Below are 57,671 nucleotides of genomic sequence, written 5' to 3' on the forward strand. Positions count from 1 at the left end.
GTTCCCTGGGCCACGCCGGCGCGGGCCACGATCTCGGAGATGGTCGTTGCTTCGAATCCTTTCTCGGCGAAGACCTCGCGCGAGATCCTGAGCAATTCGGCCTTGCGTGCTTCGCGATTGCCTCGATTTGCTGCCATTCCCTTCACCTTTGTGATCTCAATAAAGCAGATCCCTTGCTGGAGGTAGTAACGGTTGACGGAATATCCGATCACAGCCATCCAGCGAACCGCTGTTGTCCTGGCCCTGGTCTCCTTTCTTCCCGAAGGGAGCTTCCCCGGGGTGGGCGTGCTGGTCGGTATCTGTTCCCTCCCTGTCCGAGGCAGGTTCATCATCCACACCAACCGTAGCCGGCGTCGGAGGTCCCCGGTATGAATCGTAGAGTAGTTGACACCTTGCCGATTGCCTGCCTGATCGCCGTCCGGCCCGGCTCCGTCAGTGTCCTCTTGCCGCCGGAGCCTGTTCGCCGAGCGATCGGCCTGGGTGCAGGTGGGCTTTGGTCGCCAAGGCTGGCAACTTCCCTTCCGCGAACGTCAGCGGTTCTTGACTGGTGATCGTTCCTTCTTTCTGTGATAGACCCGTCCTTCTGTCGAAGATGAACTGGGCCGGCTGGTCCACCACGTTCAGATGGGCAGCAGAAAAGTCCATGTCAAAGGCGATCACCTGGTTAGAGACGTTTCTGGTCCTCTCCTGTGCCTCTCTCTGGCACCGATGGACCTCCCGGGGCATGCCGATCCGGATCGCCCTGATTGATGGCAGCCGCCTGCATCCTCACCTTCTTGCTAATAGCATAGCATACAAACACGGCCATACGCCAGGCCGGGCCGGGTCCGGCGCTCTCGCGAGGCCAGGCGACGAGCGCTGTGGACCCGGCAACGAGCGCGGGAAGAAAAAACCGGTCCACCGCTCGCTCTGCGGGTCTCGGGCCTCGCCGCTTGTCAGCGAGCGAGCGGTGGACCGCAAAGGCGGACTGAGGGTGGCCGGCTCATGCTCCCTCCCCTCTCGACCTGGCCTATCCCGGTGCTCTGCAGGGGGGAGCGGCGATCGTTCTCGGTCGTGCGGCGGACAAGGCGGCCTGCCCGCAGAGTACCGAGGGAGAAGGTCAGCCTCTTGCCCAGCCTGAAGCGCTTTCAACAACGGGACGAGCGGCCCTCATTGTCCTGCGGCTCCACTGTCCTGCATGCCCTGGCCGGGCAAGGCCTGGATCCTCCTCTCCAGGGTCAGGTGTTCCATCTAGCTAGACACTGACCGCCGTCGTGCCGTGGATCAGAGCATCGAGGGTGCTCTTCTTGACGCGATAGCCTTGACGTTTCCCCCGGTGGGGAAGTAGGATAGCCTCGAGGGCGCCCGACTTGATCCAGCGCCGCACGGTGGTGTCGTCGACGCGCAGCCGCTGGGCCACCTCGCTGACGGTGAGCAGCTCGGTAGGAGGCTCCAGCTCGCGGCCTGTCATCTCCTCATGATGGGTACGGGTTCTTGCCATATGTCTCTCCTTCCTCCTGAATTCCCAAAAAGCACCTGCGGTATTCCCTGAACGGAGCAGCCTCCGTCTTACAACTAGCATACTGTAGTACGCAAAGAGGGTGTCTACCAACTGACGCCGCTCCGCGCGGCGGACTGCCGGAGGAGCGCTTCGGGAGGTCCCTGCCTGGCTGTGCGCGGCCCTGTCTGGCCTTGCCTGCCTGGCGAAACAGGGTCATGCAGGTCGGTGCCGGGCCTGCTGTGGTCAGCTTCCCTATGCTCCTCCCTTATATAATGATGATGCTCGCTTGAGATAATGCGGGTAATATGGTCTGGCAGAAAGCCAGAATTAGGCCATAGAGGCTCGTCGACGAGACCGGGAGGTGAGTAAGAAAAAGATGTCTGGCCAGTGTGCTGGCGGGACCAACTCGAACCTCGATGGAGAAAGAGGAGAGGGGCAGATGCCAGCTGAGGAGCAGGAGCAACTGAGGATTCCTTGCCGTCGGCAGGAAATACCGGCCTTCGAGGAGGAGGATGCGCGGACCTATCTCGGTGAGCATCCTCCTCTGTACACCCTCTTCGGGACCAGGCCCAAGGTGGGCAGCGTGAGCTTTCTCTCCGTCTCAGAGGTCGCGGCACGCCTGGCCCGATGGCGGCCCCGGCAGAGCCTGGTTTCCTTGCTTGGGGAGCGAGCGCTGGTCTGTCTTGTCGAGCTGAGAGGACCGTTTCAGATCCACGACCCGCTGCGGCCGCTGGGGCGCGTGGTGCCCATCTTCTCGCGCCTCTACTTGCTCTTCGATGCCAGCGATGGAAGGCTGCTTACCTGGGTGCCCGCTGATCAATAGCCCCAGGCTGGCGACTGCCCAGGGCATCGCGCTCGCGGAAGCGGGCCAGGCGAAAAGGCTGCAGCGAGACCAGCGGCTCCTCGCTGCAGATCAGGCTGCTGAGCAGCTCACCAAGCAAGGGACCGAATTTAAAGCCGTGGCCCGAGAGGCCCGTTGCAAAGACCACGCGCGGCTCATCGGGCAGGGAGTCGATAATGAAGTCGCCATCGGGACTCATGTCGTAGATGCATTTGCCAACATGGGCCAGATAGGCCCGCCGCAGGGCCGGGATCAACTCCTCCAGGTCGTGAATGGCCTGGCGAACAAGCTGCTGGCTGCGCGTGGGAGGCTCGCTTTCGTCGGGATCGATGGCCGGCCCGGTGGCATGAGAGGCCACTTTGAGCCAGGGTAGCCCCTCGCCGTTGGCGCTGTAGGTGCTGTGAATGGGCAGCCCATAGAGGTCGTTCGCCATAAAGGCGGGAAAACTATGGACGCCGAAGCTGGAGAGCGGCAACCCCCCAAAGTAGAGCAGGTATTGGCGGGTTGTCTGGACGGGCAGATGCAGCTCGCCAAGCAGCCGATGAACCCAAGGCCCGGTGGCCAGGACGATTCGGTCGGCACAGATGCTGCTTCCATCGGCCAGGCGCAGGCGCAGAGGCCGCTGTCGACCGCTGACATCGAGGGCACAGACGCGCGTTCTTTCGCAGATTTTGCCCCCCAGCTCGCTCACCAGTGCTTTGAGAGCGCGCAGGGCAGTCGAGGCATGGAGAATCCCCGCTTCCAGGTTATAGGTCAGAAGATCAAAGGCATGGGTCTCAAACTGCGGAAAGCGTCGGCGGCATTGTTGCTCGGGGAGTCGCTCTGTCGGCAGGCCCAAGGCCCGAAGGGTGCGATAGCTTTCCAGGGTAAAGCCATCGTCCTCATGGCCGAGCAGGAGTAGGCCCGTGCGCAGATAGAGTGTTCGCTTTGTGAGCTGTTCCAGTGCCATCCAGCGACTTAAACTGAGTATAACCATTTGAGAATAGAGGGAGTTAGCTCCGTATTCAAAGCGCAATAGACGCGAGGCTCCGTGAGAGGTAGAGCGCGGATGATCGACAACTTCCTGCTCCAACACGGTGACGTGCTCTATGCCTCGGGCCAGCAGCGCATAGGCCGTCGCCAGTCCCACGATCCCCGCTCCCACGATGACAAAATGGTCTTGTTTCACGATCGTCTGGCGCCTCCTAGAAATTCTGCTATATGGAATCCTAGTATAGCAGAATATACATTTTTAGTCAATTGATAGCTATGACCTTCTCCTTGTTGAAAAGATAAAATGATGCACTATAAAGTGTAGCACTGCTTGTATGTACAGTGTAATCCTTTTGTAAGGCCGGCGGAGGACATATGTCGTGCTGGCTGCCGATTACAAAGTTGCGTCGGCTGGCCTGCATGTCATCTCGCTTTGGCGCGCCTCTTGAGAAAAAGAGCGCCGACGTGATACTATCTTGCCTGAAGACAGGCTCCGACCCGCGGTCGATGCGTGGGTGTGTGGGTGGAGCTGTTGACCAAGAGAAAGACGGCTCTGCTGCGCGGCGCATGGCCAGGCTGTGCTTCCTGGTGGTGCGCATGATAAGCAAGGCAGGCAAGATGCGCGCGTGAGCCAGGCAAGAGAGATGGAACAACGAGACGCAAGAAGCACAGCGGCGGGCAAGCCGGGGCGCAGTCTCTCGATTGCGCCGACAACGTTGCTGCGGGGGGAACCGTCGTTTCCCTCTTCCAAGTACTATACCTTGCGTTACCTGTTGGCGGCAAGTCTGGCGGAGGGAGAGAGCCAGGTGCTCTTTCCTGCTCTCAGCGAAGACAGTGAGGCGCTCTTCCGTGGCTGTCGGGCCTTGGGGGCAGAGCTTACCTGGTTAGGAGCATCGGGTGAGCGCCTGCTGGTGAGGGGGGTAGGTCGGCCTCGGGCGGAGGGAGCGGTGACGATCAACGTCGGCAATGCGGGGGCGGTCCTGCGCCTCTTGCTCGGGGTGAGTGCCTGGCTGCCTCAGGTGACCTTTGTGACCGATCAGCCGCAGTCGCTGGGGCGCAGACCCAATCGCGAGCTGCTGCAGGCTCTGGAGTCGCTGGGGGTACGGGTTGAGGCTCAGGGGCCGGAGGGCTATCTGCCGATCACCCTCTATGGAGGCCAGCTACGCGGCGGGCATGTGGTGGTCTCGGGGGCGCGTAGCTCGCAGTATCTTAGCGCCTTGCTCTTTCTTGCTCCTCTGCTGACCGAACCCTTGACGATCGAGGTTGTTGACGGCTTGACCTCTCAGGTGATGGTGCTGCTGACGCTCAAGGTGCTGCGTCAGGCAGGTATCGCCATCGAGCACGATCCGGCTCTGAGGCGCTTTCGGGTGCCGGCTCCTCAGCTCTACCGCGCTGGTACCTATGTAGTGCCTGGCGATTATCCTTCGGCGGCGGCGCTGCTGGCGGCCTGTGCGGCTATGCCCGATCCCGCCAGCGAGCTCCGGCTTGGGCGCTTGCCGGCTGGCGAGGAGGACGGGGAGGCGCTGGTAGCCGCTCTGCAGTCTATGGGCTGCGACCTTCAGCGTGAAGGGGAGATGTTGCGCGTGCGCGGTGGGCGGCCCCTGCGTGGGCTGGAGATGGATGGCAGCCGGGCGATCGACTGTATTCCTGTCCTGGTGGCCCTGGCCTGCTTTGCTGAGGGGCGCAGCGTCTTCTACAATGTGGAGAATCTCCACTACAAGGAGTCAGATCGCATTAACGATCTCTGTGCCGAGTTGCTGCGTGCTGGCTGCCGGGTGACTCCCTTGCCGGACGCTATCGTGGTCGATGGCCAGCCGGAGGGCGTCGAGGGAGGGGTCTGGGTCGATGGCCATAGCGACCATCGTCTGCTGCAGGCCCTGACGATCGTGGGAATGCGCAGCCGGCGCGGGCTGAGGTTGGGCGGCGTGGAGCATATTGCCAAAAGTTTCCCTCACTTCTTCTACGAGCTGCAGCGTCTGGGGGCAGTGGTCAGTCCTGCGCTTTCGTGGTAAACTCTTGTCCAGATGGATGATAGAAAGCGTTATGTAGCTGAGTCTGCCTGAGTGTTCTAGCAGGGAAAGGACAGAGGGGTGTATCGATACAAAGGCTTTGATAGTGCCCAGTGCGGCGATAGTATCTCCGCCCTTGAGGCGGCCATCAATGCCTGGATGGAGGCCGAGCGCCCCCGCATCCGTCATGTCTGCCAGAGCGTGCTGAACAACCATATCCTGCTAAGCTTTGTCTATGAGGAGATGTCGGAGCTGGAGCAGCGCTTGCCGGCCCAGGCTCAGACCCAGGCCGGGAGCACTCACTCGCGGCTGCTGGAGCTGGATGATGAGTGCTCCGAAGGTCCTCCGACCAATCCACAGCTACCGGTGATCCCGCCGGTCGTCCACTGACCAACTCAGCTCCCCGTGCAGGGGGCTTCGCTTCGCCTCTGATACAGGGTACGCTCTCGCTCTCCGCTGCCGTCCCGCTGGACCAGGAGCGCCGTGCCGGCGCAACAACATGCGGCCTCCGGGTGGGGTGTCTCTGTCTCTGTCAGGATTGTTCTCCGCTTCCTTCTTTGCTCGCCCGCTGGCCGGGGGTGAGCGCTCCGCTCTCTGTCGCCTGCGGTGCCGGCTGGTCGGCTGGCTGTTGGCTAAGGTGGACCGTCATGATCAGCCAGATCCGGTGCTCCTGTTGGCCTGACTCATTGAAGTGACTAGCTAGTAGCAGTATATGGCTCGGCTCTTGCCCAAGTTCCGCTGAGCAGAGTCCAAGAGGTGCGATGAAGGAACCTTATCTTGTCTATACAACGGCGCGTGGGGAGGTCCTTGAAGAGCGAGGCTTGCGCGCGCTAGCTTTCGATGGGAGCCTTCTGCGGGCTGAGGAGCTGATCCCTCTTCCCGATGGGGCTACGCTTTCGATGCTTCCTGGTCGCTGGCCTGTGGGGTTGGACGCCAGCGGTCGGCCTCGCACGCTGCGGCGGCGGGGAGTCTGGGCCCTGGCGGCGCTGCTGCCGATTGGCTATACGCGCACCCATCTGCCGGCCTATAGCAAGGACCCTGATGGTGGACCCCTGCCCTTCTTTGGCTACTGTGCTGTGGCTGGCCTGAAAGGGCAGCTCTTTGTGGCGGCTCTGCGTACCGATGAGCCGCGCAAGTGGCATCCGCGGGCCTTCCCGCGCCGTACCCTGGAGCATCTTGTCCGAGAAAAGCTGGCGGCCTATCCCGATAATCGCATTGTAAAGCAGCACGCTCACTGTGCGCTGGACTACTATTGCCCTACGGCCAGCAATCTGTTTTTTGGTCGCTGGGAGATGGCTATCGCGGTTTCTCCCGGCTGCAATGCCCGCTGTGTCGGTTGCATCTCGAAGCAGGAGGAGGAGCAGCTGATTTCACCCCAGGACCGCCTGACCTTTGTGCCGACGGTCGAGGAGATTGTGGAGGTGGCGGTTCCCCATCTGGAACAGGCCGAAGAGGCCATCGTGAGCTTTGGCCAGGGATGCGAGGGCGAGCCTTTGCTGCAGTGGCGACGCATCGAGCAGGCTATCCGCGAGATCCGCCGGCGCACAGATCGCGGGGTGATCAATATCAATACCAACGCCAGCAATCCGCGCTGGTTGCAGCGTCTCTATGATGCCGGCCTTGATATGCTGCGCGCCAGCACCATCTCTGGTCGAGAGGAGACCTATATGGCCTACTATCGACCGATCGGATATACGCTCGCCGACGTCAAAGAGTCGCTCAAGCGCGCGCGTGATGCCGGCGTCTATGCCTCAATCAACCTGCTTTGCTTCCCTGGGCTGATTGACCGTGAGCGCGAGGTGGAGGCTCTGCTAGCCTTTGTACGCGAGACGGGTCTGCGTCTGATCCAACTGCGCAATCTCAATATCGATCCAGAGCTGCTTTTGCCGCGCCTGCCCGCGCTGGATTCCCTGGGCAAGGCCCTGGGCATGCGTACCCTGATCGAGATCCTGCGTCGGGAGCTGCCCGAGGTTGAGATCGGCAACTTCTCGCGCCCGGTGAGGCGTTGTAGCGGTCAGCCGGCCAGGGCGGAGAAGACGGAAGCTGGGATCTGAGCGGGGGCAGGGGCCAGCCCGTCTGTCTGGCTCGCTCTGTTCACTGCCAGCGCGAGGCTCGCGCGGCTCGGCTTCAGTGGTTCTCGCTGGAGGTGGACGGGCTGGCCTGGGAGGTGGGCTGGGGAGAGGTTGGCCGGTAGCCGGCCTGGAGCAGGAGGCTGCGCGCCGCGGCGGCCACCGGATCGACGCCGAGCTTCGCCAGGCAGTCGCGGGTGGCACAGCCCTCGGGCCTACCTAGCTCGTGGCCGCGGTAGAAGCAGGGCATGCAGGGCAGGTCGAGGCGCACGACAATGGCCTGTCGTCCCGGCACGTCGCCTGTATAGGGACCCCAGGCCCGATGATTCGAGAGGCCGAAGATGGCGACGGTAGGCGTCCCCGCCGCTGCCGCCAGGTGCATGACGCCCGCATCGTTCCCGATAAAGAGATCGACCTGCTCCAGCACCGCGGCAGTCACCTTGACATTGCCTTTGCCGGCAAAGCTGCGCGCTGGCAGGCCAGAGCGCAGCAGGCTCAGGATATGCTGATGTAGCTCGCGTTCCTCCGGTCCCCCAAGGAGAACAAGCTGCCCTCCGACCTCACGGTAGAGGGTGTCCGCCAGGTCAGCGAAGCGCTCAGGGGCCCAGCGACGGGCGGTGCTGTAGCTGCCGCTACCTGGATGCATGGCGATGATTGGGCGCGTAAAAGGGTCTGGGGCCTCATCCATGTAGAGCAGGAGGCGGGCCGCTTCCCGTTCGGCCTCACCCAGAGGGACCGTCAGGCGCCGGTCGCTGGTGTAAGCCCCAACGGCGGCGGCGACGGCCAGGTTGTAGTCGGCTTCGTGCATGGCCCCGAAGCCCTCGTCTTTGACGCGCACGTTGAGAAACCAGCCGTGGCCGTTATCTAAGCCGACGCGCCAGCGCGCTCCCGTGGCGCGTACCAGGAGCTGATGTTTCAGGCGCCCGAAGGGTAGAGTCAGGTGGTGCAGGAGAAGCACGGCGTCATAGTGGGCGTTCCGCAGGCGCTGCCAGAGTGGCCAGAGGCGCCTGAGCCGCAATGGATTGCTCAGAACCTGTCTGGGCGAATCGAAAAGGTACTTGTCAAGAACGATGATCTCATCGATGACCTCCCAGCCGGCCAGGAGATCGGCGGAGGCTGGCGTCACGAGCAAGTCGATGCGGGCCTGGGGGTAGGTCTCCCGCAAGGCCCGCAGGGCTGGTGTGGCCAGAAGCAGATCGCCAAGCGAGGCCAGCTTGATCACCAGGATCCGCGCCTTCTCCGGCAAGCGCAGCGCCGGCTCTTGCTGGCCTTGTGCCTGCGGATCGTGTTCTGTTGATGGCTCTCTCAAGGAGAGATATTGTTGCTGCTGCACTATGCTTGCTGCCCTCCTCTGGACAGGTCGTTGGGCTGGTCTTCCTTGTGGTCTGGCTGCTCTGGGCTGGCCGACGTTGATGGACGAACCAAAACGGGGGAGGCCGAGGGCGGCGCTGGCTGGCGCTCGCGAAGGCGACGCAGGGCCAGCCTGAGCACCTGCTCCACCGTGACCTCCTTCATGCACTGCACTGTATGGAAACGGCAATCGGCTGGGCTGCGGGCGTCATAGCAAGGACTGCACCAGAGGCCGCTGCGCACGATTGTCGCTTGTGGGCTGACCGGTCCGCTGAGGGCGGGATCGGTCGGGCCGTGGATCGCAATCAGGGGGACGCCGGTAGCCGCCGCGATATGCATCGGGCCGCTGTCGCCGCTGATGACCAGGTCGGCCATCTGCATCAGGGCCGCCAGTTGGGGCAGGGTAGTTTGCCCGGCCAGGTTGAGCACCGCTGTCGATCTCTCCTCCTCCAGGCGCTGCAGGATAGCCTGAATGATGGGCAGGTCGCCGCTGGCCCCCGTGAGAACCAGATGGGCCTGGGCTTCCTGAGCCAGTCCCGCCAGCAGGCGTGCCCAGTAGGGGATCGGCCAGCGTTTGGCATAGCCGTTATGTGAGGCCACGTGACAGACCACAAGTGGCCGCGAGGGCAAGCCTGTTGCTTCTGCCTGCTCGTCAGTGGCGAGAGCGGGATCGAGGCGCTTGAGCAGCATCTTGACCTCGCGCCGGGCCTCGGGATCGATGGAGAGACGCGGAAAGCGATCGTCTGCGCGCACGTTGACGCCCGCGGCGCGCGCCAGCTCCAGACAATAATCGACCTCGTGGCGACGGTCGCCAGGCTGCCAATGCCGGCCCGGAACCGGGTCGGTCATAAAACCAGGATAACCCTCGCCTGCAAAACCTACCCGGCGTCGGGCGCCGCTCAGGAGAGCCAGAAGCGCGGCCCAGGGACCGAAGACGCTCACAGCCAGGTCGTAGTGCCGGGCTCGCAGGCGGCGGAGCAGAGCGGCGGCCTCTCGCCAATTGGACCCTCGAACAAGGGCCTTAGGGCGACGCCAGATATTCGGATCATAAGTAAGAAGCTGGGCCAGAGCAGGATCGGCTCCGGCGATCGGCGCTGTCGAGGGCATGGCCAGCAGATCGATTTCCGCTTCTGGGTAGGTCCGCTTGAGTGCGTGCACCAGCGTGAGCGAGAGGACCAGATCCCCGATCAGGTCCAAACGGATAATCAGAATGCGCCGCGGCTTAAAGTGCTGCGGGTCAAGTGGCTGATAGTGCCGCACCAGGCGAGCACAGCGCAGCAGCAGGCCGTAGCTGCCCAGAACCAGGTAGATGGCTGTGAGCAGCGTGCGCTTGCTGAGCTGAATGAGTAGTTTGCGCAGACGGCGCCGGGTCGGCGGGCGCAGCGGATAGCCGTAGTCGTCGAGTTCTTCTCTTGCGGTCATAGTTCTTGCATGCCATCCCTATTCTACAACATGCGTGCTGGCAGGAGTTCTTCCACTGCCGCGAGGACGCGCTCCTCTGGAATCAGACGTACACAGGGATGCGATGGCAGGTCCTGCGGAGCGATATCGAGGCGCCCACAGGGCAGTTGCGGGCAAGAAGGACAGCGCTGGCTGGCCAGAATGACCACGTGGCGTCTGGAGTCGCCCCATGGGCCGAAGATGCGCGGGTCGGCAGGCCCATAGAGCGCCACGGTCGGCGTCCCCTGGGAGACGGCCAGGTGCAGAGGGCCGCTATCGACCCCGAGCACGAGTCGGGCGCGGCGCAGGACAGCGGCCAGCTCACCGACGCTCAGAGAGGAGAGTAAGAGAGGAGGTGGCTCATCAGCCCTGAGCTGTTGGCCGACCAGTGTGGCAATCTCCTCAAGCAGGGCCTGCTCCTGAACGGCGCCCGTTAAGACGAGGCGCAGGCCGTAGCGGCGCAGCAAGGTTAGAGCGCAGGTGGCCCAACCTGCTGGACGCCAGAGCTTCACGGCGGCACCGCTGCCGGGATGGATGACCGCAAAAGGCACCTCATCGCTCAGCCCGGCCCTGGCCAGCCGGGCCTGTGCCTGCTCTCTCTCCTGGGCTGCAGGTTCAAAGAGCAAGGGGTAGTCTGCGGGAGTGAATGGTTCCTGCAGCGGTGCCTGGCCCAGCAGCTCGAGGGCGGCGCTGGCTAAACGCAGGCTGGAGCGAGTGCTGTGCTCCCCTGCCACGAAAGGCAGGGCATGAGTCAGGAAGCGCCTGCCTGGGGACAGGTCGTAGCCCAGACGGTACGGGATGCCGGCCAGGTAGAGCAAGGCTGCCCCCCACCAGAAATCGGGACGGAAATTAATGGCCAGGTCGTAGCCTTCGCGCCGCAGCCGCCAGGCCAGGCGGAGCAGCAGCCAGTAGGGACCCAGGGCCCCCTGGGGCGCACGCCGGAAGCCAGGAAAAGCACAGGTCACAACCCGCTTCGCCGCCGGATGGCCTGCCACCACCGCCTCTGACCACGGTCCGACCAGAAACGTCATCTGGGCCGTCGGACAGCGCTCCTTGAGGGCTGTCAGAGCCGGAGTTGTCAGGATCAGATCCCCCAGATGGTCCGGCCGCATGAGCAGCAGCCGAGGAACGGCAGCCGAAGAGAGGAAGCGCCGGGCCCGTCGCCGCGCCAGCCAGGTCCCGGGCAAGCCCAAGACGTAGATCAGCAGCAGAATCGCCGCGCGCAGCAGTCCCCGCATCAGCGAATCCCTCCCCGCTCAGGACTGGGCAGTAGCTGGCGCACGGCCCGCCAGACCGTCTCTACGCTGAGGGCTTGCATACAGGTGCACTCAGGACAGGCCCGCATGCGGCCCAAGAAAAAGCACGGCTCCCCGCGCGGATGCTGCCATAGGGCTACATGGTGCGGCTCATCCAGAGGATAGGGACCATACTCCTGGGGACTGGTGGGGCCAAAGAGGGCGATGACAGGGATCCCCACAGCCGTCGCCAGGTGCATGGGGCTACTGTCGTTGCCAATGAAGAGCGCACATCGCTCGAAGATTGCCGCCAGCTCGCCAAAGCTGGTCTTGCCAGCCAGGTTGAGCACCCGACCTGCGGGGGAGCTTAGACCGGCCATCACCTCGTCGTTAAGCGCGCGATCCTCTGGCCCCCCAACCAACAAGACGCGAGCCTCCAGCTCGGCCAGCAAACGGCGAATCAGTTCGCGATAGCCCTCGACTGGCCAGCGCTTGGCAGTCAAGGTCATGCCCGGATTAGAGCCGCCGCCAGGCAAGAGCGCAACCAGCAGACCTGGCTCAGCCTCTTGTCCGTCAGCGCTCGCAAGCAAGGTCTGAGCTTTGTGTCGCTCCTCGTTCGTAGGCACAAAGCGCATATGGGGGCGCCCGAGTGGCAGGCCCAGCGCGCGCGCCAGATCTAGATACAGCTCGGCCTGATGGCGCAGCGCCGCTGGAGAGACGGGGGCGGGGACGCGGTCGGTCAGCGAGAAGCCCCGTCCCAGGCTATCCGGTCCCACGCGGCGGGGAATGCCCGCCAGCCAGGGGAGCAAAGTCAGCATGGGCGAGCGATCAAGAACCAGAGCCAGATCGAAGCGCTGTTGGCGCAGAAGGCGAGCAAAGCGCAGATAGTCCGCGAGGCGATAGCGCCCGGGAATGCCAACCGTGCCACAATCCAGGACCACATCCACGGCGGGGTGATGCTCTGGGACCACTTTCGACCAGCTACCGGCCACATAGGTAATCTGGGCCTGGGGATAGGCCGCCCGTAACACTTCCAGCAGCGGCGTCGTCATCAGCAGGTCCCCCAGGCAGCAGGGCTTAATCAAGACAATCCGGCGCGGCTCTCGCCAGGCGCTGCCCCGTAACCAGCGCTCGACGAGATTGAAACAGGCGAAAGGAAAGCGCAGCATATAGCAGAGCAGGCTCACTACATGCTGGCGCAGAGCAGCTCCATGCATAGTATTTTGGCTCGTCCTCACTTCCCATCTATGCTCATAGATGAAGCATAAGAGATATGTGGTTGGAGAGATCCGGTCATCATGCTTTTGTGCTATACTTGCATCTCTGGCGCTTCCCAAAAAAGCAGCCATCTTGTTCCCACGCGCCCGAGCGGAGCCAGCTCTGCTACTGCCTGCCTCTCCTGTGCCTGAGCTGTCAGGAGCCTCCTGGCTCCTCGTGGGGATTGTCTTCCCTGGCAGCCGGCTTCTCAGAAGGGCCTTCCGGCCCCGGCCCTTGTGGCCCTGGAAGCGGCTGTAAAATTGTTTCCTGATCGCTCAGGTGAGGCAGGTCCACCGAGGGGGAGCTGGCGCGCGTTGGCTCCTGAGCCAGGTCGGCAACCTTCTCGTCCTCGGAAGAACCTGTGTCCCTGACCACATTGAGGGCCTGGCCACATCGTGGGCAATAGCGCAGGCCGGGAGGCAGCGCTACCTGGCAGGAAGGGCAGAGATTGCCGCCGCTACCGCTCAAGAGCGTGGCCGACGACCCTGCCGTCCCGCTGGGGCCGGTACTCATTCCCTCGTGCTGATAGGCCGGCGTCGATGGAAAGGCTGGAAGCGTAGGCGGGTAGGGGAGGCTGGTCGCCGGTGGCGGTGGGGGAACAGGGGCTGCAGGGTAGGACAGACTATGGCCGGAAGAGGCGAAAGGACTACTGTCGCCAGTAGAAGGCGGAGGAGGGGGAGGCGCGATCTGAGTAGCCTGCTCCCCTCCGGTCACAGGACCATAAGGGGATTGACTGGCCAGGGTCGATTCCCCCTGCCCACCGCTGCCTGGAGGGGCCCAGGCTGGAAGCGTTCCCGGCTCCGGTACAGGATAGCTGGTAATAATCTCGGTCTGGCCCTGAGCAGGGGCATCAGGCCCGCTCTGCAGGCTCTGCAGCTCTCTCTGGGCCTCGCTGAGCTGGAGCTGGAGGCTGGCCAGCGCCTGGCAAAACGGCACCAGCTCACTCTGGTGTAGCTGCCCCATCTCATAAAGCTCGCGTGCCCTACTCACCAGGCCGCTTTCCTGCTGATTACATTCGCGCTTGAGTCGCTCGATCGTGCTGCGCAGGGAGCGGATGCGCCCTATGCGAGCCGCTTCTTTAGAAGCCTTCTCCAGGCCGCGATGCAGAGAGTCCCAAATATTCATGCTGGCCTCCTCTGGCGCTTGACAACGTTTGCAAGCCGACGGTCGATAGAGGCATTATAGCAAAGGGCGCTCGAACCAGTCGAGTGCTCTGGCCAACCCGCTGCAGCGCCAGGCCGCTCAACGAGCGGGGAGTGGTGCTAGCGTCAGCGATTCTGCTGAGCACGAGACCGGCTGTGTCAAATAGACCTCGTAGCCCTGTTCCTGAAGGCGCAGCCAGAGGCGGTGAGCCTGCTCCAGGTCGGCCAGTCCCGTAAAGAGCGTCGGTCCGCTTCCTGAGAGGCGCACAAAAGGCGCACCTGCCTCCAGCAAGGCTTCTCGCCCGGCGGCTACCTCCGGATAGCGTTCCACGACCCCGCGTTCAAGTCCGTTATGGAGGTGAGCCAGGGAGGGCATGCGCTGTTCCTGCAAAGCCGCGCAGACCGCCCGCGTATGTGAGCCATCGCTATAGTCGCGGGCCGTCAGGGCAGAGAAGACCTCGGCGGTTGCGACGCTGATGGCCGGCTTTAGCAGGACCAGCCAGCGCAGCTCGGTGGGCCAGTAGGGAGGCAGAGGTCTCACCAGCTCGCCCCGGCCCTCGCAGAGGGCCAGTCCTCCGTAGAGAAAAAAAGGCACATCCGAGCCCAGCGAGGCCGCCAGCTTCACCAGCTCCGCTGCCGTCAGTTGCAGTTGCCACAGGCGTGCCAGGGCCAGCAGAACAGCGGCGGCGTCGCTGCTCCCCCCGCCCAGGCCGGCGGCGCAGGGGATACGCTTCTGCAGCTCAATCTGCAGGCCGCGCCGCTCTCCTGTGTATTCCCTGAGCACCAGAGCCGCACGCAGCGCCAGATTCGCCTCTGTGCTCAGCTCGGGCCGCGTGCAGACTAGTCGCACCTCCTCGTCGTCGCGCAGCGTCAGGCAGAGCGTATCGTAGAGATCGACCGTCTGCATGACCGTGGCCAGGGCATGGTAGCCGTCCCCTCGGCGACCGAGGATATCGAGCGTGAGATTGATCTTGGCGTAGGCGCGAAGAGCGCAACTAACATCCGGTTGTAGCCATTGCCATTGCATCGTCATAGTCATTCGCCTGGATTGTGCCGCTCCCTGAGCAGCCTGTCAAGAGGGCAGTCTCTGAGCAGGAAGTTAGTCCTTTTTCGCTCGCGGGAGAACTATTCTGCCCCACCTGTGGTATACTACCAGCGAGCTATTTCCCAACATAGCCAAGCTGCTTGCTCAGCAAGAGCAGAAATCGGTCTCCGCACCACCTATCCTGGACCGCTTGCCTGGTGAGCGTCATGGACATTACTGTTGCCTATTTCCACTCACTTTTTCATCCCGACCTCGTCAGACGGGACTTTGAGCAGATTCGCGCCGCGGGCGCCAGCAGCATCGTCTACAGCATTCAGGATGAGGAGCGTCGCTACTGGCCGCGCGACCTCGAGCGTGGCCTGCTCCTTGCGCAGGACGTTGGCCTCAAAGTCTATCTGAGTCCGGGCCAGCATGGCAACCTCTTCGCCACGCCCTCGCCAGCGCCGAGCTGGTACACCTTCCATCATCCCGAGTCGCGCGTTCTGGACCACCACGGTCGCTATCACGATCTCACCTGCTTCAACCACGAGCCGTTTCGCCGCTGGTTCTTTCAAGAGATCGCTTTTTATTTGAACGCCTATCCCATCAACGGCATTCTTCTCGACGAGCCGCATTATGGAGAAATCACCTGCTTCTGCTCGGTTTGCCGGGCGCTCTGCCCGGATGTGACCGACCTGGCGGGCTTCCGGCGTCGCTCCTGGGTGACCTTCCTGGGAGATCTCTGCGCCCATGTGAAAGGCATAGACAAGCATGTCAGGACCGCCATTGTGCTCCCGTCCTACGACGCCAGTCTGGTCGAGGACCTGGTACTCTTACCGGACCTGGACATGCTGGGCCTGCACCTGCGGCGGCCTTCCCGGCCTTCGCCATCTGAGACCGCAACAGCAGGAAGCGTCGAGCCTGATCGCTGCGAGCGAGAGATTGTCGATCTGGCCCGCCAGCATCAGAAGCGTAGCCTGCTCTGGCTGCAGAACTTTGACCTGGACGAAGAGGGCCAGCAGGAACTGCCCCGATTCTTCCAGCTTGCGCAGCAAGCCGAGCCTGACGAAGTCGCCTGCTACTACTACTGGCGCAACAATAGTGATCCCGAGGGAGTCTGGCAGCTCACCAGGCAACTGTTGCGGAGTATCCCCCGGCGCCAGTTGCACTGGCAGACCGGCAAGCACTTTGCCGTTCCGCGCCTGGGGGAAGAGTGAAGAGAACGGCGTCAGACAAACAGCGGGCAGAAGAACGGCCTGTAGCCTCTGCCGCCTCGCCAGACGGCCCGCCGTCCGCCGTCCGAACTGCCAGCCGCAGGGCCGGACGGCGCTACAGAAGAGGGGGCCATCTGGCGTGCGCCGAAAGCGGCTCCGGCCCCTTGTCCTTACGAGGTGGTGGATGCGGTTACCCTGGCCTGCCGACAGGGCGGCGAAGCTCTCGTGCCCCGGGTGGGAGAGCGGACCACCTGGCCATCAACTGAGCCGGTAGGGGGCGAGCCAAATGGCCCAAGCGCCCGCCTGGGTTGGGCCTGGGCTGCCCTCTCTCTCTCCTGACTGACCCGCGCCTGGCCAGGCCAGGCAGAGGAGGCTGGCAGTCTCTAGGGTTCCTCTTCCTCCTCGAAAGAGGGCGCAATCTGCGGCTGAGGCAGGGTCGGTGGAGGTAGCTCCTTCTCTTCCTGCTGATGGACCTTCTCCAACCACTGGCGCAGCTCCTGGATGCGTTGCGCTGTGGCGGCGGCGTTCTCGGCGGCTGGCACAATCACGGCCTGCACCCCCAGGGCCAGCAGACCATAGGCCGCCGCCTCGCTCCTGAGCGACGGCAGGCTCAGCAGAGCCGGAAGGCGCAACGCCTCACGCAGCGCGCGGTAGCCAAGGGCCTCCTCGATGCTCAGCTGCTCCAGCCCAAGCTCGCTCCCATCCAGGTGCAGGGCCGAGACGGCCTCGAACGCGCCCAGGTTCCGTATCACCAGAGGATAGAGGGGGTCAGTGTTGCGCCAGGGGAGCGTCACCACCAGGTCGAAATCCTTCACGTGGAAGGTCAGGAGACGAGCCGGCGCCTGTGGAGGCACGATCAAGAAATGTACCCCATGCTCTTTGAGGTCCTCAAGGGTCTTACGCTCAAGGTTGTTGCTGCTGGCACGAAGGTGCAGACCAAGAGCGGCGTTCTCGTCCTGGCTCTGGATAGTCTCGCTGAGTTGTTTCAAAGTAGCCAGGCTGGCACTGTCCAGGGCGGAGCCAGACCAGTGGAAGAGCAGACCGTTCGCTCCGGCTTTGATGGCGGCCTCCGCCTGGCCCGCGTCCACGGCGGGAAACTCAATCAGGAGCGCGGCGGCACGTGGCTTGATCGCCGGTCGGCTCTTGCCGCCGAAAAAGCCGATGGCGCCACCGCTCTGGCCACGCCGTGCCTGGCTCAGCATATCAGAAAACTTGCTCATCTCTCTCTCCAGCTAGCTAGGTATAATGGATAGGACTCCAGGGTAGCGGCAATAACGGCGTAGGCGCCGGACCGTTGCCACTCGCGGGGAGCGCGGGAGCTGGCGCGACGGCCTGCCGCGTCTCATTCAAGCTCATCGCTGGGTTGTCCCTGTGCATCCCGGGCGGATAGTCCTATTATAGCACCCGCTGCTGTCTCGGCGCAGTGGTACTCTTCTGTAGCTCCTCTTGCCTCTCCCCAACCTCTGGCATATAATGCCAGCACCAGGGCAAGCCACCCACTCCTCCCTCATACACGCACGAGACGAGAAGATGGTGGTAGATGTACTTCTTTCTCATTTCTGGGCAGGGGATATGTCGCGATGTTGCAAGAAGCTGTGGAGGCTTATCTCGCTACGCTGGCTGAGCGGGGCGCCGGAGTCAACTGCTGCACGGTGGCGGCCTATCGCAACGATCTCTCTCAGTTCTCGGCTTTTCTGGCCGAAAGGCGCCAGCGTCTGCGCTGGTCGGAGGTAGAGAGCGAGGACGTGCGAGCCTATCTCGAGGAGATGCGCCAGGTGCGCGCCTACCAGCCAACGACCATCATCCGCAAGCTGGCCGTGCTCAAGACCTTTTTGCGCTATCTTAAGCGCCTGGGACTGCTGGAAAGCGATCCCCTGGAGCTGCTGCAGCTTCCCCGTACTCTTGGCTCCTCCTTTCCTGTGCTCTCCGCCGAGCAGCTTGCTCACCTGCTGGAGCAGATTCCTCCCGTCACGCCGACTGGCATGCGCGACTTGGCGATGATGCACGTCCTTTATGCCACTGGCATGCACCTCACCGAGCTGGTGGCCCTCGATACGGACTGTTTCGATCGCCTTCGCGGTCTGCTGATCTATCCGAGCGGCGATGGCCGCTATCGAGAGTGCCCATTGACGGCGCAGGCTATTATGGCTCTGGAACAGTATCTGTTGCGCTCTCGCCCTCACCTGGTCCGTCATCATCCCGAGGAGGCTGGGCTGTTCGTGAACCATCATGGCCGACGGCTTACCCGCCAGGGTTTCTGGCTGGTGGTCAGAAACTACGCCCAGCGCGCCGGCATTGCGGAGCTGACCCCCCATCAGCTGCGCCGGTCCCTGATGCTGCTGGCCATTAAGCGTAGCAGCGAGGCCCAAGGCATCCAGGCATTATTAGAACATGTTCATGTATCGAAAGGGGCGGGAGAGCCACAAGGCTGGCAGACGCCGGCCGGCTGTCATTCTCTGTTGAAGCGAGGATAGTCCTATGTTGTATGACCAGGTTGAAGAGGCCGTAACAGCGATCCGGCAACTTTCTCCTTTGGTACCCCAGGTTGGGCTGATTCTTGGGTCGGGCCTGGGTGAGCTGGCCGAGACGGTGGAGGCCGTGGCGACCATCCCCTACGCTCAACTGCCGCACTGGCCCCCCTCTACGGTGGCGGGCCATGCCGGTCGCCTGATAGTGGGACAGCTTGAGGGAGTGGCGCTGGTAGCCATGCAGGGACGGCTGCATTTCTACGAGGGCTATACGCCGCAGGAGGTGACGCTGCCTGTGCGCGTGATGGCGCGCCTGGGGGCCCAGGTACTCCTGGTCACCAATGCGGCGGGAGCCTTGAATCCGGCCTATCAGCCAGGCGATTTCATGCTGATCCGTGACCACATCAACCTGCCCGGGCTGGCGGGCTGGCATCCCTTGCGCGGTCCTAACGATGAGCGCTTTGGGGTGCGCTTCCCAGCGCTGACTGCGGCCTACGATGAAGAGCTACGGGCCCTGACCCGGAAGGTGGCGGGCGACATCCCTACCTTGCGTCTGCATGAGGGGGTCTACGTGATGGTCAGTGGGCCATCCTACGAAACGCCTGCCGAGCTGCGCTTTCTGCGCCAGATCGGGGGTGATGCCGTGGGGATGTCAACGGTGTCCGAGGTGATCGTGGCCCGCCATATGGGACTGCGTGTCCTTGGCCTAAGCCTGATTACCAATAGCGCCACGGGGGCTGAAGGCCAGCCGGTCGCTCATGATGAGGTACTGGCTGCGGCGGCAGCGGCTAGCTCGCGCCTGGTGCTGCTGGTCCGCGGAGTGCTGCGGGAGCTAGCCCAGATCCTGGACGGACGAGCGGAGTACGAAGAGCATAAGTGAGCGGCTGGCTGGGAGACGCCCGGAAAGCAGACAAGGTCTGATCCATCGTCGGAAGCCATCAGGCCCGGTGGCAGCTGAGATCACGACCGGCTAAGGGAGAGAGAACCTGAGAGCCAGCGGCAGCTCTCGTGGACTGCAGACTGCTCCCCGTGAGGCTCCCATGCCTGGCCGCTGGCGGCTTGCGACTGGCTGGGCACTCTCGTCTCGCCCTCCCTTAGTCGTTGCCTGGCCCCTGTCCTGGGGCTTTGGTAACGACGATGTGGGCCCAGCTCCAGTTGTAGTGGATCCCCTGCCAGTCGGTGAGCAAGACGAGGTCGTATTTACCAGGCTCCAGGCTCGGGGAGATAGTGTAGTTCCAGGTGGCTCGCCCCTGGGAGTCGCAGGACTGGGTTTGTGGTGTACCGGCGGAGAACTGCAGGCCCGCTACCTCATTGTAGGGCTTGTCTTTGACTTGTCCAGGAATGGGCTGCTGGATGCTGGCCAGATCCATGCGCTTGCCAATGTCGGGGAGCTGCAGAAGGGCCCCGTCGGGGACACGGTGCACCAGCCAGAGCTTGCAGGTCACGCCGCTGCGGTCGATGGCCCGCCCTTGTTTATCGATGGCCTGCACGGTCACGGTGTAGCTGGTCTGGCCATCGGCAACCTCGCTAAAGGTGGGTCCGGCGGCAAAGCGGGGAATGCCGAGCAGGATGGGCACCGGCGAAGGCGTGGGCGTCGGCGTAATGGTGTGCTGGGCGATGGTCGGTACGGTCGGCGAGGGCGTCGGCTGGCTCGCGCCGGATCGGTGATGAACAGCCGCCCCAAAGGCAAAGCCGCTCATCATGCCTGCCACAGCAAAAAGGACCAGGGCACTGATGACGATCGTACGTAGGTGGGTTCCACTCTGCGGAAAACTCTCTCTCGGTTGCATCGTTTCCTCGCTCACTTACTGGCTTGCTGGCTGGCGCACGCGGCGCCGATCGCTGCTCTCCTTGTATTTCCGCATTTCTATATTCGGCTTAGATGATAGCACAGCCCAGAGGCGAGGCAGTAGTCTCGGCCCCCTTTCTCACCCGATCTGGCCATAAGGCAGCGTGGAGGTACGACGAGCAGGCGGACTGTAGCAGGGTGGAGAGAAGCAGCGCGAGCAAGAGGGCGGGCGCTGCTGGCCGGGACCCAAAAAGAAGGAGACCGATTGCTGTAGCAGGAACCGAAAAACAGCAATCGGCAGGCTCGGAGTGGGGGTGTGTGGGGGAAAACCCCGGGCCTGGATCTCCTGCGTTGACCGGGCCGGACTCTCCCTACAGCCATAGCCCTTCTTCTTCAGCCTCCTCGCTTTCCCCTGGCCGTCCGTTATCCTCGTTGTGGGTTGCCCCCTCTTACGAGGCGTGGTCTGAGAGACACGAAGAGATACCGAGAGATAAGATGAACCACTCTGTAGGAGAGAGCCAGGATGGTCAACCTCGGCACTCTCTCCAATATAATAAACTCCCAACGATCACTTTTTTATTCATGAATTTTTTCGCTGTCTTGTCCCGGCCAATTCAAAGAATCCCCGTGAGCCGATTACTGCGGCCAGAGGAGGCGGCCTGAGAGGGCAATCACGGTTTAGGGGATATAGCCGGCGCATGCAGCCTGGCGGCGAAAGGTCCACCACTGGGCCGGGGTTCCGAACAGGTGGAGGCGGATAGCGGCCCATTCCCAGCGCAGAGCCTCGTAGGCCTCGCAGCTGGGAGAGTTGCTCTGTGAGAAGAGGAAAGCCGGGTCAGGGGCCTTACTCAGGTAGCCATGTGGGATCAGGGCCTCCAGGCTTTTGACGACAAAGCTGGCGCGCCCAGTGCCAGCTACCGTCTGAGCACATTTCCTTCTGGCTGGTACAGACAGCCAAGGTCAGGCGCCGCAGATCGGTCGCAGCTCTTGGGCTGCTCTGGAGAGCAAGCTGGAGCTGCAATTGCTTGATATCACTAGCGTGAAGCCAGATCCCGTGCAGCGCGCGTCGCCTCGTAAGCCGCATCCAGGGCCGTGGCGTCACGCCGCGAGCCGGCGTATTCGCTCCAGAGGATGGCGAGATAGGCGTCGGTTACCCCCGATAGCGCAGGCCGTGGGCCAGCTCACACGCGGTGTGGGCCAGTCGCAGGACCTCGTAGAGGCGTCCCGCCCCCTCGGCCAGGGTGGCCGCCCGGATGAGCGGACGGGCCTGCGATTCCGGCTAGATGGCCGCCAGGACAAAGGTGGGGTCCTGACAGGCCGTGGGAGACAGAACGGCGTCACCCGTCAAGATCGAGGTGCTGGCTAAAAAGGCTCTACGTTGCATCCCTTTGCTTCTTCGAAATCTCGCGAGAGGTGGATGGCTAGCCCGTCAGGGACAGGCGCAGACTGCCAGGCGCTGGTGCTGGCTGACTCCCGCCCGACTGGGACGCGCGGGGCCTCCACCGTGGGCTCGGCCTGCGTGAAGGGGTTCCCTTGCTGCCCCAGAGCCTCCGCTTCTACCACACCTCGTGGCTGCGCACCACCAATGGTAGCCCGCTGGCATAGGTGCAGAGCACATAGTAGCTGCCAGGCGCCCAGCTTTCTTCTTCATTCAATGCCTGGATAGCAGACTCCAGGGCCGCTCTCTTGGCGAATGGTCTCTGCAAGAGCCTCTGCCTCTGAGCGAGCCACTCTATCGCTCACATCCAAAGAAATGACTTTTAGAAACATTACTATAATATTGTTACAATAATTATTACTTTCAAAACCACCTTAATAAGGTGAGCATTAGTATATAATCGATACAAAGCTGACGGTGATGATATAGTCTGCAATATGCCGTGCCCTGAAGAGTGGGCGAAGAAAAGCTGGCCTTTCTTTAAGGATCAGAAATCCCTATGACTGTGATGTTAGTATGATCAGGTTCAGGGTCAAAGAAGTTGCCCGTGAAAAAGGGATCAGCCGGGCCGGGCTTTGGTGTCTGGCTGACGTGGACGTGCGTGTTGTCCAAAAGATCTTTCGTGGTCCTCATTGCCACATCACGATAGGCACTCTGGAGAAGATTGCGCGAGCGCTCGAGAGAGATCGGCGTGACCTTATCGAGTGAGTGCCTGACGAGGAAGGAAGCCAATGAGCTGTGGGAGAGCTTGTCAGCGAGCGAGGGAAACTTGCTGACGGCGCCTCTGAGCAGAGGCGGCTTCTGCGGGCGGACCTCTCCAAGGCTGGTGGTGCCGCTCTCGTCAGAGCCAAAGTCATGTGGTATCATACTACATGTAGTGACTACTCCCCATGCCTGAAGGCAGGGGCCTTCTGGCCGCCTATGGTAAGGAGTCGGGAGAGGACTCGTCGTCACCAAAAAATTGGAGAGCAAAGACGAAAGGCGGCACCTATGGGTTTTCATCCAATTGATCTGCTGATCATTATTCTGTTCGGGCTAGCGCTCTTTGGGCCACGGGCGCTCCAATCGGTTGCCCGCAACCTGGGCAGAGGAGTGGGCCAGGCCCGTGTCGTGAAAGACAAGATCAAAGAAGAACTGCAGGTTGAAGAGCTAACGCAGCTCTCCGAGGATATTCCGCGTCTGCCCCTCAACACACGCGAGGCGGCCCGCCTTTTGCTGACAGAGCAGCAGGAAAAGCGCGCCGCTGAGGGGGCCGCAGCCGACCGTTCCGGCGAGAAGAAGAGCGAACAGGCGTTGCGTGATAGCCCGGCCACCAGTGCCTGAGCAGCTCGGGAGACACCAGAAGGCCCGAAGATTCGCTTTATCTCCGCTCTGGCTCTTCACATTCCGTTTCGTCCTGTTCTGCCCTCTCCTGGCCTCGTGGAGTGAGCTGGCCCACCTTCTTCCTTGCTTTAACCGAGCGCATTGGCCTGCGATTCCCGCGACGGCCAGGCTGTCGCTAGCCATCGCGGCCCGCGTCTGCTCTCCTTCCTCTCCGGCCGCTGCGACGCCTGGTGGACCTGACTCAAACGCTTCGAATCCGAGACAATGAGCCGAGGTCGCTCTCCCCTGGCCACTTTCCTTCGCCCTTACCAGAGAGACGAGCTGGCGCATGCCCATAGCTAGCTCTGTTTGGTCTTGACACGGAACCGATATATCGTTATACTCTCTTCGAGAAAGCGATATATCGATTTGGTAACCTTGACAGCGGTTGGGGTGGCGTGCTATTCTTTGACTACGTCAATGATTGTTGTTACCAGTAATTGGTAGCTGCAATCAAATGGAAGACAGCGGCGGATCGGCGACGCAGCTAGGAAGGAAGGAAGGAAGCAGGCAGGGATCATGGAAAGAGAGACCGATGGTGAAAGGGAACTGGGGAGGGACCTGGAGGAGCAGGCGGAGCGCTTTGCCTCCCTTTTCAGTCGGATTCAGCGGGTGATGGGAGCCAGTTTCAAGCGGGCCCATCAGCAAGGGACAGTGGTAGGCACGACCCAATTCATGGTTTTGGGCTTATTGCAGCGAGCGCTGCAAGAAGGGGGGGAGCCGTACACCATTGGTCTCCTGGCCAGCCGTCTTGACCTTGATCCCGCGACGGTGGTGCGTGCCGTTGACAGTTTGGAGCGGCGAGGGCTTGTCATCAGGCGGCGTGATCGGCAGGACCGTCGCCAGGTCTTCGTTGAATTTACCGACTCTGGGCGCGAATTGCGCCAGCAAATGGCGCAGCAGATGAAAGAGCAGCTCAAGTCGGTCTTCAGTCTCATGAGCGAGGAAGGGCGTTTTGCCCTGCTGCGTGGGCTAGAAGAACTCGCAGGAGTCATAGCTGAGAGAGCTGAGAGAGAAGGAGAGACACATGGCAGACATGGCTGCTGAAGAGCAGAGGCTGCAGGAAGAGCAGCTCAACGGGCGGATCCAGTCGCCGGCGGATCTACGTCTGGCGGTGGCGAGCGAGGGAGTGCGTCCGGTGGGTACGCCCATTATCGAGGTAGAGGGGTTGACCCGTCACTACGGCAAGCTGGAAGCGGTCAAGGGCATCTCCTTTGAAGTCTACCCGGGAGAAATCTTTGGTTTCCTTGGGCCCAACGGGGCCGGTAAATCGACAACCATTAACATGCTCTGTACGCTGCTGCATCCGACTGCCGGGCGGGCGCGCATCGCTGGCTACGACATTGTTGCCCAGCGCAACAAGGTGCGTGAGTCCATCGGCCTCATTTTCCAGGACCCCAGCCTGGACGATCGGCTGACCGCCGATGAGAATCTGCGTTTTCACGCCACGGTCTATGGTCTACCGGCGGCGGTCAGCAAGCAGAGACGAGAGGAGCTGCTCAAGATGGTCGATCTCTACGATCGGCGTGACCAGCTTGTGCGCACCTTCTCGGGCGGCATGAAGCGCCGGCTGGAGATTGCCCGTGGTCTCTTGCACTACCCGCGCGTGCTCTTCCTCGATGAGCCGACCATTGGCCTCGATCCTCAGACGCGCATGCATCTCTGGTCATATATCCTCAATCTGCGCCAACAGAAGCAGATTACCATGTTCTTGACTACCCACTATATGGATGAAGCCGAATATTGCGATCGCATAGCCATCATGGATCATGGCAAGATTGTGGCCCTGGACACGCCAGGCCGGCTCAAAGACATGGTGGGAGGGGATGTCATCCGTCTGAAGACGAGCGATAATGCCCTGGCGGCTCAGCAGATCAAGGAGCACTTCGGCGTCGAGCCGCGCGAGAGCAAGGGAGAGTTGGTCTTCGAGATCGCGGGCGGCGAGGAGCTGGTGCCGCGCATTGTTGAAAAGGTGTCGGCGCGCATCGCCTCGATCAGCGTGCGCCGTCCGACGCTGGACGATGTTTTTATCAAGCTGACCGGGCGCGAGATCCGCGAAGAGGAGGCCGATGTGAAAGAGCAGATGCGCGGCTTCATGCGCTCGCGTAGTTGGGCAAGGAGGTAAGGAGGAAGAGTCATGGCGACCGTTGTCACATCGCAGCCAGTGCAGCTTCAAGAGGAGCTGACGCCTACCAATGGGCCATTCCGGCGCAACCTGAATACCATCGTGATCATCTGGTATCGCGAGGTGTTGCGCTTTGTGCGCGATTGGATACGCATCATTACCTCCCTGGCACAGCCTTTGATGTTTCTCTTCATCTTCGGCTCTGGCCTCTCCAGCAGCCTGAACGTGGTAGGGAGTCAGGCCAATCTCCCGCCGGGGACGCCCTCGCTCGACTTCCGCACCTTCCTTTTCCCGGGAGTGCTGAGCATGACGGTGCTCTTCACCTCGATCTTCTCGGCGATCTCCATCGTCTGGGACCGCGAGTTTGGTTTTCTGCGTGAGATGCTGGTGGCGCCGATCTCGCGCACCTCGCTGGTCCTGGGGAAGGCCCTGGGCGGCAGCACGATTGCTATGCTGCAGGGGACGATCATGTTGATCTTTGCGCCGCTGGTGGGGGTCAATCTCAGCGTCGGCCTGGTAGTCAAGCTGATGCTGGAGATGTTGCTGCTAGCCTTCTCGCTGACATCGCTGGGCATTGTCATCGCCTCGCGCATGAAGTCGATGGAAGGCTTCCAGATGATCATGCAGTTCTTCCTGATGCCGATGTTCTTCCTGAGCGGAGCGCTCTTCCCGCTGCGCAACCTGCCCGACTGGCTGGCCTTCCTGACGAAGATCAATCCGGTGACCTATGGAGTGGACCCCTTGCGACAGGCGGTCTTGCGCACGCTCAATCTGCCCCAGTTTGTGCTGGATGCCCTGGGTCTGGGGGTGAAGATCTTCGATACGACGCTCTCGACTCCGGTGGAACTGGGCATTGTCGCTGCCCTGGGTCTGATCTTCATTGTCTGGGCCGCCCTGGCCTTCAATAAGCAGGACTAAGGCCAGGAGTTGCCTGAGCGGGTCGGGCAACCGCAGCCTGCCCGCAGGCGCAATGTCTCAGGCCGGTATCTCTGCCCCAAGGGCAGGCAAGGGATGCCGGCCTTCCCTCTCTGATGGTCGCCTCGGTCGGCTCAGCCTCCCTCTTCCTCGCTGACCTCATTGCCGCTTACGGCTGCCAGGCGCAGAGCTTTGCAGGGGCCTCAGTACGACGCCAATCGTGGTCAAGTCATCGTGCAGCCTGCAAGCGGGGAATGCCGGAGGAGCTGGCCGTCGCTGAGGCGCACGGGGGAGATCAAGCGGGTTGGGTTGAATTCGCCACTCAAGAGAAAAAAGCACTTTGCCGCTGTCGCCGCCAGAGTCATTCCTCAAGAGCGCAAAGGGCGCATAAGGAGATAGCGGTGTTCGGACCCCGACGGGTAGACGTGCTGCCTGGGCCTGGGTGGGAGTCGGTGAGGCGAGTCTGGCAAGCACTCGCGGATAACCTTTGCGCAGGCGTGTGAGGGAGGGCAAGGATCAGAAAGCCAAAAGAAGCAGGACAGATTCAGTGATTGCCGAACCTGTCCTGCCCTTGACGAAAGTGGTCCGCCCCTAGGACGGGGGCACCAGCCGCAAATGGCCCTCAGCGTTAGCCTCGATTGTCTGGCGCTCAAAGAGCATGGGATGATGCTCCGTACGCAGCCAGGGGCGCACAAAGTCGCCGTAGTGGCGGCTTCCGGGATGGCCCGACTGGCCCGGCGCGTGGCCTGAGAGCGAGGCGTTCGGATCGGCCAGATTCACAATCTGGCGATATGAAGGCACGATGGCCACCTGCTCCGGCTGATTGGGCACGACCGCGCCCATAAAGACCGTATCGATATCGCCGCCTGCCGGATAGGGGCCGCGGTTAAACAACTTGTCGAGCGGCTTCACGCTTCCCAGGGGATGCTGGAAGGTCAAGCGATGGATCGCCCCATACTGCCAGCGAGAGACATCTGGACCCAGCCTCTCCAGCAGCTCGGCGATGGCCGCCGACCAGGCCGCTGAAATAGCCGAATGCCATGAGCGCGGTCCATTAGGGATAGCCGACTCTGTGAACCAGCGATCGTCACGCTCCCTCAGCAAGCGAATCAGGAGCGGCTTGCTGCGGCTTGCATAGCCGTTAAGAATGGCCAGCAAAGTCGAGCCGACGCCCAGATATTGGTAGAGCAACTGCTCATCCTCGCCAATGACCGCCGCAAAGACAATGCGCTCCAACTTCTGCAGGAAGGTCTCATAGATCGCCGCTCCCGCGCTCTCGGGCGAGAGCACATGGTCCCAGGCGCGCAGCGTTTGCAGCGCCGTCTCCTCCAGCGCGTTCGCTGGACTCACCGTCTCCAGCACATGAGGAACAATCTCACGTGCCGGCAACGCATACTGATCCGCCTGAATGCGCGCCATATCTGCCAGCGACAGGCGCTCCTTACTGAGCAGCAGATCGCGGATACGCTGCGCCCGGTAGCCATTGAGCCACTCATGCGTAATGTAGTAAGGATAATCGTCCTTCACCACTCGATTATTGGCCGTCACAATAAAGTGCTCAGGCGGATTGAAGAGGCGCGGCAGCTCCTCGAAAGGAATGAAGCCTGTCCACTCGTATTCACCGGTCCAGCCTGGCGAAGGCAGCAGCGTCTGACGATGATTGCGCATCGGAATCAGGCCCGCCATGATGTAGCCGATATTGCCATCGCGGTCGGCGTAGACCACATTCTGTGGCGGGACATCCCAGTCGCGCATGGCCTCCAGGAACTCCTCCCAACACGTCGCGCGGTTCAGCTTCTCTACCGCCGCAATGATACGGCAGGACTCGAAGCCGGTCCAGCGCAGAGCCAGCGGCAGCTCCTGGGGTCTGGCGCCATCGCCCCCGCTCGCCTGAGCCTTGTCCGCAGGCAGGTTAGCCAGAACGGGGCCATGCCGGGTCACCACCACCTCCTCAACAACCGGCTCCTTGCGCCCCTTCACACGGATCTCCTCGCGAATTACCTCGGCCTCCTCCCACTGGCCTTGGAACTCATAGCGATGTGGATGCTGCGGATCAAACTTCTCGATGTAGAGATCCTGAACATCGGAGATGGCGTTCGTCAGGCCCCAGGCAATATAGCGATTGTGGCCGATGACGATCCCCGGAGTGCCAGGGAACGAGGCCCCAATCACATCAATATCGCCGGCTACCAAATGGCACTCGAACCAGATCGAAGGAGCGCCCTGGGCTAGGTGCGGATCATTGCAGAGGATAGGTGCCCCGGTCACCGTCTTGCTGCCGTCTACCACCCAGTTATTGCTGGCTCCCAGCGGACCGAAGCCGCTCAGCAGCTTCACCTGCTCGTAGGGTTCCAGCAACCCCGGATTGATTCCCCCATACTCGACACCAGGGGGAATAATCAGCGGATGCGAAGGGTCATAGCCTGCCTCCAGCCTGGCCGCCCGCTCGGCCCCGGCGCGAGCCACGATGCGGGCGCGAATCAGCTCGCTCTCCCAGTTCCCGCTCAGATTCCAGCCCATCATCTTCGCCCAAAGCAAGCTATCAGCAGGCTGCCACGGTTCGGGCCGGTAGCGCAGGAGCGTGAACTCAACGGGCAGGGTGTGTTTCTCGATAAAGGCATTGACGCCGGCTGCGTAGGCTTCCAGGATCCGGCGATGGTGGGCCGAAAGATGAGCCAGGCCCTTAGCGGCGGCTCGGTGCAGGCCCAAACGCCGACAGAAGCGGTCAAGCTCCAGCGTCACCTCGCCCACAATCTCCGAGAGCCGGCCAGCGCCTAAGCGGCGGTTAAAATCCATCTGCCAGAGGCGCTGCTGGGCATGGACATAGCCCTGAGCGAAGAAGAGATCGTCCTCATTGTGAGCATAGATATGGGGCACGCCATAGCGGTCGGTGATGACCTCGACTTCCTCATGCAAACCAGGCAGGCGCCGGACACCCTTGGGCGAGGGAACGGGACGACGCAGCAAGAAATAATACGCGCCGCCAACTGCGCCCGCCAGACCGGCGGCAGCCATCAGCGTCTTTTGCCACCAGGATGCCATGATTCTCGCCTCCTTTGCGTGGGTATGCTACGACTCGCAGAGCCAGCCATGACGATCCCCGCGTGCTCGCTCCTGGCTCGCGCCAGTCGCCGCTTGCTTGTTCCTCACACCACGCGCAAGTTCCGCCATGTGCCCGAGCAACTGGGATAGGTCAGGAGATCGGCGAGTCGCTCTCTCTGATCGAAGTGAGCCTTCTGCCATCGGCCCTTGCCCAGCTCCTCAGCAGAAGCAGGCGAGCAAGGAAAAGCAGAAGAACAGCGGGAAGAACGCCAGGCGAGTCCTGGCTCCCTCCCGCTCTTACTAGCTAAGACAACCTCTATCATCCAGCCAATATTATACGTTGTGATCGGAGCAGGTAGCAGGCTTGCAGCGTAGGCCCGCGTTAGCGAGGGCGGTGTCCGTTCGGTGCCCACTCATATCCCAGGTGCAGCCTGCTTCTTCTTGGGTGAGTAACAGGAAGCTCATCAGAGCGAGCGAGGAGCGGGCGCGAGCTGACTGCTGGCCGCAGCAGCCAGGCCAGTCCCTCGAATTGAGCGCGAGGGACTGGCTCATCCTCATCCTATCCCGCTGGTGGCCAGCGGCAGTCGACGGTCTAGCCAGCAGCGGGATGAGCAGGGCGCCGATCCGGCGGACCCCAGACGGCTAGACCAACTCTGTGCCGTGAGGCGTATCGCGCACCTCAAAGCCAAGCGCCTTGATCTGCTCGCGCAGAGCATCCGAGCGTTGCCAGTCGCGGGCGGCGCGAGCCGCCTCACGCTCACGCACCAGGGCCAGCACCTCCTCGGGAATGGGACGCGGCTGGCGAGGCGCCACCGTCTCCAGGCGCAGGCCGAGGACGCGATCGAAGTCCAACACCAGGCGGCGCCGTTCCGCTGGCGGAATGCGCTGATTGTGGAGCGCGCGGTGGGCCAGACTGAGAGCCGTAGGCAACTCCAGGTTATCGTTGATGGCCTCGTGGAAGGCATCTCGCAGGCGCTGAGCCTCCTCGGACCACGGGCCTGTCGCCCCCACACCATCGGCAGGCAGAGCCGCCAGCGCCTCACGCAGATTATTCAAGCCGTTCTGGGCAGCAGCAATCGACTCATCGGTAAAATTGATCTTCGAGCGATAGTGGGCGGTCAGCAGCAAGTAGCGTAGAGCCAGTGGCTCAATGCCGCGCTCCTTCAGCGTCGAGAGCAGAACCACATTCCCCTTTGAGCGAGCCATCTTGGCGTTGCCAAAGTCCAAAAACTCGCCGTGCACCCAGTAGCGCACCGGGGGCTTACCGCTGACGCCCTGGCTCTGAGCGATCTCGTCCTCGTGGTGAGGGAAAATCAGATCGACCGCGCCCGTGTGAATATCGAACTGCTCGCCCAGGTACTTAACGGACATCGCCGAGCATTCGATATGCCAGCCGGGGAAGCCCAGTCCCCAAGGGCTATCCCAGTTCATCTGGCGCCTGGGGCTACCGCGCTTCCAGAGAGCAAAATCCTCGGGCGATTCCTTATCATCAGCCACTTCCATCTGTTCGCGTCCATGTCCACCGACCCGCAGCTGCTCCAGGGTATTGCCGGAGAGCAGGCCGTACTCTGGAAAGCGACTCACATCGTAGTAGACGTTGCCCTCACTGGTGACGTAGGCCAGCCCCTTTTCGATGAGCTTGGCGATCATCTCCTGCATCTCAGGAATATGCTCGGTTGCCCTGGGCACAATATGGGGCGGCAGAATATTCAGCTCGGCAGCATCTTCCTCGTAGCGGCGCGTATAGTAAGCGGCAATCTCGTAGGCCGAGCGACCGGTTCTGCGGGCCTCATGCTCGATCTTGTCCTCACCGCTCTCCTCAACATCGTTCTGCAGGTGGCCGACATCCGTGATGTTGCGCACCAGCAGCACCTCGTAACCGTTGTATTCGAGCATGCGGCGCAGCCAGTCGGTCATCAGGAACGTGCGGAAGTTGCCGATATGGATATCGCGATAGACGGTGGGTCCGCAGCTATAAATGCCCACCCTTGGTGGATGAAGCGGCTCAAAACGCTGTTTCTCTCGACCGAGTGTATTAAAAAGCACAATCGGCCTGGCCGATATGCTGCTCATTGTGCTCTTCTCTCCTAATGTGCAAAAATGCTCACAGAACTGTACCCAGAATAGAGCCGGGGGGGTGAAGCAAGCAAGCAAGCAAACGATGCGCTAGTCGCGTGTGTTGCGGCCAGAAACAGCGTGGGTACAGAAGTGTGTTGCAGCTCGTGGTATAGCCGCCATCATGCCCATAGCACCTTCAGTCTCTGATTTCTCTGCCCTAGACTCTCGTCTCGTCACGCCTCATCTCATCTGCGCTCGGTGCCGACGGCCAGGTCACGCCAGCGAGCGCCTGCCCGGAGGCCAGTCTATGCTTCAGCCGGGAGGGAGCCACCGCGCTGTAACGGTTGAGGTGGGTCCGTCCTCGCTAGTATAGCATACTCTCGGGCGCTGGTATAGCCCTGCACAGAAAATGCGGGCTTTTTTCTGGTCGGCGACCATTGCCCGCCATTTTTTCGGTTTGCGCCCCCTATTGCGTCTACAGGGTAGAAGGTCGAGACGCAGAGACACGGCTGCCTGGCAGCGCTGGACCAGCGACCGGCTCCCCGGCCCTCTGACGTTAAAGCCCTGTTCGTCTGCGCTCTGCCTTCTACAAGCAGCGTCCTCCTGCCGTCCTTGCCTTCGTTTGGCCCCTGGCTTCCCACACCAGGCCAGCTCGGCAGGAAGGATTGACTTATAGTCTCTCTTCTCATAGTTGCTGGTCATATTTATGATTTCGAGACTATGAGAGAAGGATCGAAATCAGTGATGGGCCAGCATCGATTCCAAACGAATGATAGGAGGAGGAGAAAAGCGATGTCCACTCGTCAGGCCCAGTCTGAGCAGCGTATCTGGTCTACTTTCCCCTATGATGGCCCGGGTCCTTACGACGACGACAACGGGGGAGAGAGCCGCTGGAAGCCAGGCACCTCGCCCGAGGACACCGATCCCGACGAAGAGGAGGGGGAGGAATCGCAAGTCGAAGGCCAGGGAACAGGGCAGTAGCTCAGCTCTCGCTCTCCGTCGCTGCTGGTGAGCAGGCGCTGCAACCGACTTGTTCCTCTCAGCATCTGAGAGTGCAGCTTCTGCTCCCAGGCGCGGATCAACAGAGAAGAACGCACCAACGTCCTGCGAGCTCTGCCCCTCACATCCTACCATAGCTGGGCGCCAGAGAGCAACCGCCGCGGCAAGATCCTTGTCGAAGCGAGCCGACCGGGGAGCCGCGCCGCTCCGCCGGGGTCCGAGCCGCGGCGGTGGGCTGGCCATTGCCTCTGCTGGTGCTGCCGCCTCTCTCAGCGCTCGCTCATAGGCTGCCCGAGCCTGGAACTGGCTCCCGTACCGAGAAATAGACGGCCTGGGGATGATGGACCACGATGGCGGCAGTCGACTGCTCTGGTACCAGCTGATAGCCGGCGGTCAGCTCGACACCAATGCTGCTCTGGACCGGCAGCAGCTCGAACAGCACGCGATGATCCTCCAGATCGGGGATGGCGGGATATCCCCAACTATAGCGTCTGCCTCTCCCTGCCTGCCCTAGCAGGCCCAGCTCGCGGCGAATGTGCTGGTTGGTATACTCTGCCAGCGCTTCTGCTAGCTGTACCGACAGCCCATGTAGAAAGTAGGCTTCTGAATAGCGTCCCTCTTGCTGAAGACGGTGGACCAACTCCGATGGTCCAGGACCCACAGTGACCACCTGCAGGGCCACGACATCGATGAGGCCGCTGGCCGTTGAGGCAAAATAGTCGGCCAGACAGAGCCGCTCGCGCTCGTGCTGGCGCGGAAAGCGGAAGCGAGCCAGCTCGCGCAGGGTCTCCCTGCCCTTCGTCAGCGATTGTGGATCGTAGACAATCAGGCTGTTGCCCTGGGATTGGCAGGGATAGTAGCCATAGATGACGCGCGGCTGCACATAGCGCTGTTGCCTGGCCTCGCGTAGCATTCGCTCCAGGCGTGGGCGAAACTCCTCTGTCACCAGGCGGGCGAAGTCATCGCCATGCGCCTTACCGCCCCAATGCAGGCGGAAGAGCGTATTCTCATCCAGGCAGGCCGCGATATCCTCCAGGCCGATACGCTCCAGGACGCGTGGCCCCCAGAAAGGCGGTTGCGGGAGCGAGGGGGCCGGTTGAATGCTGGCCGAGGGCTGCTCGTCCTGGGTGGCGCCTCTCTCCGTGGAGGTGGCCTGCCGTTGCTGCTGCTTCTGCAGCTCGTGGAGGGCCTCCTGTTTGATGCGTTCCACGAAGGCCGCTCGCTCGCCTGGATCGCCGGTCAGGCGATCCATAATCTCCAGTCCCTCGAAAGCGTCACGCGCATAGAAGACTCCCGGCTCGTAGGGCACCAGGCGTGTCCGATTGCTGGCGGACTCCTCCGACTCTTCTACAAAGAGGATCCGGCGGCCATAGGCGCGATTAATGGCAGCGCCGCCGACGATCACCGGGTAGCGCAGACCACGTCGATGCAGTTCTTGAACGCAGAGCGGCATCTGCTTGGAAGTACTGACCAGGAGAGCGGAGAGGCCGATGGCGTCGGCGTTGACCTCGACGGCCTTATCAAGGATCGTATTCAGTGGGACCTGCTTGCCCAAATCGTAGACTGTATAGCCGTTATTACTCAAGATCGTATTGACCAGGTTTTTCCCGATATCGTGCACATCGCCGAAGACCGTCGCCAGGACGACCCGTCCCTTGGTGTAGCCCTCCTTGCGCTCAAGATAGCCTTCCAGGTGGGCCACTGCGCGCTTCATGACCTCGGCGGACTGCAGCACGAAAGGCAGGATCAGCTCACCGGCCCCGAAGCGATCGCCGACCTCTTTCATAGCCGGCAGAAGCACCTCGTTGAGCACCTGAACGGCGGCCTCGCTCGCCTTCAGGTTCCCAGAGGCGCAGCGCTCCTGGATAGCCGTCGCCACCAGCTCCTCGATGCCCTCCTTGCGCCGATGCAAGATCTGCCAGTGGAGGCGCTCATCGGTACTCAAGCCTTCCGTGGGGTCGCCTCGTGACTGCGTCCCTGTCTCCGGCTGACCGTACTCCTCAAAATAGGCGATATAGCGAGGCAGGGCCTCGGGGCGATTGTAGATCAGATCCTCGGCCAGGCGGCGCTGCTCCTCGGGAATCTCCGCATACGGCTTGATATGCGCGGGATTCACGATCGCGGCATCCAGGCCGGCACGAACCGCGTGGTAGAGAAAGACGCTGTTGAGCACAGCTCGTGCAGAGGGTTTCAGACCAAAGGAAACGTTGCTCACGCCCAAGAGGGTCAGCGCGCCAGGCAGCTCTGCCTTGATGCGGCGTAGTGCCTCCAGGGTCTCGAGAGCCGCCGTACGCAGGTCCTCCTGGCCCGTTGTAATAGGAAAGGTCAGAGGATCGAAGAGCAGGGCCTCGGGCGCCAGACCATACTCATTCACGCAGATCTCATAAATCCGGCGGGCGACGGCCAGCTTGCGCTCGGCGCTTCTGGCCATGCCGGCCTCATCGATCGTCAGAGCCACCACCGCTGCCCCGTGCTCACGGGCCAGGGGCAGTACGCGCTCGATGCGCTCGCGCCCGTTCTCCATATTGATCGAATTGATAACGGCGCGACCCGGATAGGTCTCTAAAGCCGCCTGGATCACGGCCGGCTCCGTCGAATCGATGAAGAGCGGGACCTCAATGCCCTGCGAGAGCTTTTTGACCGTCTGGGCCATTTGCACGGCCTCGTCGCTGCGCTCCGTAAGCGCGACACAGACATCCAGAGCGTGGGCACCGCCCTCCACCTGTTCACGAGCGATGGCCAGCAGGGCATCGTAGTCGTCGCGTAGCAGTGCCTCTTTGGCCTTGCGGCTCCCCTGACTGTTAACGCGCTCACCGATCAGCAGCGGAGGCGGGTCCTGCCGCAGGCTGGTCGCGCGCATGCCGCTTGCGACCAGGGGGAGCGAAACCGCCGAGAAGCTGCGCTGTCTGAGCAGGTCATCGGCTGGCGGACGCGGGCGGCGTGGTGCCGTGCGGCAGGCTTGCACGATTGCCCGCAGGTGAGCGTGAGAGCTACCACAGCAGCCGCCCACGATGTTGACGCCGAAGTCCGTAATGAACTCGCGCAGGGCCGCCGCCATCGCCTCGGGAGCCAGGGGATAGACGGCCTTACCGCCCACGTTCAGGGGAATACCGGCGTTGGGAATCGTCGAAATCGGCAGAGGGCAGTGCTCGGCCAGATAGCGCACCGGCTCGCGCATGTGTTCCGGACCGGTCGAGCAGTTGAGGCCAATGACCTGGACCCGCAGTCCGACCAGGGTTGCCATAACGGCGGCGATGTCGGTCCCGAGTAGCATGCGACCGCTCGTATCGAGCGAGACCTGGGCCTGAATGGGCACCTGGCGCCCAGTTTGCTCCATCGCCCGGCGCAGGCCCGTCACGGCGGCTCGCACCTCCAGGAGATCCTGACTGGTCTCGATCAAGAGCACGTCGACGCCGCCCTCCAACAAAGCGGCAGCCTGCTCCTGGAAAACCTCAACCAGTTGCTGATAGGTGACATTGCTCAACACCGGGTCGTCGGAAGACGGTAGCATGCCGGTCGGACCAATCGAACCCGCCACAAAGCGTGGCCACTCGGGCGTACTATAGCGATCCGCCAGCCGGCGTGCCAGGCGGGCGGCGGCCAGGTTGATCTCGCGTGTGCGTTCCCCGAGACCGTACTCAGCAAGCTTTATGCGGCTGGCCGTAAATGAATTAGTCTCCAAGACATCGCAGCCCGCTTCCAGAAAGCCCACATGGATCTCCTCGATTACCTCCGGTCGCGTCAGCACCAGGTACTCATTGCAGCCCTCGGTGGCAGGGCCCCCATAGTCGGCTGCACTTAGCTGATAGGTCTGAATCGTGCTGCCCATAGCACCATCGAAAATCAGAACGCGCTGTGCCAGGGCCTCCAGAAAGCGGCTCATAAGCAGACCGCTTGCCTCCTCTACACTCTTGCTTGTATTCCTCGCTGCCTCCCGGCTGGTGATGGGCCAATGAGGCGGAACGCCAGCGACTGATCTCCAGCCGGAGCGGAGTCGCTTGTTGGGTTGTCTCTCTCCGATCGGGGCCGGATGATGCATCCGGGGCCGATGGTCTTGGGCGCTCTGCTCTGGTCAGCTAGTTGCAAACAGGCTCTCTGGACTGGAAGGCGAAAAGGGACGGTGGATCGTCGACGCTGACCGGATTGCTCTATTATAGCATGTTTCAATGCCGGCTGAGCTTGCAGGCTTGGGCGAAGCGGAGCATCCGCTATTTGATTCTTTTGAAATATAATAAGCAGATAAAGGAATAAAAGGAGGATAAGTCAAGTGAAGAGGAAGCAGTACGCTTGGGAGGAGAGGAAGGAGGATGGGCAGAGTGAGCCGTCCCCCCTTCGCCGACCTCACTCTTGGGGAGCGGTCTCTGGGCTGAAGGGCTGCCAGATCTGCACCGTGCCATCCCAGGAGCCGGAGGCGATCGCCTCACCTGTCGGCGACCAGGCCAGGGTACTCACCCAATCGCTGTGGCCGCGATAGCTCACGAGCGGCGTTGTGGGAGCCGCGGCCTCGGTAGCCCGCCAGACATGCACCTGCTCATCGACGCTGCCGGAAGCGAGCAGGCGGCCATCGGGCGACCAGGCCAGGCAGGTCACGCCTCCGTCGTGGCCATAGTAACAGAGCGGTTCGCGTCCCCCATTGAGGCCGCGCGGATCGCGGGCCTCCCACACCTGTACCGATTGATCATCGCTGGCTGAGGCCACAAAGCGTCCATCGGGCGACCAGGCCACCGCATTCACCTTGTCATGGTGGCCGTAATAAATGCGGATGTTGCTCCCACTGCTCGTCGTCGGCTCCCAGACATGGACCGTGCGGTCCTCGCCCCCGGAGGCGAGCTGCCGACTATCGGGGGACCAGGCCAGAGCGGCGATGCTGCCGTGGTGGCCGCGGTAGGTGCAGACCAGGCGATGGGTGGCGACCTCCCAGACCAGGACCAGGCGCTCCTCACCGGCGGCGGCCAGATATCTCCCATTGGGCGACCAGGCCAGGGCCAGAATACGCTCACTGAGGCCCTCGTAGCGTCCTCCTGCGGGTGGCTGTAGTCGGGCCGCGCGAGCCTTGTCAGTCAAGACGGCCAGCACCTGGACCACCTCCGACAGCAGGCCATCGGTCATCGCCAGATAGCGCCCATCCGGTGACCAGGCGATGACCGGAGCCTCCAGCGAGAGGCCGCGCTGCACGAGCAGCGTCTCCCCGCTGCGGCTATCCCAGATCTGGACGCTTTCATCCTGGCTGCTGGAGGCAAGATAGCCTCCGTGGCTGGCCCAGGCCAGTGAGGCTATGCGAGCGCTGTGGCCGCGATAAACCAGGCGAGGCTTGCTCAAGACAGACGAAGGTGACCGCTCCTCGGCTGAAGTTAGCGTGGCGCCTGCCTGGGGAGCCGTCGACGCGAAGGGCAGCGGCGATTTAAACTGTGAACGCGGCAGCGGAGAGAGCGGGGGACGCTCCTGGCGACTGGCGCGCTCCAGCTCGCGGGCGAACTCCTCTACCGAGGAGAAGCGCTCATTGGGATCCTTGGCCAGAGCGCGCAGAACCACCTGTTCCACCGCCGGGGGAACGGTTGGAGCGCGCTCGCGCAGCGGTGGCGGAGGCGCGATCTGGTGCTGCAGAGCGATCTCCTGAGTTGTGCCCTGGAAAGGCCAATCGCCCGTCAGCCACTCATAGACCACCACTCCCAGGGAGTACTGATCGCTTGCCAGGCGGGGGCGCCCGCGCAACTGCTCCGGCGCCGCGTAAGGAACCGTTCCCTCAAAACCCTGAAGCTTCTCGCGGCGATAGCCCGCGCTGCGTGCCACCGTGGCAATATCGAAATCGCTCAACCAGACCTGATTGTCTGGTCCCAGCAGCATATTGTGCGGCTTAATATCGCGATGAATGAGCTTATAACCGTGAATATAGTGCAGGGCCGCAGCCACCTGGCGCACGTAGGAAACCACCGTTGGCAGGGGCAGGGGCATTCCGCGCGGGTGCCGTTCGCGCAGTGTCCCGTGGGGAGCATAAGCCATCACGATGAAGGGCAGCCCATCCTCGGTCCCAAAATCGAAGACGCGCACAATGTGTGGATGCTCCAGCCGAGTTAAGATCTGCGCGCGGATCAGCAACTCGGCCAGCTCTTGACTTGAGAGCTGGGCCTCAACCACCTTCAGCGCTGCCTGGGCCCCCGTGCGCAAGTGCTCCCCCAGATAGACGCGCGTCATATGGCCCTGGCCCAGCAGGCGCACCAGCCGATAGCCACCCAGCCGCTGATCGATTCGACTGACCATAGCCCTCTTCTCCCCTCGCAAGGTTCCTGCTCTCTCTGCCCGCCGCCCTCTTCTCCTTCTGCCTCGCGAGTGCTCTTGTTGGAGGATTGTAGAGAATGGGAAAGAACATGTCAAGCGGATAGTCAAGATGGTATATTCTGATGCTTTTTGCGCTCCCTTGTGCAATAGTGGGAGAGGAAGACGGGAAGGCAGCCGAAAAGGAGCCTTGTCGGAGCAAAACAGGGAGGGGCCGGAGCACTCAGCTTAGCGAGCCGTCGGTCAGCAAATGCTCCAGCGTTCGGCTAAAACGCTCGACCTCCTCTTCGGAATTGTAATAATGCACCGAGGCCCGCACCAGGGTCTGAAGGCCGCGGGCCTGCATATCCAGCAGAGCGGCCTCGCGTGGGACCACCGAGACATTGATCCCCTGCTGGCGCAGAGCCTGGCGGATCGTCTCGGCCTCCTGGCCCTCCACCGTAAAGGTCACGATGCCGCCCTGGACTGCGCCCCGATCATGCACGATAACGCCTGGCAGCGGGCTGAGACGAGTTCGCAACAGATAGGCGAGATCGCGGATCCGGCGCCAGAGCTGGCGCTGATCCCACTGCAGCAAATAGTCGATAGCGGCCCCCAGGCCAAGACGATTGGCCATGCTGGCCTCCCAGCACTCAAAGCGGCGTGCGTTCGGACTCAGGCTATACTGGTCTGGGGCTGTCCAACTGGCAGAGTGCAGATCGATCAGGGGCGGTTCCAGCTCTTCCAGCACCTCCTGACGCACATACAAAAAGCCAGTACCACGTGGAGCGCGCAAGTACTTGCGTCCCGTGGCTGCCAGCATATCGCACCCGATAGCGCCCACATCGAGTGGCATCTGACCGACCGACTGTGTTGCATCCAGCAAATAGAGCACCCCCGCCTCACGGGCGAGGCGTCCCACCTCTGCAGCGGGATTAACCAGGCCATTATTGGTCGGCACATGTGTCAAAGCGATCAGACGGACGTGCTCATCGAGGGCATTGCGCAGGGCGCTCAGGGAGATCTGCCCATACTCGTCGTCGGGGATCACCTCGACGCGGACGCCGCGCCGGCGACTCATCTGCAGAAAAGCCAGGTAGTTACTGGCATATTCAGCCATGCCGGTCAAAATGCGATCCCCGGGAGCGAAGGGTATAGCGTAGAAAGCCATGTCCCAGGCGCGGGTCGCATTCTCCAACAGGGCCACCTCGCTCGGCTGACAGCCAAGCAGGGTGGCCACGGCCTCGTAGACGTGGGTGAGGGCCTCACGCATCTCCTCGGCGGCCTCGTAGCCGCCGTGGCGTGCCTCCCGCTGGAGGTGAGCGCTCACCGCCTCCAGCACGGGCTGAGGCATAAGGGCCGCCCCTGCATTGTTGAAATGGAGCACCTCGGCGCAGCCCGGCGTTTCCGCGCGCGCCTGCGCCAGGTCAAAAGCGCGAGTCTGCCGTTCCATGCTTGTCATTCCCTTCCTGTGGCCGACGCGCCTCCTTGAGCGGCGTCCCCTTTGCTCGGTCGCTACTCTGAGCTGACCTGAGCTGATCTGAGTCTCTCCCTGCAGCTCTGAGCGGCCAGGAAGCCCACTGTCACCTCCAGGTGCCTCCCGGCCTGCCTGTATGGGGACTGTTCCCCGGGTCGCAGGCCGGAGGCGGGCGCCGCCCAGCCGGTCGGCGGCGGCGCGGGAGGCCATCGGAGGAACCTGCCTGCCTTCCTGTTGACCTGTCGATATGGATGGGGCTGGCAGCGCCTGTACCTCCGCAGGCAGGGACCTTACTGTCCGACTGGGATGACGACGCGGCCCTGACCGGTGGGCGGCATATTGGGACCACTGCCGACCCAACGCACGGCAGTGCCGATGGCCGTCACCTCCATCCACTCACCATTATGCAGATACTGCACCTGGATGTCGACGCCGATGACGCCATCGGCGCCAAGCTGATCAGCCTCAAACTGCATGCGGCTCAGGGCCAGCTCGCGCGCCTGATACATCAATTGTGAGTATTCTTTCAGCTCGCCCTGAAAATGGGACTTGATCCCCGCCAGCCAGTTGCGAATGGCGCCCATCGAGTAAATGCAGTTGCCCATCACCAACCCCAGAGGCTGAAAGCCCTTATCGACAACCAGCCAGAATTCCTGCCCGGAGAGATCGGAGGTAAAGGCCCGGCCCCGGTAGCCAGGCCGGACATCCATCGCTGTTCGTGGTTCGCTCATGGGACCTCTCTTTCGCTGTGACCTTGTCTGGCCGCTTCTTGTAGCCTTGCTTGCTGCCGCAGCGCGCAACCAGCTTCGCTGCCAGACGGCTTGCCGCCTTCTCAGGATAGGCAATCGTCTCCGGAATGTCAACCATAGGGCGAGTGGAGTGGCTGCTGCCCTCAGCAGACGGCCCTGCGACAGCTCGCTCTGCGGCTCCTATCTGATCTACGTCTGAAGCATCTTGACTCATACGTCTAAAATATGACTGGAAAGTTCAACATGCTGGGAGAGAGCGCGAAGGCGAGGCGCTCTCGGCTCGAGGTGAGGAGGGGCATCACCCAAGAGGAAGGAGGAGCGAGCAAGCCGATGGCGAGCGAGATGGGAAAGCAGCGCCTGAAAGAGCGACTGCGCGAGGTGCGCGCGGAGCTGATTCTCAACGTGGCTGAGGAGGTTTTTGAGGAGCGGGGCTATCACGAAACGACGATGGATGAGATCGCGGCCCGCTGCGGCGTGGCCAAGGGGACCCTCTATCAGCACTTTCCCGGCGGGAAGGATGAGCTGATCAGCGCCCTCTTTGAGCGGCATCTGGAGCAGTTCGCGCGGGCTATCGCCCAGGCCCAAAGCGCCGCCGGCACGGCTCGTGGCAGGCTCAAATATATTCTTGAATATGTCTATCTGGAACGCAGCGGCCTGCATGCTCGTCTCTTGCAACTCCTCACCTACGGAGGAGACCTCCGTCAGGCTCTCAAAGAGCGTCTTGGCCCCCGTCTGGAACAGATTGGGGCTGCTATCCGCGCCCTGCTTGAGCAAGGTCAGCACAGCGGCGAGTTCCGGGCCACGCTCTCGACCGAGCTGCTGCTTCAGACATTTATGCATCTGCTACTCTTCAACAAGTATCAGCCAGTGCTTGAGCGCGAGCAACTCTCTCCCGAGAGCCTCGTGGCGCAGGTTGCGCAGATTTTCTTTGACGGTATTGCTAGCGACACATCTGGAGAGGAAAGGACATAGCAGCAATGCAATCACAACCCGGTTTGCGCGCAACGGCCCCCATGCTCTTCGGACTCCAGCCTCTGGAAGATACCGAGCGTTCCTTCGCCTGGTTTGCTGCCATGCGCGAGGCCCATCCGGTCTTCTTTCACGAGGGGACAGGCATCTGGCAGGTCTTTCGCTACGATGACGTCCTGAACGTGCTCACCGACTATGCGCGCTTCTCATCCAACGCTTTTGAGGACGTTGGAGCCTTTTTTGAAGGGACACTGGTCGCCAAAGACCCACCAGAACACCGTAAGCTGCGCAGCCTTGTCAATCAGGCTTTCACGCCGCGGGCGGTCGCGGGCCTGGCCGATCGCATCAGGCAGATCACGCAGGAGCTGCTTGACGCCGTGCTGGCCAGGGGAGAGCTGGATGTGGTGGCCGACATCGCCTTTCCCTTGCCAGCCAAAGTGATCGCCGAGCTGCTGGGCGTGCCTGATGAGGACTGGGACATCTTTCAGCGCTGGGCGCAAGCTGATCCCTCCTCTCCACTGGCGCGGCGTATGGCGGGACGGACCATGCGCCAGGAGATGGAGGAGTACTTCACGGACCTGATCGCCGAGCGTCGGCGTGCGCCGCGCGAGGACCTGATCAGCGCGCTCTGTCAGGCTGAGATCGACGGACAGCGTCTTAGCCAGTCCGAACTGCTGAGCTTCTGCATCTTACTGCTGGCTGCCGGCCAGGAGACGACCAAGAATCTGATCGCCAATGCCGTTGTCTGCTTCACCGACCATCCCGAAATCATGGAGTGCCTGCGCCGTCAGCCGGACCTGATGCCGGCGGCCATCGAGGAAGTTCTGCGCTTTTTGCCACCCGTCTGGTTTCTGTTGCGACGCACCACGACCGAGGTTGAGCTGGGGGGACAGCGCATTCCTGCTGGCCAGAGCGTCCTTGTCTGGACGGCCTCAGCCAACCGTGACCCGGCCCAGTTTCCGGAGCCGGATCGCTTCCTGATCGATCGCAGTCCCAATCGCCATCTGGCCTTCGGTCATGGCATCCATTACTGTGTTGGGGCGCCGCTGGCGCGCCTGGAGGCCAGGATCGCCCTGCCGTTGATGCTGCAGCGTCTGGGCAGACTGGAGCGTCTGCCGAACGTTCCCATCATGGTCAATCGGGGTCTGGTTTTTGTCATTCGCTCCCTGCCGATTACCTTTGAGGCGGCGGCCACCGGTAGCCAGCGCTAGAGGGTAACTGGCTGTAGTCGACCCGCTGGCGGCTTCCACTTCTGCTCATGCCGGGGTGGAAGCCCCTCAATGCTCCTCATCGGGCACCAGTTCAATCACTTCGCCAAAAGGGAACGCTTCTCGCTCAAGGTGGTAGCCCGTCACAACCCACAGTACGGGTAACTCAGGCGGCTCTTTGGGAAAGGTGCCGAAGCCATCGGTCAAGTAAACGCAGACGGCGTTCTGCCACGGTTCGTACTCGGTCCGAATCCGCTCGAAGAAGGGGGTGAAGTCGGTTCCGCCGCCGCCCTGGGGCGGTGGCATGCTGACGGAGAGGCTGCCCAGCTCGTAGGGGCCGTGGCACTCTCTATCAACGTAGTAGAGCTGGCCAATCACATGCGGGTAAGCGGCCAGAATAGCGCGTAGCTCACCCAGAAAAAGGCCCAGCTCGCTGTCGCTGATCGAGCCACTCGTATCCACAGCGATGTAGGCATGGAGCTGCTCGTTCTCCTGAGCGTCGAGATAGAGGCGCTGGCCGATAAAGCGCCGATCGAAGCCCGCAAAGTCGCTGGGAGTCTGCGTTAGAAAGCGCCACAGATAGCTGCGCCAGTCGAGCCGGCTCGGTTCAATCCGCGCCAGCTCGCGTGTGAGACCAAGGGGGAAAGGCCCAGGCAGCTCGACTGTGCTGCGGGCCTGGCTAATTGCCCGCCACCAGTAGCTTCTGAGCCGTTCCGGCTTCTCGGGCGTTTCTGGCTCCTCGAGCGAGGCCGGCTGCTTAAGGTCGAGGGGAACACGGAGCTGAGCGGCGTGCTTGCGGTCCTGCCGCAGGTGCTGATAGACCTCCTCGACGCTCAGGTTCTCCAGCCCTGGCTCACGGATGTGCCCTTTGGGCAGGTCAAGGTGGGTCAGGTGGGCGATGATACCGTTAACGACGATATCCGCCGCAATGTTCCAGAGCTGCGGGTCGCGCTTGCCGCGTCGTGGTACATGTTGCAGGGCGGCATGAAGCACCTCGTGGGTCAGCACTCCTAGTCGCTCGGCTGGCGTCAGCTTCTGCCAGAAGTCAGGGTTAAAGGTGATAGTCCGCCCATCGGTCATGGCGGTCTCCACCGCCTCACTGATCTTGATCTGGCTAAAAAGGCTGAGGGTAGCGAAGAAAGGTTGCCGCAGGCGTAGTTGAAGAATGGCGGCGCTGATCTGTTTCTGAACGTCCTGGTGCTCCTTCATGGCCTCTCCTCCTCGGAGCGAGCTGTTCGGCGACGGTGAAGTGCTGGCGATCGCAGCCCCTTCTGTCGGTGTCATACCTCTTTCTTCATTCATTACTGTTGGTTGAGCAGTTCCATATACTCGGTGAACAGCTTTTGGAGGTGCTGGTTGCGCTGGATCAGGGCTGCCAGCTTGCCCAGCTCGTTGCGTGCGCGCAGCAGGTGGAAGAGATCAGTGGCGAAGAGCTGGACCCATTCAGGTTGAGCTTTGCGGCTCATCCAGACGAAAGCCTCATAGCACTGCTGCAGGGTAGAGGCGCGCGTTGCCAGGGCGGTCGTGATGGCGTAGCGCAGCGATGGTTCGCCAGGAAAGGCGATGTGCTCGCCCTCTCCCTCCAGAATGGCCTGGATATCGGGGAGGCGTTCGTAGAGGGCCATAAAAGCCTCGAACTCGGCGGCAGCGGCCTGACCGACCGCCGGGGCGATATCCAGTCCGGCCTTGTAGAGGGCGTCGGCCATCATCCAGGTGCGCGGTGAGGGCCAGGCTGGCTGCTGAGGATCGAGCCTATGCAACAGCTCGGGCCGAAAGGCCAGAAAGGCTAACAGGTGCTCGTGCATGCCCTGCTCCAGGGCGTAGGCTTTGAAGCTATCGAAGTTCGGTTCGACAAACAGATGAATAAAGCGATTGCTGAGCGGGGCGGGCATATCAAAGACGGCGGCGCGATCCTCTTTGCGGTTGCCAGCAGCCCAGATAAACCACCCTTCGGGAACGCTGTAGCTGCCGACGCGTCGGTCGAGGATCAGCTGCTGGGCGATGCCCTGGATCGTTGGCGGAGCCAGGTTTAGCTCATCGAGAAAGAGGATGCCCCGACCCGAGCGTGGCAGAAACTCGGGCGGATACCAGCGGGCTGTGCCTTCCTCGGCCACGGGCAGGCCGCGCAGATCGGTTGGAGCGAGCTGGGAGAGACGCAGGTCGATCAGCTCCAGGCCGTGGCTGCGGGCTGTCTGAGCGACAATACTCGATTTGCCGATGCCGGGTGGGCCCCAGATCATCGTGCTCATCATCAGGCGTCGACTTACCAGGCCGGAAAGAAAACGTGCCAGGGCATCTGGTCGCATAGGACTCTTTCACCTTCCTTAATTATCCGCCTCTTAGGCGAGAGACTGTCTTCTCTCCATTTATCTCATAGTCATTCCAGGTGGATGCATGGCATCCCTGTAGTCCCTGCTGGCAATGGGTACTGCTCGCTGGAGCTGCTCCAGGGCGAGCGCCAGGAGAGATGGCACACACCATAGAACGCTGAGCGACCAGCTGTCAAGGTGCCTGCCACCAGACCGGCCTTGCTGACCTCTCCTCGGTGTTGAGCTGGTGAGGATCCAGCCCAGGGTCAGCCTGCCCGGTCGGCCCCACGGCGACGGCCACCAGAGCTGGCGCCCTTTTGAGTGTGGCTCTATCTCCGCGTCGTGATGGCCCTCCTGGTCCCTGTGCGGCTGGCTGGCGGCTCCTCGTACCGCGAGAACGCCAGCTCCAGGCCGCCGGCGGACACCTCCAGTTAGAGAGAGGCTCTGTATTGGTCAGGAACTGAGATGAGAACGTGCCAGGACGAGCTGCGTGGAAACCTCCAGCGGCGTATGGGAGTTCTGGGCGGCTGCACGGCGCACCACCAGCCGCCGATCAAGAGCCAGGCTCTGCGGCCTCTTCAGGGGGGTTGCCAGCCTGGGAGACAATGGCCTTCAGCACGGACAGCCCACTCAGGACCCTCAGAGGTGCTGGAGCCGTCTCCTGGTAGGCAGCCTCCTCTTTGGAGTGCTGAGAGGGGCCTCGGCTTCCGCTAGCGGCTCTCGCAGTCCATGAAATTGCTCTTTCGTCTGGTCTGGCTCGCTGCCTGGATCGCTCTACAGTGGCGGGCGAAAGACTGCCACGGACGGGAGAGCAGCGAACAGACAGGCGAAAACGGCCCGGAAGTCGAAGCCAGGGTCAGCAAGCCAGGGGCCAACGTCCCATCAGTTCAACAGGAGGCAGAGTGAGTTTGACCGATGGAGGATTGCCAGGTTCTCGCCCGAGAGACAAAGGCTTTGCCGATTCAGTATAGTCAAAAGCGCGGCACCGGTCAATCTGCAGGCTGGCCAGCCAGGCGGGCACGGGCAGCAGCGCGCACAAAGCAGGTGCCATCGTGGGCCAGAGTCTCCAGCAAAGGAGGCGGAGCAGCGGCATGCTGAGCCACAAGATAGCGCTCAACCCAGCGGCCCGATTCGGCAAACAGCTCCAGCAAGGCTGGCGGCAGATCGCGACGTTGCAGCAAGAGCGGACGCAGACGCGAGGGCAGGTCAGCTTTGATGATCTCTTCGCGCAAGGTCTCTAACAGGTAGTCGAAGAGCAGGCCCCGTCCTTGGGCAGCAACCCGCGGGTGAGTCGCTACCGCGATTGCCACCTCGCTATCGTTCAGGCGCAGCAACTGTTCTAGCAGCGTCAGCGGTGAGGCGGAATGAGCGGCCAGAGCGCGAAGAATCTCGATGGGCTGAGCGCTCTCCTCTATCGGGAGCGCGGCTCGTTGGCGACGCCACTCGCTCAGATAGCGGGTGGCCAGGCGCTCCAGCAGGGAAGCCGGCAACCGCGGCTGCCGACTCAGGGCCAGGTGGATCTCGCGGTCGTCCATCTCCACCAGCCGTGTCAGCACATCAAGGGGGACATTGGGATTGCAGGCCACCCCAGCGAGCAAGGGACGATCCTCGATTCTGGTAGCTACCAGGCGGTGCAGGGTCTCTGACGACAGCCCTGGGTGAGAAGCGGCCTGCCGACGAATGATGGCCTGAGGGTGGTTGCAGAGCTGTTCAGCAAGGTGAGAGGGCAGGCGGGGATTGCTGGCCAGCGAGAGCACAACCTCCATCTCGGAATCGTGCAGCAGGCGTTCGAGAAGCGCTTCAGGCAGAGCCGGGTGAGCGGCGACAGCGGCTCGCACCAGACCGGCCTCGTCCTCTGCCAGGTGCCAGAGCAGGGGACTCTCCTGCGGCAGGTGTGAGGCGACGGCGGCCCGTACTGCAGGGCTGGCATCGTTGGCGAGCAGCAGGCGCTCAGCAGATCCCAGAGCGGGATGGCAAGCTGCCGCCCGACGCACCTCGGGTTCGGAACTCCTGACCAGAGAGAGCAATCCCTCCGCTGGCAGTTGAGGATGGCTGGCAGCGGCGCTGCGCACCCTGTTGCTGGTATCCTCTGCCAGGGTGAGCAAGAGAGCGGGCGGGGTGGCCGGGTTCGCAGCCACAGCGCTGCGGATCTCAACCTCTGTAGCCTTCGCCAGTTCCTGGAGCAGCTCGAGCGGAAGAGCTGCCAGCCGGATGACCTCGGCGCGGACCTCTAGCGGTCCCTCGCTGACCAGCTTCAGCAGCGTCTCCTGACGCAGGTGGGGGTAGCAGGCCAGCAGGAGCCGGCGCCAACACTCCTCGTCCGGCTGGTAGATTCCCTCGATTACCAGAGGATAGAAATCGGGTATGGCCAGCACGAGGAGCACAAGCGTCGAGCTGAAGGAGCGGGGATAGAGGCCGACCTGGCTATTGCGTCGCTCGTAATCGGCGACCGCCTCACTGGCAATGCGCCGCCACTGCTCGTTAAACTCGGAAATCTCGCCTGCAATGGCCACGTGCCACTGTAAGGCCCACATGGTTTCATCGGAGAACCAGCGGATGCGGCTGAGGTTCACATCTTCGTTGAGCCAGCGTAGCCAGAGCAGAGGCGTCTCCTCGCAGCGGAGGAGCTGAAGCCAGGCCTGGGGCGAGGCCCGTTTGATGAAGTCGGGCTGTGTCAGATTCAAGAGGGGCAAAACAGGATTGGACAGAAATTCGTGAGGGAACTCACGGGCCAGTTCCAACAGCAGGTCAAGCGACGTATTGGGATTGCGCGCCACGGCGCGGCGCACAGACAGATCGCGTTCCCTGCTGAGCTGCTCCAGAACAGCGGGCGGTGTTGCTGGATTGGCGGCCACCAGCGGGCGTAGCGCTGGCATCTGGCTCAGCTCAGCCAGCCGTTCGGGGGCCGTATCAAGGCTTTGGGCCTCAGCGACCAGCTCGGGGGGCATATTTTCAATTGTCATGGGCCACAAGATCCCTCATGATCTGACTCGCGACTTTCAAAGAGCAGCTGCTTCATGTGCCGAAGCAGCATGAAAGGTAGGATGACGTACCAGAAACCTCGCTGGCAGAGAGAGCGCCGGCAACGAAGCCGGGTAAAAGCGGCCCTCCCTCTTCCTGGCGGCCAGCCCATCGACGGATAAGTAAGTAACTGATGAAATACTATAGACGACAGGGCTGGCCTCTGTCAATCAAGGTCTGAGCTGGAGCAACCTCCTCCTTCGATGTAATGCCGGGCGCTTCTCTTCTTCCTCAACCTCCTTTGGCGACCATGAGCGGCGTTTCCTGTTCTGATCTGCCTGATCCAGAGCCGTCTTAGCAGGCCCTTTCTTGTATAACTCCTTTTAAAATGGTTTGCCAATTTTTACAAACTATTAATATCCAGCCAGTTCAGATAGTGCTATACTCCTTAACTGTCTAGAAGGAACTGTTGAAGCGTTGTTCCTATCCTTTGACAGGAGCGCCCAAATGGTAGTACATCGGGGTTTAGAGCGAGACGTGGGGCGCGAGGTGGCCTCTGACCCCTGGCAAGGAGCTTCCCTTGATCTTGGGACCCTCTTGCGGCGCACGGGTTTTGGCATCAAGCTGCGCTTCCTCATCTCAATGCTGGTTGTCTCCTTTATACCTGTCAGTTTATTTGTACTGTTCTTCTACCGATCAGCCTATCGGCTGGAAGGCAGGAGCACCTGGCTGCTGCTCAGCGGCATTCTTCTCCTGACGGTGCTGACAGCGACCTGGGTCTTTCTGCCGATCGTGCGTCCCATCCGTCGGGCGACGCGTCGCATCTGCGCCACCACCGAGGAGGTACGCCGTTTGACCATTGACGCCCAGCGGATTGCCGAAGATCATCATACTGGGACCTCTATTTTAGCGGCGGTCAGCCGGCACCTGGCGGTGCGTCACGCGGCCATTCTGCGCGACATTGCCCTCATTACCCGAACGTGTCAGGTTTTGCAGCCTCGCCTAACCTGGCTTCTCCAGCAAGCCCGTGCCAATCGCGATAGCGAAGCGCGTGAGGCGCTGGCGGCCCTGAGTCATGGCTTGCAGCAAATAGCCTTTCTCTCTTCGAGAATAGCCGATGCCTATGAAAGGGATAGATTGCCCGAGCAGCTAGAAAAGGCCATGAAGAGTGCCCAAGAAATTGCGGCCCAGTTCGATGAGGCCAGCCGGCAACTGGCCAGAGACCTGGAAGAGCTAGAGCTGGCCACGGAGGCGCTCATTTAGATCCGTCAGGTCTGTCGAGATTGAAGAAGATCTCCACCTCTGCAGCGCCTTGGATAGCTGCCTGGTTTTGCCGCAAGACGATGAGGGACGGCGCAGCAATGTACACCAAAGATTTCGCCAGTCTGCTGCAGCTCCTGAGCCTCTCCCAGCAAAGTGGGACACTTATTGTGCTACGTAGGGGGGAACCCTGGCAAGCGAGCCTGCAGCTACAGAGGGGCCGCCCTCTTTCGTGTATCATCATTAGCCTTGCCGATGGGCGGCTACTGATGAGTGGTGCCCAGGCCATCGACTGGCTGGCCAGTCGAGGAGAGCTGCAGTGGCATCTGGCGGAGGAGGAGCAGGGTGGCCCAGTCAGGTCGACTTCGGCCGCCTCTGCGCGCCAGCCTGGTGCTGGTGAGCGCCTGGCGGGGTCCAGCTCCTCCCCAGCGCTGGAGAAGGGCTTTCAGCTAGTGCCTCGTCGCCTACTCCAGACCCCTGCTCTCTCGTCCTGGTCACGCGAGGAACGGCTGATCTTCGCTTTAATCGATGGGAGCCGAACGGTGGCCGAGATCGCCCATTTGCTGCGCCGCTCGCCAGAGCGGATTACCTCCATTCTCCTCTTCATGGTCCAGAGAGGAATCATCGTTCTAGAAGAGCGTTCACCCCGAAACGATAGACCTATGCATCAATAGAGAAGGAGATGCTCATGACGTCTTTGATTTCCACGGTGGAGCCAGAGCCAGGCTCATCAGCGGGCCGCAAGTCTATGCTGGAAGGTCGTCCTGAGCTGCCCAGCGAGCGCTTTCCCCCTGGTCAGTTGCCGCGCGTGCTGCGTCCGCGTGATCTGACGGTTCTCTGCCTGATTGCCGTTCTGCTTATCAACAATGTTCAGACCGTGGGAGTGGCAGGAGGAGCAAGCCTGCTCTACTGGGGTGTGGGATTTCTGGGCTTTCTTGTGCCATCGGCCCTTGTCTGTGGGCAGCTCTATCGCCTCTTTCCCGGGGAAGGGGCAGTCTACCTATGGGCCAATAGAGCCTTTGGCAATTTCTGGGACACTTTTCTCGGCTTTTTCTGCAACTGGTGGCCGGGGGCCATTGGTCTGACTGTGGAGGCCGAGGCCGCCGTTGCCAGCCTGCAGGACCTCAATCCTGGCTGGCTTGCCCTTCCCTGGCAGCAGGGTGTAGCGGCCATCCTCGTGCTGCTGGCGGCACAGTCGCTTTGTGCCCTTGGTCAAAGGCAGCTTCAACGCATTTTGAACGTGGCCATGCTGGCCTATGGCCTGATGTTTGGGCTTGTGGGCCTGGCCGGCCTGTTGTGGCTGCTCGCTGGTCAGCCGCTGCGTGGTGACTTCTCGGCCCAGTCCTGGCAGCTCAATGCCTCTAGCTTGCCCGTACTGGCCATCGTCACAGTGGCCCTGTTGGGCATGGCGGTGCCGCTGAACATGGGTGGCGAGGTTGTGGATCGGCGACGGAGCGAGCGCTACCTCCTCTGGGCTACCCTGATCATTGTCGCCGGCTATCTCCTGGCTACCTTCGGCGTCCTGGCCGCCCTTTCGCCCACCGAACTCAAGGAAGCGACCTTTGTCTCCGCGCTCCTGACCCGCGTTTTCGGGAGCGATATAGGCTATATCCTCTCCAATATTTATTACTCCATAACTTTCATTTACTTTATTTGCGCGACTGCGGCCTACAACGCCATGTTCTCGCGCCTGCTCTTCGTCGCGGGCCTTGATCGCCGGCTGCCTGGTGTGCTGGCGCGTCTCAAGGCCAATGGTGTACCATTCAATGCTATGCTCTTGCAGACAGCCCTTAATGTAGCCTTTATCCTTGTCATATTTTTTGTGGCGCCAGCCGTGCCTTACCAGGAGCTGGCGCTCACCGTCTTTCTAGTCGTCATCAACGGAGCTTCAGTCATCTGGGACATCGCCATGATCAGCCTCTTCTTGTGCGGCATACTGCTCTGTGGCCGCCAGGGTCGGCAGCCGAGCGAGCGCTGGATTGTTCCGCCGCCGCTCTTTTACCTGGCTGCTGGGCTAGGAATCATCCTGACCGGCGTAGCCATTGGCTGTACCTTCTTCGCTGGCTCGCCGGTGCCGGAGGTCCTGAACAACGAAGATTGGGGGTTCTGGGTCTTGCTCTTTGTGCTGGCCAGCCTGACAGTGGGGGCCATCTACAGCTTCCTGGTTCCCGAGGCTGAGGATCTGGCCGCCCTCCTGCCGTCGGTTAGCGAGACCCCCACCCTACCCTTGCCCGCCAGTCGGCCTGCTGGTGGGACGGGACCCATCGCCTCTTCCCAGTCGGGAGGTGGCGGGCTGCGACACCCGCTAAGGGAGTCGTGAGGCCGAAGCCCTCTACTTATCTCTCTGTTTGCCTGGCTGATGAGCGGGGCTGGCGAGCCGGCTATCTCCGGGAGGTGGGCGGCTCAGTGGGTCAGCTCAGCAAAGAGGGCCGGGCCAGTCCCATGACCAATGAGAGAGAAAGGAACGATGCAAAATGAGCGAAAGCCAGATGCAGACGTCGTCGGAGCTATCTCCCCAGAGCGAGGCGCAGGTCTACACCTTACGCAAAGATAGCCTGGGTCTCTTTGACGCTATTGCCCAGTCGGTGGCCCTGCTCTCGCTGGAGATGGGTATCGCGCTCTCCAGTTCCTTTGCGGCTGCTTCTGCTGGGGCTGCTGTGCCGCTGGCCTACGTGGTTGCCGGCCTGGCGAGCCTCTGTCTGGCCTACGTGATCATTCGCTTTACCAGGCGCATTGCCAGTGCCGGCGGCCTCTATACCTATATTGCTCAGGGGCTGGGGCCACAGGCAGGCTTTATTGGGGGCTGGATGTATGGCGGCGCCTTCGCGGCAGGAGCCTCCTTTACGCTGGCGATCTCTAGCATCTTTCTTGGTCAACTGCTCGAGCACCTGGGGCTGAGTCTTCACTGGTTCATCATTTTCTGCGGACTACTGGTTCTGCTCTTTGTACTGGCCTTCTTCGATGTGCGGCTCTCGACGCGCACGCAGCTCTTACTCTCTTTTGTCGGGCTGCTCGCGGTGTTGGCTCTGGCCGTGATCATCCTGGCCCGCGGCGGAGCCAATGGCATCAGTCTCACCCCGCTCTCGCCGGCAGGACTGGCGGGCGGCTGGTCCTCGCTCTTCTTCGCTGCCATCTTCAGCTTCACCTCATTTATCGGCTTTGAAGCGGCGGCGGTCCTTGGGGAGGAGACCCAGCGTCCGCGGCAGGCCATTCCCTGGGCCATTCTGACAGCGGTGCTGGTGGCCATCGTCTACTACGTACTGGTCTCCTTTGCTATGGCCAACGGCTACGGAACGGCCCACATCGATCAATGGGCCAGGGACGAAGCTCCGTTGGATACGCTGGCGACGCGCTACGCCGGAGCCTTTCTGGCCACCCTTATCGATCTCATGGTCGCTATTGGGGCCTTTAGCGCTACCCTGGCGGGGGTAGTGCTGGCTTCGCGCATGATGTTTGCCGTTGGGCGAGACGGGGGTCTGCCGGCAATCTTTGCCGTGACCCATGCTCGCTACAAGACGCCCTGGGTGGCGATCCTCGTCGTGCTGGCGCTCACGCTGGTGCTGGGGGCGGCTCTGGGTATACAGCTTGGCCCCTTCCTCTTCTTCGGCTTTATGGCCACCACGGCCTCACTGGGCATCCTGCTGGCCTACATCCTGGTGGCTCTCTCTGGGATGGTGGCCTTCATGCGCACTCGAGCGCGGGGTGCGGGCGCGGCGCTGACGCTCATCTTTGACATTCTGCTGCCCTTGATCGCCATTGCCATATGTGCCTTTACTATCTATAGTTCGGTTGTTCCCGTACCGCAATTCCCGCTCAATCTGGCTCCTTACATCGCGGCGGTCTGGCTCCTGATCGGCATTGGACTGCTGATCGTGCTCCAGTTGCGCAGCCCGCAGCAAGTACAGCGCTTCGGCAAGATCCTGGGCGAGCACAGCAGCGAGTAGCCAGTGAGATAGTATCTCGCAGGAGGAAATAGCATGACAGAGACCACAGAGCGGCCTGGGACGGGACCCTCGCCCGAGCTGCTCAAAGCGATGGAAAGCAACCTCTTCGAAGCCTATACTCGTCTGGGCCAGGCCCTGGGAGGTGAATTTCACCAGCGTGGCGGCCTACTCTTCTTTTTCACTGGGCGGCCGGTCTTCTTCTGCAACGGGGTGATCTGCTGTCAGCTCAGCGAGCAGGAGGCCGACGAGCAGATCCCGGCCCTCTGTGCCGAGGCGCGTTCCAGGCAGGTGGCTCTGACCTGGTTATTGGCTCCCTCGTCACGCCCTGCTGACCTGGAGCAGCGATTGCTGGCGCAGGGGTGCCGGCTCGACGAGGAGGTGCCGGGCATGGCGATCGAGCTGGGACGGCCGCTTCCCGTGACGGCGCCGCCTGTTCCGGAAGAGCTGGTTGTCGAAGAGGTCAGCGATACGAGTGCAATGGCGACCTGGCTGCAGGTTCTCTGCGATGGTTTTGGCTTTCCTGAACCGATCAGGGCCGTCTTCTTCGATCTCTACCATCGCTATGGCTTTGTACAGGGACAGCCGGTGCACTATTTGCTGGGCTTCTGGCGTGGAGAGCCGGTGGCCACAGCTTTGCTCACCGTTGGCGGAGAAATGGCTGGCCTCTATGGCGTGGCGACCCTTCCCCAGGTGCGTCGCCAGGGCATTGGGACCGCCATGACGCTGGCGGCCATGCGCCAGGCTGAGCGGCTGGGCTACCGCCATGCCACCTTGCAGGCCACGCCAATGGGCCTGAATGTCTATCGCCGTCTGGGCTGGCAAGAGTATTGCCTCTTCAAGACCTATGTCTACGCCTGAGCCTTTGGCGAGCTGGCTCAGGTAGAGGGAGCCTCGACGGACGGTTAGACCTGGGGCTCCAGAGAGGTCCTCTCGTGCCGCCCAAAAAGGCGGGGGAGGCGCTCCTCGCCTCGCGACAAGAGGAAGGAGCCGTCTCCCTTGTGCTTTGTCTGCCCCTCTCCGCCCGCCGGGAAGACTCTGCCTTTGGTCTGCCGATCTGTCCAATCTGTCCAATCTGTCGATCAGGCCGCATTCGGGCTACCACATTTTGACAATCGCACGGGAATACGCTATAGTACAGACGTTCAGTCGAGGTCTGCTATGGCTTGGCAGGAGGAGAAGAGAGCGGTGAAGGTCACACCCGCACGGCGCCAGTATCTGCAGATCAAAAGCCAATATCCCGATGCTATCTTGCTCTATCAGGTAGGCGATTTTTACGAGACCTTCGATGAGGATGCGCGCATTGCTGCCCGCGAGCTACAGATTGTCCTAACGGCCCGCAACTATGGTGAGGAGCGCGTGCCGCTGGCCGGCATCCCGCTGCATGCCCTGGAAAACTATGTGGGGAAACTGATTCAGCGGGGCTATAAGGTGGCGATCTGCGATCAGGTCGGTGAGGTGGGCCACGGTGTGGTGGAGCGCGCCGTGACGCGCATTCTGACGGCTGGTACCCTCTCCGAGCCGAATCTCTTGCCGGCCCGCCAGAATAACTATCTGGTGGCCATAGCCTCTTCGCGCCAGCAGACCGGGCTGGCCGCAGTCGATGTGAGCACGGGGGAGTTTAGCGTGACCTGGTTCGCCCCCGCGGAGCTACCAGGGGCCCTCGAGGCCGAGCTGCAGCGGCTGGCCCCCGCGGAATGCCTGCTGCCTGAAGGGACGAGCCGCGAGAGCTACCACTTCCCTTCACAGACCGTGACCATTACCGCCTGCCCGCCCCATTTCTTCGACGTCGAGGCGGCCCGCGCCCGTCTCTGTCGCCATTTCGGCGTCCAATCTCTTGATGCCTACGGCTGCGCCGAGGCCCCTCAGGCTATTGCCGCCGCTGGAGCTATTATCGCCTACCTGGAGAAGATGAATACGGCCCTGCTCTCCCTCTTAACGGGCCTGCGTTCCTACCAGACGACCAGCTATATGGTGCTGGACGCCCACACCCAGCGCAATCTCGATATCCTGCAAGGCTCACGCAGCGGTACCACCCAGGGAAGCCTGCTGGGCGTGCTCGACCGCACCCTGACCCCAATGGGAGCCCGGTACCTGCGCCGCATGCTGACGCAGCCCTTGCTCGACCTGACCCTCCTGAACGCCCGTCTGGAGAGCGTCGAAGAGCTATATGAGAGTCCCGCTCTGCGCAGCCGTATTGCCGCTTGCCTGCAGAGTCTGGGAGACCTGGAGCGTTGTGCTGGGCGGGTGCGCCAGGGAACAGCGACCCTGCGTGAAGTCCAGGGCTTGCGAAACTATCTGGAGGTCATTCCTCGTCTGCGCGAGCTGTTGCAGGGATGTCAGGCCCCGCTGCTGCAAGAGATTGCCGGCGAGCTGGATGATTGTCCCCAGGTGCGCGAGCTGATCGCCCAGGCTCTCGTCTCGGAGGGCCAGGTTGACGATGGGGCCGCACATGGGCGGCTCATTCGGGCAGGGTTTCATCCCGAGCTGGATGCCTTAATCGCCTCGATCCGCGACTCGCGCCTCTGGATGGCGCGTCTGGAGCCGCAGGAACGCGAGCGTACCGGCATCAAATCGCTCAAGGTTGGCTACAACAAGGTGTTCGGCTACTATATCGAAGTGAGCAAGGCCAACCGTCATCTGGTCCCCCCGGACTACGAGCGTCGTCAGACCCTGACAAATGCCGAGCGCTATATCACGCCTGAGCTGAAGGAGCATGAGGCGCGCATCCTCAATGCCGAGGAGCGCATTGAAGAACTTGAGCGCAGCATTTATGCCGACGTCCTGCGCCAGTTGAGCCTTTCCTACGGCCAGATTATGACCACGGCCTCAGCGGTGGCGCGCGTCGACGCCTTGCTGAGCCTGGCCGAGGTGGCCGCTCACTACGGCTACGTCAGGCCGGTACTGGAGCAGGGGCACGCGCTTGAGATCGTTGGCGGGCGCCATCCAGTGGTTGAGCGCAGTCTGGACGGCGATGTCTTTATTCCCAACGATACCCACCTGGACGGAGACGCCGGCGAGCGCATCCTCCTGCTGACTGGTCCCAATATGGCCGGCAAATCGACCTACCTGCGTCAGGTGGCTCTCATTACGCTGCTGGCTCAGATTGGCAGCTTCGTCCCTGCCAAGAGCGCGCGCATTGGTCTGGTCGATCGCATCTTCACCCGTGTGGGGGCCGAGGACGATATCGCCTCGGGCAAAAGCACCTTTATGCTGGAGATGGAGGAAACAGCGGCCATCCTACATCATGCGACTCGCCATAGCCTGATCGTGCTTGACGAGATCGGGCGCGGCACCAGTACCTACGACGGTCTGGCCATCGCACGGGCTGTGGTGGAGCATCTCCATTCCGTGATCGGAGCCCGCACCCTCTTCGCCACCCACTATCATGAACTGGCGGCGATGGCCAACGAGCTGCCCCATCTGCGCGTCTACACGATGGCGATCAGCGAGGGCGAGGACGGGGAGATCGTCTTTCTGCACCGTGTGACCCCCGGCTGCATCGGGCGCAGCTATGGCGTCCATGTGGCACGCCTGGCCGGCATGCCGCCGAGCGTCATCCGTCGTGCCCAGGAGGTGCTAAAGACACTCGAAGTAGGCCAGCACGCCCCCGGTCAGATGGCCGGCGTGGCTCTCGTGACCGGCGCCTGGCCCGCGTCCGCTGCCGCCCGCTCCCCTGCGCCCACGGCTCTCTTCAATGGCCATCGAGGGGGAGAGGCTCCTGAGAGGCAGGCTGCGGCAGTGGCCGAAGGCGGCGAGTTGGCCCTCACCTACGCCTGGCAAAGCGAGGAGGGGCGACGTTTAGCAACCCTGCTTGAGCGTCAAGGGGCGTCCGAGGCCCTGCTCGATCAGGTCGATATCTGCGCCATCACTCCGCTTGACGCCCTCAACCTGCTCTTTGTGATTCAACGCCAGCGACAGAAACAGAGAAAGGCGTTATGAATCGCCCGGACCCGTTAAAAACAGATCCGATTCAGCAGTCTTCATCTGAGGCCGCATCGGCTCCCGCAGGGCGCTCACCCATTCGTCAACTTCCAAACGAAGTGGCAGAGCGCATTGCCGCCGGCGAGGTCATCGAGCGGCCCGCCTCTGTAGTCAAAGAACTGGTGGAGAACGCTCTGGATGCCGGTGCTCATGAGATCCGCGTCGAGATTCGCGATGGGGGCCTGCGCCTCATTCGCGTCAGTGACGATGGCCAGGGTATTCCCGAAGAAGACCTGGAACGGGCCTGTGCGCGTCACTCGACCAGCAAGATCGCCCGCGTCGAGGACCTGGAGCATCTCCATACCCTGGGCTTTCGCGGCGAGGCTCTGGCC

The 57,671-nt window shown here is 62.0% G+C and carries 42 protein-coding genes (1 of these 42 running past the window's edge); 21 read left to right on the forward strand and 21 right to left on the reverse strand.

The genetic code is table 11. The annotated features are described in order from the left end of the window. Together ACFMO7_RS07650 and ACFMO7_RS07655 are read right to left on the reverse strand one after the other, a co-directional pair. On the reverse strand, positions 1-332 hold a 332-nt coding region (locus ACFMO7_RS07650), incomplete at its 3' end, for a TetR/AcrR family transcriptional regulator (RefSeq protein ID WP_376794932.1). A gap of 902 nt (positions 333-1,234) precedes the next feature. Beyond that, positions 1,235-1,480, reverse strand: coding sequence for a helix-turn-helix domain-containing protein (locus tag ACFMO7_RS07655; protein ID WP_376794933.1), 246 nt, complete (start codon positions 1,478-1,480; stop codon positions 1,235-1,237). 439 nt (positions 1,481-1,919) lie between these two features. Between ACFMO7_RS07655 and ACFMO7_RS07660 the strand changes: the two genes are divergently transcribed. Then, a complete protein-coding gene (locus ACFMO7_RS07660) occupies positions 1,920-2,303 on the forward strand; it encodes a hypothetical protein (protein ID WP_376794934.1) in 384 nt (127 codons plus the stop codon). On the opposite strand, the gene ACFMO7_RS07665 is transcribed toward ACFMO7_RS07660, so the two are convergent. Continuing rightward, positions 2,278-3,489, reverse strand: a complete 1,212-nt coding sequence (locus ACFMO7_RS07665) for an FAD-dependent oxidoreductase (RefSeq protein ID WP_376794935.1) — start codon at positions 3,487-3,489, stop codon at positions 2,278-2,280. The two genes, ACFMO7_RS07660 and ACFMO7_RS07665, sit on opposite strands and share 26 nt — an antisense overlap. A 448-nt stretch (positions 3,490-3,937) precedes the next feature. Here ACFMO7_RS07665 and aroA point away from each other — a divergent pair, with 448 nt between their 5' ends. From aroA to ACFMO7_RS07680, 3 genes are all read left to right on the forward strand, one after another. Further along, complete coding sequence (gene aroA / locus ACFMO7_RS07670; protein WP_376794936.1) at positions 3,938-5,305, forward strand: 3-phosphoshikimate 1-carboxyvinyltransferase; 1,368 nt, start codon at positions 3,938-3,940, stop codon at positions 5,303-5,305. A 78-nt stretch (positions 5,306-5,383) separates the two neighbouring features. Beyond that, the gene (locus ACFMO7_RS07675; protein ID WP_376794937.1) at positions 5,384-5,692 is read left to right on the forward strand and encodes a hypothetical protein; all 309 of its coding nucleotides are present in this window, start codon (positions 5,384-5,386) and stop codon (positions 5,690-5,692) included. A gap of 371 nt (positions 5,693-6,063) precedes the next feature. Further along, positions 6,064-7,356: a radical SAM protein gene (locus ACFMO7_RS07680; protein ID WP_376794938.1), complete on the forward strand. Its 1,293-nt coding sequence runs from the start codon at positions 6,064-6,066 to the stop codon at positions 7,354-7,356. A gap of 73 nt (positions 7,357-7,429) precedes the next feature. Here the strand turns inward: ACFMO7_RS07680 and ACFMO7_RS07685 are convergent, their stop codons facing one another. From ACFMO7_RS07685 to ispE, 6 genes are all read right to left on the reverse strand, one after another. Beyond that, a complete protein-coding gene (locus ACFMO7_RS07685; protein WP_376794939.1) occupies positions 7,430-8,704 on the reverse strand; it encodes a glycosyltransferase family 9 protein in 1,275 nt (424 codons plus the stop codon). Then, positions 8,704-10,143, reverse strand: coding sequence for a lipopolysaccharide heptosyltransferase II (gene waaF, locus ACFMO7_RS07690; RefSeq protein ID WP_376794940.1), 1,440 nt, complete (start codon positions 10,141-10,143; stop codon positions 8,704-8,706). Before waaF (ACFMO7_RS07690) ends, ACFMO7_RS07685 begins: the two co-directional genes overlap by 1 nt. Before the next feature lie 23 nt (positions 10,144-10,166). After that, entirely contained in the window at positions 10,167-11,399 is a 1,233-nt protein-coding gene (locus ACFMO7_RS07695; RefSeq protein WP_376794941.1) for a glycosyltransferase family 9 protein, read from the reverse strand. Next, positions 11,399-12,613, reverse strand: coding sequence for a lipopolysaccharide heptosyltransferase II (gene waaF / locus ACFMO7_RS07700; protein ID WP_376794942.1), 1,215 nt, complete (start codon positions 12,611-12,613; stop codon positions 11,399-11,401). Before waaF (ACFMO7_RS07700) ends, ACFMO7_RS07695 begins: the two co-directional genes overlap by 1 nt. 196 nt (positions 12,614-12,809) lie before the next feature. Continuing rightward, entirely contained in the window at positions 12,810-13,778 is a 969-nt protein-coding gene (locus tag ACFMO7_RS07705) for a hypothetical protein (protein WP_376794943.1), read from the reverse strand. A 117-nt stretch (positions 13,779-13,895) separates the two neighbouring features. Continuing rightward, complete coding sequence (gene ispE, locus ACFMO7_RS07710) at positions 13,896-14,828, reverse strand: 4-(cytidine 5'-diphospho)-2-C-methyl-D-erythritol kinase (protein ID WP_376794944.1); 933 nt, start codon at positions 14,826-14,828, stop codon at positions 13,896-13,898. Between the two features lie 218 nt (positions 14,829-15,046). Here ispE and ACFMO7_RS07715 point away from each other — a divergent pair, with 218 nt between their 5' ends. Then, positions 15,047-16,036 (forward strand): hypothetical protein, encoded by a 990-nt coding sequence (locus ACFMO7_RS07715; protein ID WP_376794945.1) that lies wholly within the window; start codon positions 15,047-15,049, stop codon positions 16,034-16,036. 380 nt (positions 16,037-16,416) lie between these two features. Here ACFMO7_RS07715 and ACFMO7_RS07720 read toward each other — a convergent pair whose 3' ends face one another. Next, positions 16,417-17,253 (reverse strand): hypothetical protein, encoded by an 837-nt coding sequence (locus ACFMO7_RS07720; protein ID WP_376794946.1) that lies wholly within the window; start codon positions 17,251-17,253, stop codon positions 16,417-16,419. 360 nt (positions 17,254-17,613) lie between these two features. Between ACFMO7_RS07720 and ACFMO7_RS07725 the strand changes: the two genes are divergently transcribed. Together ACFMO7_RS07725 and ACFMO7_RS07730 are read left to right on the forward strand one after the other, a co-directional pair. Further along, positions 17,614-18,507 carry a tyrosine-type recombinase/integrase gene (locus tag ACFMO7_RS07725; RefSeq protein ID WP_376794947.1) on the forward strand — a complete coding sequence of 298 codons (894 nt, stop codon included), beginning with the start codon at positions 17,614-17,616 and terminating at the stop codon, positions 18,505-18,507. A gap of 4 nt (positions 18,508-18,511) precedes the next feature. Beyond that, on the forward strand, positions 18,512-19,381 hold the full coding sequence (locus ACFMO7_RS07730; RefSeq protein ID WP_376794948.1) for a purine-nucleoside phosphorylase: 870 nt from the start codon (positions 18,512-18,514) through the stop codon (positions 19,379-19,381). A gap of 214 nt (positions 19,382-19,595) precedes the next feature. Here the strand turns inward: ACFMO7_RS07730 and ACFMO7_RS07735 are convergent, their stop codons facing one another. Both ACFMO7_RS07735 and ACFMO7_RS07740 read right to left on the reverse strand, forming a co-directional pair. Then, positions 19,596-20,291 (reverse strand): hypothetical protein, encoded by a 696-nt coding sequence (locus ACFMO7_RS07735; RefSeq protein ID WP_376794949.1) that lies wholly within the window; start codon positions 20,289-20,291, stop codon positions 19,596-19,598. 1,555 nt (positions 20,292-21,846) lie between these two features. Further along, a complete protein-coding gene (locus ACFMO7_RS07740; protein ID WP_376794950.1) occupies positions 21,847-21,996 on the reverse strand; it encodes a hypothetical protein in 150 nt (49 codons plus the stop codon). A gap of 722 nt (positions 21,997-22,718) precedes the next feature. Between ACFMO7_RS07740 and ACFMO7_RS07745 the strand changes: the two genes are divergently transcribed. The 4 genes from ACFMO7_RS07745 to ACFMO7_RS07760 all read left to right on the forward strand — a co-directional run bounded on the left by ACFMO7_RS07745 (position 22,719) and on the right by ACFMO7_RS07760 (position 26,133). Next, on the forward strand, positions 22,719-23,051 hold the full coding sequence (locus ACFMO7_RS07745) for a twin-arginine translocase TatA/TatE family subunit (RefSeq protein ID WP_376794951.1): 333 nt from the start codon (positions 22,719-22,721) through the stop codon (positions 23,049-23,051). 558 nt (positions 23,052-23,609) lie between these two features. Further along, positions 23,610-24,137 carry a MarR family winged helix-turn-helix transcriptional regulator gene (locus ACFMO7_RS07750; protein WP_376794952.1) on the forward strand — a complete coding sequence of 176 codons (528 nt, stop codon included), beginning with the start codon at positions 23,610-23,612 and terminating at the stop codon, positions 24,135-24,137. Next, positions 24,118-25,215, forward strand: a complete 1,098-nt coding sequence (locus ACFMO7_RS07755; protein ID WP_376794953.1) for an ATP-binding cassette domain-containing protein — start codon at positions 24,118-24,120, stop codon at positions 25,213-25,215. The genes ACFMO7_RS07750 and ACFMO7_RS07755 overlap by 20 nt, the downstream gene beginning before the upstream one ends. 12 nt (positions 25,216-25,227) lie before the next feature. Next, the gene (locus tag ACFMO7_RS07760) at positions 25,228-26,133 is read left to right on the forward strand and encodes an ABC transporter permease (protein WP_376794954.1); all 906 of its coding nucleotides are present in this window, start codon (positions 25,228-25,230) and stop codon (positions 26,131-26,133) included. A 588-nt stretch (positions 26,134-26,721) separates the two neighbouring features. Here the strand turns inward: ACFMO7_RS07760 and ACFMO7_RS07765 are convergent. Both ACFMO7_RS07765 and cysS read right to left on the reverse strand, forming a co-directional pair. Beyond that, the gene (locus tag ACFMO7_RS07765) at positions 26,722-29,172 is read right to left on the reverse strand and encodes a penicillin acylase family protein (protein WP_376794955.1); all 2,451 of its coding nucleotides are present in this window, start codon (positions 29,170-29,172) and stop codon (positions 26,722-26,724) included. Positions 29,173-29,814: 642 nt separating this feature from the next. Then, the gene (cysS, locus tag ACFMO7_RS07770; protein WP_376794956.1) at positions 29,815-31,245 is read right to left on the reverse strand and encodes a cysteine--tRNA ligase; all 1,431 of its coding nucleotides are present in this window, start codon (positions 31,243-31,245) and stop codon (positions 29,815-29,817) included. A gap of 777 nt (positions 31,246-32,022) precedes the next feature. Between cysS and ACFMO7_RS07775 the strand changes: the two genes are divergently transcribed. Beyond that, on the forward strand, positions 32,023-32,211 hold the full coding sequence (locus ACFMO7_RS07775; protein WP_376794957.1) for a hypothetical protein: 189 nt from the start codon (positions 32,023-32,025) through the stop codon (positions 32,209-32,211). Between the two features lie 298 nt (positions 32,212-32,509). Here the strand turns inward: ACFMO7_RS07775 and metH are convergent, their stop codons facing one another. From metH to ACFMO7_RS07795, 4 genes are all read right to left on the reverse strand, one after another. Continuing rightward, the gene (gene metH, locus ACFMO7_RS07780) at positions 32,510-36,112 is read right to left on the reverse strand and encodes a methionine synthase (RefSeq protein WP_376794958.1); all 3,603 of its coding nucleotides are present in this window, start codon (positions 36,110-36,112) and stop codon (positions 32,510-32,512) included. Between the two features lie 458 nt (positions 36,113-36,570). Continuing rightward, positions 36,571-38,487 (reverse strand): protein kinase, encoded by a 1,917-nt coding sequence (locus ACFMO7_RS07785; RefSeq protein ID WP_376794959.1) that lies wholly within the window; start codon positions 38,485-38,487, stop codon positions 36,571-36,573. Positions 38,488-38,725: 238 nt separating this feature from the next. Next, a complete protein-coding gene (locus tag ACFMO7_RS07790) occupies positions 38,726-39,934 on the reverse strand; it encodes an aminotransferase class V-fold PLP-dependent enzyme (RefSeq protein WP_376794960.1) in 1,209 nt (402 codons plus the stop codon). Positions 39,935-40,248: 314 nt separating this feature from the next. Beyond that, on the reverse strand, positions 40,249-40,689 hold the full coding sequence (locus ACFMO7_RS07795) for a YbjQ family protein (RefSeq protein ID WP_376794961.1): 441 nt from the start codon (positions 40,687-40,689) through the stop codon (positions 40,249-40,251). A 348-nt stretch (positions 40,690-41,037) separates the two neighbouring features. Between ACFMO7_RS07795 and ACFMO7_RS07800 the strand changes: the two genes are divergently transcribed. Together ACFMO7_RS07800 and ACFMO7_RS07805 are read left to right on the forward strand one after the other, a co-directional pair. After that, a complete protein-coding gene (locus tag ACFMO7_RS07800; RefSeq protein ID WP_376794962.1) occupies positions 41,038-41,679 on the forward strand; it encodes a TetR/AcrR family transcriptional regulator in 642 nt (213 codons plus the stop codon). Positions 41,680-41,684: 5 nt separating this feature from the next. Then, complete coding sequence (locus ACFMO7_RS07805) at positions 41,685-42,887, forward strand: cytochrome P450 (RefSeq protein ID WP_376794963.1); 1,203 nt, start codon at positions 41,685-41,687, stop codon at positions 42,885-42,887. A 66-nt stretch (positions 42,888-42,953) separates the two neighbouring features. Here ACFMO7_RS07805 and ACFMO7_RS07810 read toward each other — a convergent pair whose 3' ends face one another. The 3 genes from ACFMO7_RS07810 to ACFMO7_RS07820 all read right to left on the reverse strand — a co-directional run bounded on the left by ACFMO7_RS07810 (position 42,954) and on the right by ACFMO7_RS07820 (position 48,156). Continuing rightward, positions 42,954-44,093 (reverse strand): VWA-like domain-containing protein, encoded by a 1,140-nt coding sequence (locus ACFMO7_RS07810; protein ID WP_376794964.1) that lies wholly within the window; start codon positions 44,091-44,093, stop codon positions 42,954-42,956. Positions 44,094-44,185: 92 nt separating this feature from the next. Beyond that, the gene (locus ACFMO7_RS07815) at positions 44,186-45,190 is read right to left on the reverse strand and encodes an ATP-binding protein (protein WP_376794965.1); all 1,005 of its coding nucleotides are present in this window, start codon (positions 45,188-45,190) and stop codon (positions 44,186-44,188) included. A 992-nt stretch (positions 45,191-46,182) separates the two neighbouring features. Next, positions 46,183-48,156, reverse strand: coding sequence for a hypothetical protein (locus ACFMO7_RS07820; protein ID WP_376794966.1), 1,974 nt, complete (start codon positions 48,154-48,156; stop codon positions 46,183-46,185). A 505-nt stretch (positions 48,157-48,661) separates the two neighbouring features. On the opposite strand from ACFMO7_RS07820, the gene ACFMO7_RS07825 reads away from it, so the two are divergent. The 7 genes from ACFMO7_RS07825 to mutL form a co-directional block, all read left to right on the forward strand. After that, positions 48,662-49,417: a hypothetical protein gene (locus ACFMO7_RS07825; RefSeq protein WP_376794967.1), complete on the forward strand. Its 756-nt coding sequence runs from the start codon at positions 48,662-48,664 to the stop codon at positions 49,415-49,417. Between the two features lie 98 nt (positions 49,418-49,515). Beyond that, positions 49,516-50,088, forward strand: a complete 573-nt coding sequence (locus tag ACFMO7_RS07830; protein WP_376794968.1) for a hypothetical protein — start codon at positions 49,516-49,518, stop codon at positions 50,086-50,088. A 14-nt stretch (positions 50,089-50,102) separates the two neighbouring features. Beyond that, entirely contained in the window at positions 50,103-51,734 is a 1,632-nt protein-coding gene (locus tag ACFMO7_RS07835; protein ID WP_376794969.1) for an APC family permease, read from the forward strand. A 154-nt stretch (positions 51,735-51,888) separates the two neighbouring features. Further along, positions 51,889-53,358: an APC family permease gene (locus tag ACFMO7_RS07840; RefSeq protein WP_376794970.1), complete on the forward strand. Its 1,470-nt coding sequence runs from the start codon at positions 51,889-51,891 to the stop codon at positions 53,356-53,358. A gap of 33 nt (positions 53,359-53,391) precedes the next feature. Beyond that, positions 53,392-54,216: a GNAT family N-acetyltransferase gene (locus ACFMO7_RS07845; RefSeq protein ID WP_376794971.1), complete on the forward strand. Its 825-nt coding sequence runs from the start codon at positions 53,392-53,394 to the stop codon at positions 54,214-54,216. Between the two features lie 327 nt (positions 54,217-54,543). After that, positions 54,544-57,297, forward strand: a complete 2,754-nt coding sequence (gene mutS, locus ACFMO7_RS07850) for a DNA mismatch repair protein MutS (RefSeq protein ID WP_376794972.1) — start codon at positions 54,544-54,546, stop codon at positions 57,295-57,297. Beyond that, positions 57,294-57,671, forward strand: partial view of a DNA mismatch repair endonuclease MutL gene (gene mutL / locus ACFMO7_RS07855; RefSeq protein WP_376794973.1) — the beginning only. Its footprint extends 1,437 nt past the window's final position; the window shows 378 of its 1,815 coding nt (coding positions 1-378); it begins with the start codon at positions 57,294-57,296; its stop codon lies off the right edge, out of view. The genes mutS and mutL overlap by 4 nt, the downstream gene beginning before the upstream one ends.

The sequence above is a fragment of the Thermogemmatispora sp. genome, assembly GCF_042408735.1.
Classification (GTDB): Bacteria; Chloroflexota; Ktedonobacteria; order Ktedonobacterales; family Ktedonobacteraceae; genus Thermogemmatispora.

Bases quoted from the DNA above. Each gene is read 5' to 3' on its own strand.
- ACFMO7_RS07655 (WP_376794933.1), bottom strand. From the start codon at position 1,480: ATGGCAAGAACCCGTACCCATCATGAGGAGATGACAGGCCGCGAGCTG.
- ACFMO7_RS07660 (WP_376794934.1), top strand. From the start codon at position 1,920: ATGCCAGCTGAGGAGCAGGAGCAACTGAGGATTCCTTGCCGTCGGCAG.
- aroA (WP_376794936.1), top strand. From the start codon at position 3,938: ATGGAACAACGAGACGCAAGAAGCACAGCGGCGGGCAAGCCGGGGCGC.
- ACFMO7_RS07680 (WP_376794938.1), top strand. From the start codon at position 6,064: ATGAAGGAACCTTATCTTGTCTATACAACGGCGCGTGGGGAGGTCCTT.
- waaF (WP_376794940.1), bottom strand. From the start codon at position 10,143: ATGACCGCAAGAGAAGAACTCGACGACTACGGCTATCCGCTGCGCCCG.
- ACFMO7_RS07695 (WP_376794941.1), bottom strand. From the start codon at position 11,399: ATGCGGGGACTGCTGCGCGCGGCGATTCTGCTGCTGATCTACGTCTTG.
- waaF (WP_376794942.1), bottom strand. From the start codon at position 12,613: ATGCATGGAGCTGCTCTGCGCCAGCATGTAGTGAGCCTGCTCTGCTAT.
- ACFMO7_RS07705 (WP_376794943.1), bottom strand. From the start codon at position 13,778: ATGAATATTTGGGACTCTCTGCATCGCGGCCTGGAGAAGGCTTCTAAA.
- ispE (WP_376794944.1), bottom strand. From the start codon at position 14,828: ATGACGATGCAATGGCAATGGCTACAACCGGATGTTAGTTGCGCTCTT.
- ACFMO7_RS07715 (WP_376794945.1), top strand. From the start codon at position 15,047: ATGGACATTACTGTTGCCTATTTCCACTCACTTTTTCATCCCGACCTC.
- ACFMO7_RS07720 (WP_376794946.1), bottom strand. From the start codon at position 17,253: ATGAGCAAGTTTTCTGATATGCTGAGCCAGGCACGGCGTGGCCAGAGC.
- ACFMO7_RS07725 (WP_376794947.1), top strand. From the start codon at position 17,614: ATGTTGCAAGAAGCTGTGGAGGCTTATCTCGCTACGCTGGCTGAGCGG.
- ACFMO7_RS07730 (WP_376794948.1), top strand. From the start codon at position 18,512: ATGTTGTATGACCAGGTTGAAGAGGCCGTAACAGCGATCCGGCAACTT.
- ACFMO7_RS07735 (WP_376794949.1), bottom strand. From the start codon at position 20,291: ATGCAACCGAGAGAGAGTTTTCCGCAGAGTGGAACCCACCTACGTACG.
- ACFMO7_RS07745 (WP_376794951.1), top strand. From the start codon at position 22,719: ATGGGTTTTCATCCAATTGATCTGCTGATCATTATTCTGTTCGGGCTA.
- ACFMO7_RS07750 (WP_376794952.1), top strand. From the start codon at position 23,610: ATGGAAAGAGAGACCGATGGTGAAAGGGAACTGGGGAGGGACCTGGAG.
- ACFMO7_RS07755 (WP_376794953.1), top strand. From the start codon at position 24,118: ATGGCAGACATGGCTGCTGAAGAGCAGAGGCTGCAGGAAGAGCAGCTC.
- ACFMO7_RS07760 (WP_376794954.1), top strand. From the start codon at position 25,228: ATGGCGACCGTTGTCACATCGCAGCCAGTGCAGCTTCAAGAGGAGCTG.
- ACFMO7_RS07765 (WP_376794955.1), bottom strand. From the start codon at position 29,172: ATGGCATCCTGGTGGCAAAAGACGCTGATGGCTGCCGCCGGTCTGGCG.
- cysS (WP_376794956.1), bottom strand. From the start codon at position 31,245: ATGAGCAGCATATCGGCCAGGCCGATTGTGCTTTTTAATACACTCGGT.
- ACFMO7_RS07775 (WP_376794957.1), top strand. From the start codon at position 32,023: ATGTCCACTCGTCAGGCCCAGTCTGAGCAGCGTATCTGGTCTACTTTC.
- metH (WP_376794958.1), bottom strand. From the start codon at position 36,112: ATGAGCCGCTTTCTGGAGGCCCTGGCACAGCGCGTTCTGATTTTCGAT.
- ACFMO7_RS07785 (WP_376794959.1), bottom strand. From the start codon at position 38,487: ATGGTCAGTCGAATCGATCAGCGGCTGGGTGGCTATCGGCTGGTGCGC.
- ACFMO7_RS07790 (WP_376794960.1), bottom strand. From the start codon at position 39,934: ATGGAACGGCAGACTCGCGCTTTTGACCTGGCGCAGGCGCGCGCGGAA.
- ACFMO7_RS07795 (WP_376794961.1), bottom strand. From the start codon at position 40,689: ATGAGCGAACCACGAACAGCGATGGATGTCCGGCCTGGCTACCGGGGC.
- ACFMO7_RS07800 (WP_376794962.1), top strand. From the start codon at position 41,038: ATGGCGAGCGAGATGGGAAAGCAGCGCCTGAAAGAGCGACTGCGCGAG.
- ACFMO7_RS07805 (WP_376794963.1), top strand. From the start codon at position 41,685: ATGCAATCACAACCCGGTTTGCGCGCAACGGCCCCCATGCTCTTCGGA.
- ACFMO7_RS07810 (WP_376794964.1), bottom strand. From the start codon at position 44,093: ATGAAGGAGCACCAGGACGTTCAGAAACAGATCAGCGCCGCCATTCTT.
- ACFMO7_RS07815 (WP_376794965.1), bottom strand. From the start codon at position 45,190: ATGCGACCAGATGCCCTGGCACGTTTTCTTTCCGGCCTGGTAAGTCGA.
- ACFMO7_RS07820 (WP_376794966.1), bottom strand. From the start codon at position 48,156: ATGACAATTGAAAATATGCCCCCCGAGCTGGTCGCTGAGGCCCAAAGC.
- ACFMO7_RS07825 (WP_376794967.1), top strand. From the start codon at position 48,662: ATGGTAGTACATCGGGGTTTAGAGCGAGACGTGGGGCGCGAGGTGGCC.
- ACFMO7_RS07830 (WP_376794968.1), top strand. From the start codon at position 49,516: ATGTACACCAAAGATTTCGCCAGTCTGCTGCAGCTCCTGAGCCTCTCC.
- ACFMO7_RS07835 (WP_376794969.1), top strand. From the start codon at position 50,103: ATGACGTCTTTGATTTCCACGGTGGAGCCAGAGCCAGGCTCATCAGCG.
- ACFMO7_RS07840 (WP_376794970.1), top strand. From the start codon at position 51,889: ATGAGCGAAAGCCAGATGCAGACGTCGTCGGAGCTATCTCCCCAGAGC.
- ACFMO7_RS07845 (WP_376794971.1), top strand. From the start codon at position 53,392: ATGACAGAGACCACAGAGCGGCCTGGGACGGGACCCTCGCCCGAGCTG.